The sequence below is a fragment of the Winogradskyella sp. ECml5-4 genome, from assembly GCF_036903175.1.
Classification (GTDB): domain Bacteria; phylum Bacteroidota; class Bacteroidia; order Flavobacteriales; family Flavobacteriaceae; genus Winogradskyella; species Winogradskyella damuponensis.
Window position 1 is genome coordinate 346,029 of record NZ_JAYJLF010000001.1, and the last position, 57,671, is coordinate 403,699.

A 57,671-nucleotide genomic window follows, 5' to 3' on the forward strand; every position below is an offset into this window, starting at 1 on the left:
TACGCAATCGGTTTTTTCCCCATTTTTTAATTCTAAATTTTCCACGGACAAAAGCTTTAGCAAAACGCTCTTCATTTAAAAAATTATGCCGAATTAAATGTACGATAATAAGATCTATAGCTTCAGGAATCATATTCATATCACGCAGCTTCTGCCGTACTTCTTTATGGCAACGTTCTTGGTAAGCACAATAGTGTTCTAGTTTAGCTTGCGCTTCGTCTACAGTATAAGTTTTATGTGAATTCATTGCCTCAAAAATACAATAGATTACGCACAATTACAGCGATATTAAAACTCAAAAACTAGCACTTATACTCTAAAAACAACACTGTAAAGATTGCATTTCATCGAAAAATGGCTTTATTTTATAGTAAAATACGTATAAAACTTAACAATTTGTTAATAAATACGTACCTTACAAGACACTGAAATACAGTGATTTTGATATATCTTTGTACAGTTAATCCCTTATTTATCCCTATGACTAAGAACTACCTTTTATCGTTTATATTATTTTGTTGTGCCTTTGTTTCTTTTGGGCAAACGTATACTAAGATTACAAACATTGGCGACCTTACCGATGGCTATTATGTTATCGCCGAAAGTAATGAAGAATACGCAATGAATAATACCCATAATGGGACTTTTTTAGATAGAACAAGTATAGCTCCAGTAGCTTCAGTGATTACAAATCCACCAGCTGCAATTATTTGGAAAATAGAAACTAATGGTTCAGGTAGAACCATATACAGTGAAGACAGTTCTAAATATGTATCTTATACTGGTAGCAGTAATAACGTTCAAATTGTAAATACCGTAACTGAGGATGACCAACGCTGGAATATTACATATAGCAGTGGGAATTTCATTTTTTCGAACCTTGCTGTAACAGGTAGAGATTTGCAATACAATACTAGTGCTCCACGTTTTGCTTGTTATACAGGAAGTCAAAGAGATATAGCCTTATATAAATTAGATGCTCCTGCTGGCCCAACCATAACAGCAGCACCAACAACACTTACAGGTTTAGATTATTTTTATAATATGCCTCCTTCTTCTGAAGATACTTTTACAGTAGAAGGAAGCCTTTTAACCAATGATATTGTAATCACAGCTCCTACGGATTTTGAAATTTCGTTAACTTCTGGTGCTGGGTTTACAAATAGTATTACCTTAACTGAAAGCAGTGGAACAGTAGCTTCAACAACCATTTATGCGAGATTAATATCAGGAAAAGCGGTTGGTACGTATACAGACGATGTAGATATTACAAGCACAGGCGCATCAACAAAAACAGTCTCCTTAACTGGAAATGTTGTAGATATATATTGTAATGCAGGACCGACAAGCAGTGCCGATTCGGAAATTGAAAATGTCACCTTAACAGGGGTAAGTCTTAATATTAACAATGATACTAGCGGAACTTGTACAGGTGGTACAGGAGGCGTCATTAATGATTACACTGCACAAAGTGCGGATGTTTATCCAGGAGGGAGCTATACGCTAAGTGTAGAATTCGGTGATTGTAATAACGGCGGTCAATATGATGGAGCTGGTGGAGTTTGGATAGATTGGAATAATGATGGAGATTTTGATGATACTGATGAAGAAATAACAACCCTAGACGTAGCCGTTTCTGGCGGTAATGTAACAGAAAACATAACAATAAATGTGCCTGCTGCTCAAGCAATAGGAGATTACAGAATGCGAATTGTTCAAGATGAAGGAGGCACAGCAAGTACAATTTCTCCTTGTGGAACATTTAACTGGGGTTCGGTTGAAGATTATACCATTACTGTAATAGCAGCAACAGGAAACTTAATTACAGTGACACAGACCACAGGCGGTACCATTTCTCCGGGTTCAACAATTGTAGCAGATAATGCTAACCAGAGTTTTACGGCAACACCAGACGCGTGTTACACCTTTACCAATTGGGTTGTAGATGGTACCAATGCAGGTAGCACAAATCCATACACCTTTACTAATGTAACGGCAAACCATACAATTACTGCCGTTTACACTCAAGATACCTATAATATTACGGCAACCGCTGGTGCTAATGGTACTATTAGCCCAACAGGTGTTACTAGTGTGGGTTGTGGTAATGATCAAACCTACACCATAACAGCAGATAGTGGTTATATTGTAGATGATGTTTTAGTTGATGGAGTCTCAGTTGGAGCTGTTACGTCTTACGATTTTACTAATGTTACAACAACACATACAATAAGCGTGAGTTTTGCGGTTTACGTAGCTCCGCAAATTGTAATTACTGAATTTGCAGGTAAAGGATATGGAGGAGATTGGAATAACGAATACATAGAATTGGCGAATTTTGGAGCGACAAGCGTAGACTTAACAGGATGGTTTTTAAAATACTATGAAAGCTCTCTAGAAGAAACCGTTAATTTATCAGGTATATTAGCACCTAATACTGCCTATGTAATTGCAGCAAGAAGTTCACATACAGCCGCAATATCACCAGACATAGTAGCATCCTTTAACATGAATAATCTAGCTTATGCAGTTCTTTTAGAGGGAACAACCATAAGAGATGAAGCCGGTTCTAGCTCTAATAAATTTAATGATGATTATAATTATGAATTTACAGATTGCTCTAATGACAATAAACCAACATCAAATTGGGATAATTTAGGAACAGGAAATGGAACACCAGGTGTTGTTAATTGTAACGCACCAAAACCAGAACTACAATTAGTAGATAATACAGCAACTAACCAAGACTGCGGTTTTACCTTAGATTACGGTGATGTAGCCGTTGGCTCAACCTCAGACCTAACCTTTGATATTGAAAACATAGGAACCTTAGACCTTACTATAAGTGCTTTGGCAATTACTGGAGATTATACAATTATAGCACCTGCAACAGTGCCGTTTACAGTTACACCAGGAAACGCACAAACAGTAACCGTACGATTAACACCACTATCAGATGATCCTATATTAGGGGAACTTACCATTACAAGTAATGATGACGATGAAGGTAGTTGTATTGTTAATCTAGAAGGTACTGGCTTTACTCCTGGTCCCAATATTAATGTTAGAGGGGTTGTGGGTAGTAACCCTACCATTGCTAACGGAAGTACAACAACCGCTGGCTTTAACAATACCTTATTTGCGGCGCAAACTATCAATACCACACAACAAACAAAAACCTTTAGAATTGGTAATGAAGCAGGTTCTGCAAATTTAACCGTTTCAAGCATTACACTATCTGGTGATACGGCAGACTTTTTTGTAACAGAAAGTATATCTAATCCTTTTGCTATAGATACGTATCAAGATTTTGATATAACGTTTCAACCAACTACAGATTCTGGATTAAGAAGTGTAACGGTGAGCATTGCTAACTCAGATTCCACCAAAGACCCTTATACTTTCGTAGTAGAAGGTAATGCTAATTGTACTTCGGTAAGTGGTACCATAGCTCCTGCGGAAGGTCCTGTAGGCACAATTGTCACTATCCTATCTCCTGGTAATGATCTTACCGGTGCTACGGCAGAATTAAACGGAGTGGCACTGACCACATTGTCATCAGATACCTTAGAGCTTCAAGTAAGATTACCTAACACAATTACAACAGGTGGTGCTTTAAGTGTCGAGCTTACAAGCGGTTGTATTTTTAGCAATCCCTTTACACTTATTAACGAAACGATTGCAGGTTGTGAAACAAGTTCTGGTGGCGGCAGCTTAAGTGATCTATTTATCAGCGAAGTAACAGATTCATCAAAAGGAAGTTTAACTTACATCGAATTATTTAACGCCACAGGTGCTACAATCAACTTTGCAGCAACCAATTATATAATCAAAATATATAATAACGGTAGCGCATCTACAACACATAGTTTTGTAATTAATTCTGGTTCTATCGCTAACAATAGCACTTTCGTTATTGCTACTGGCATATCTGCAGAAAACTCACAATGTACAGGAACAACAGGCGGTGATGGTAGCTTAGGACAAATGACCATTGTAAATTCTGGTGCGAGTATTAATTTCCATAAAGACAACAACACAAACACAGGTCATGATTTCATAGGGCTTTACAGCGCGTCTTCAACCTTAATAGATGCTTGGGGTGTCTTTGGAGATGCTACTTGGGCAGCTGGATTAGGTCTTGGAAAAAGCGGAGCAAATTTCCAAAGAGATACTGCTGCAACACTTCCAACTACTATATTTTCTTTGTCAGATTGGATAATCACAGACTGGACAGGTAATGCATGCGATGACGTGGATTACTCAAGCATTGGGGCTTATGATTTCTCAACAGGGACACCACCTTCAGTAACAGTACAACCTGCAGATTCCGATTTTAACTGTGAATTTTCAGCTAGTTTTAGCATCACTGGTACGGAAGGCTCTAACGAATCAGGTGACACACAAGAATTAGCATACCAATGGTACTATAACGCACCTGGCGATACAGCTTGGACTGAAATTTTACCTGCTGATACGAATTACAGTGGCCAACAAACAGCAACATTAAATATAATAGATACAGCCAGTTTAGATGGTTATCAATACTACTGTCAATTAAGAGAAGATACGGCAACGTGTTTTGAAGCCTCTAATGCTGTAAAACTAGATGTACGCGTATCTGTTTGGGATGGTACAGATTGGTCTTACCCACCGGATTTAGATAGATATGCAATCCTTAACTCTAACTACAACACCAGCAATGGCACAAATGGACAGGTTAGTTTTGGTGCCTGCGGATTGGTTGTAAATTCTGGAACCCTAACTGTAGACAACAGTAACTATGTTGAAATAATTAATGATGTTGTTGTACAAACTGGAGCGGCAATATTGATAGAAACACAAGCCGCATTCATTCAAAGAGGTGTTGGAGCTGCTGCTGGTAGTTTTACATTAAACGGAACGGCTACTTCACAAGTCAACAAACTAACAGCTCCTTTATCTAATTGGTATGATTACACCTACTGGAGTTCTCCCGTAGCCACAGCAGATGTAGATGCCTCATTATTTCCAGCAAGCCCATCTAGACGCTTTTGGTACAATGCCAATCTCTATTTAGATAACGACAATGACGATATAGACGATGATGCTAATGACTGGACCTTAGCAACAGGAACAGGACAAATGATTGTAGGTCGTGGTTATGCTGCCACTCATAATAATGTTGGATTTATCTCAGGTAACCAATACCAATATAATTTTGAAGGCGCTTTAAACACTGGAGATTATACATATCCCTTAGCTTACAATGCTATTAACACAGATCACTGGAATTTAGTAGGAAACCCATACCCTTCTGCTATTAAGGTTAAAGGAGTAGATGGTTTATTTGCTGCTAATGCAGGAGCTATTAAAACTTCCGTTTATTTATGGTCTCATAACTCACCTCCATTAGATTCAAATCCTGGTAATGAAAATTTAAATTTCAATTCTAATGATTATGCTATAATTAACCAAACTATGTCAACCGCAGGAGCAAGCGGTATCCCTCCGGGTAATTATATTCCTTCAGGACAAAGCTTTTTTGTAAGCAGTCTAGCAAACACAGACATAATCTTTAATAATGCCATGCGTATTAGCGGAGACAATAGTAACAACTTGTTTTTTAGAAATTCAGCAAATAGTGATACCGAACCACTAGAAGAGGCTAGGCTTTGGTTAAATTTAACAGCAGATGGCGGTATTTTTAATCAGCTTGGAGTTGGCTACGTAAATTCAGCAACAGATGGATTTGATGGTCTCGGTTATGATGCCAAAAGAAATTTATCTAGCGGAAGTGATGTCATTATTTATTCTAAAATTGAAGGAGAAGAACATAGGCTCGCAATTCAAGGGAAAGCCATTTCAAGTTTAAATATTGAGGAAATCATCAAAATAGGATTTGCTACTTCTATCGAAGAAAATCTAATTTATAAATTTTCTCTGTATGATTTTGAAGGACAGTTCTTAAACGAACACCCTGTATACTTAAAAGACAACCTATTAAACACCTACCACAATCTTAAAGATTCAGATTACACCTTTACGTCTGAACCAGGAGAATACAACAATCGTTTTGAAATCGTATTTAGAACAGCTAACCTTTCTATTGAAGACCATTTAATCAATGCTAACGGTATTAGCATTACCGAATTAACAAATGGCGATGTAGAATTTAAACTCAATTCTAATCAAAACACAATTACTAATGTTGAAATTTTAGATATGTTAGGCAGACGCGTTTACAACTTAAGAGGTAACACTACTACTGAAGTATACAACCTATCGCAACTAAGCCAATCTGCTTATATCGCAAAAATAACACTGTCTAACGGACAGGTCATTAGTAAAAAAGCGATTAAACAACAGTAAGATTATAATAATCTATAAATTAAAAGCCTCATGTAAAATGAGGCTTTTTTTATTGCCTAAAGCTTACATCAAAACAAGCATCTAAAGCCATTTTAGAGTATTTTACATAATAGGTTCACCCGTAGTTGCGTCGGGTTAACCTCGGGTTTGCGTCGGGTAAGACTCGGATAAACCACGGGCTTAACTTAGCTTAGCTACAAAACAAATAACACACTAAATCGTAAGATGTAAACCACTCACATTAAACATAGTTAGCACCAACTTTAAGTCAACACCGGTTAGAGTGTATATTTTAAAGCTAGTATAAGATTTCTACCTGCAGCTGCAATACCAGAAGAATACGGTTGGTAACGTTGATCTGTAATATTTTCTAAACTAGCCGTTAAACTAAGATTAGCGTTGTATTGGTATTGCGTTCTTAAATTAAGCGTATACCAAGATGGCGCATACGGATTGCCATCAGAATCTAAGGCATAGATATAGTCTTTAGCACTTTCTGAAGGAGCAAGCTGATTAAAAGAAAGTTCGTTATTATAAACAACAAAAGCATTTAATTGTAATTTATTATTTTTCCAGATAAGATGTGTTCGTCCAAAATTTGGAGCAACGTGCCTTACAGGCTCTTCTAACCCATTATTATCTTCTGTACCACCAATTACATTATATTGAGAGCTTAATTTTAATTGGTTTGTAAAATTAACTTCCAATCCTGCTTCAAACCCATAAATCCATGCTTTAGAGGCATTTTGTATCGCCTGAACATCACTTAACTCACCATCATATATAATTTCTGTTGCACCATTTATGGTATAAGCTCTTCTAATTAAAGCATTATCTAAAAAGGTATAATAAGAGGCCAAGTCTAAAACCACTTTGTCATCAAAATTTAGTTTTAACCCCAATTCACCACCATAAGCATACTCTGCTTTTAAGTCTTTATTTGGCACTACTACAGCACCAGGCTCACTATCAAAGACCTTTCCAATATCATCTATGTTTGGAGCTCTAAACGCTGTAGAGGCATTTAATTTCCATTGAATCATATCGCTTGGCGACCACGTAATGCCTGCTGTTCCAGTTAATGCACCTGTATTAATTTCAACATCATTAAAAGGCAAGTTTAAAAACTCATTATTGGCTGTAAAGTCGGCTTTAGCAATCACTTGATTAAACCGAAGCCCAGTTTGAAATACAAATTTAGAATTAGGCTTGTGTTTTAAACTCGCATAGGCAGCCACAGATTGCCATGTAGCACCATCGGGATAACGTGTAACGTTAGGAGCATTAACCTGGGTTTCAATATGTTCTTCATGCCCCTCAGAACCTACAATATTATGCAAATACTCTAATCCATAGAAAATACTTGTGGTCTCACTTAAATCCTTTTCTAAATCTAAATTAAACGACATAGCAGCTACAGACTCTGATCTTACTTCGCGTATGGCAGATTGATAATCTCTATCTTCTCTACTTTCTTTAAAATTTTGATAGGCTAAAGTGGTCTGAATTTTATCATACAAATTAGAATTACTACTCAATTTGGTCAATTGAAAATTCCCCATAAACCACTGTTGCGGACCATAATTCCACTCGGCAGAACGTAAATAATCCCCTCTATATCTTATTAATCTATCGTACCTAGAATAATCAGATGTTGTAGAATAGTACAATCCAAAATCAAAATTAAGATTATCAGACGGCTCGTATCTAGCTTTTTGCATCAGGTTAATTTGGTCGTAACCTGTTGGTATTTGTACCAACGGATTAGAATTAGCAACAATAATATCTTCGCCATTTGCACTTGCCACATATTCTGGTCTTATATAATCTGTTGGCCCATGACTTCCCATTCTTAAATCATCAAAATTGGTATAACTTACACTAGTTAAAAACGCCCATTTTTTATAACCTAAATTCACATCAAAATGTCCTGTCTTCTCTTTGTTAGCAGTAGAATATCTTGCTAAAGCATTTCCTGCAAGAAACAATTCATCCTTATAAGATAACTGCGGTTTTTTTGTATAAAAACTCATCACACCACCAATAGCATCACTACCATACACCACAGAACCAGCCCCTAAAGTTACCTCTGTATTTCTAATTGCAAAAGGATCTATAGAAATCACATTTTGAAGATTACCTCCTCTAAAAATAGCATTATTCATACGCACACCATCTACGGTAATTAAAAGACGGTTAGTAGAAAACCCTCTAATCATTGGGCTCCCTCCTCCCATTTGACTTTTCTGAATGTAAATATTGCCGGTGTTCTCTAATAAATCTGCACTTGTTTGCGGATTTGCAAGCACAATATCTTTAGCATTAAGACTCACAATAGTTTGAGGAATATCGCGCTTGTTTTGCTCAAACTTAGATGCAGATATAACAATTTGCTTTAAGTCTTCAACTTTTAAGGTAAGGTGTACCGTATTATTGTTTTTTGCAATTTCAGCTTTTGTGAGTTGTTGCTTTTCGTATAAAAAATCTTGAAAAAAGATGATTTCATCATCATTAAAAATAGCTAAAGAGGCTTCTCCTTTTAAATCGGTAACTAGCGTTTTAGTCTTCTTAAGATTATACAGTGCAACTCCAGGAATTGGAGCAAGACTACCTTCTTCTAAAACAGTAACAGTTTGTCCAAAAACCGATTGTAAGAAAAGAACTAAAAAAATACTATACGCGAAGTTTCGCTTTAACTGCAAACTCATTTTCAATAAAATATTTTGGTAAATACGCCTAATGAAATACCTCGTTAAGCACCTGTAATGATTTAGGATTTTTAAAATTGCCCAAATGTAATTCAAAATAATGCAACAACATATTTAAAAACTCTTGTCTTTGTTTGCCGTTGATTTTTACAGTATTTAAAGTATCAAAATTTGTGCCTAACAGACGTTTTAACAGTGTTAAATTTTCGCCTGAAACGGAATAAATTCCGTGATTGACACCTTCAAAAATTCCAGATTCTAAATTAAAATACGGATCGTTTGTATTCACGTTTTCAGGTTGAAATCCTAAATAGCGTGTTAATTTTAAAAGAAACAATAAATGAAAATTAGAAAATTGGTCTTCATTGTCTAAATACTGAAGTGCTGCCGATATAAAATGAAATAAATCTTCATTCTTTTCTTCTTCTTTAAGCACATTTGAAAGTATTTCAGATAAAAACAATACAATTGAACTTTTATAGATGTTAGTGTGAAGGCTTTTATAAATATAACTAAATTTTACTTCTTTTATAAAGTGAAGCGATTGATTAGGCTTGTAGTTTTCTTCAATTTGAAGCTGAGATAAAGCTTGATAATAAACCGTTTTAGACAATCCTTTTTTAGACTTTAAAACACCTCTTAACATATAACTTACCAATCCTCGTTGCTCAGTATAACACTTTACAATAAGATCATGATCTCTGTATTTTAATTTTGAAAGAACAATGCTATTGTTTTTTGTAAGCATGTTTATCTTATTATAAGGACTTTTAATACTTTGGTTTCAAAAGAATCTAAGTCTGATATCAGTATTAAATACACGCCAGATCTCACTATAGAATTGCCCATGTTTTTACCATTCCAAACGGCAGTACCTCCGTCTATAGCAAAGTTATAGTTGTTATTTGAAGACCTTAAATTAACATTAGACTGTGCTTCGGCAACCAAATTACCTTCAATATCTGTGATTTTAATATTTACACTATCTGTAAGTCCACTTATTTTTACGCCTTTATTAATGTCGTTAAGGTCATTAAAACCAAGTATATTATACTCTGGTCGTACAGGGTTTGGATAAGCAAAAGCATTTTCTAAAGTATCTTCTGGCTTAGAACCTCCGGCTTTAAACGCCATTAATCCTCTTGAGCTAGCAATATATACTATACCATTATCTAAATCTAAAGCGATATCATTAATGCGATTTGAAGGTAGTGGCGAGTTATCTGTTGTAAAGTGATAAATTGTTTTTTGACCATCTGACGAAAAATAAAATACACCTGAATCTGCAGTTGCAATCCATTTGTTATTAGAACCATCAACTTCAATATCTGAAATAGATTGATTTTCTAAAAGCTCTTTAGGAATACCATCTTCCAAAATAATAATTTGACTTAGAGTTGGATTTGGATCTTCATAAAAGCCTATTGTATTATACAAAACTCTTAGCCCTTTTGTTGTCCCAACCCATAGCTGACTGCTATTATCTACCGCAACAGCAGTAAACCTAGAAAATGGGAGTACATTTTGAGCTTCTGAATTAATATTACGTAGCGGATTATTTCCTATACTTTCATTGTATGCTAGCAAACCGTTAGAATATGAGCCTATCCATTTGGTTCCATTATTGTCTATGTCTATATCAAAAAATCCAAATTCGTCACCTGAAGGATTTTCTATTAAGCTCGTAAAATTATGACCTTGCCAATTTCCAGTACTAGGATCGTAAGATTTTAAAGGGTTTGGTGCTCGTGAGGTCAATGACCATAGTATACCATTTCTATCAAAGGTAGCAGCTGACACTCTTATACTCGTATTACTAGCCATAGATTCTAAACCACTATTATCTTCGTTATATAATACGGTAGGCTCAAAATTATTTAACTCTAAAATCCCATTAAGGAATGAACTGATAAACACTTGATTGGTTCTAAAAGGATTTACAGCAATTGTATTGAGATTCCTAGCTCCCAAAACACTGTCGTAAGGAATGTTTTGCCAAGTCTCATTTCTATAATAACTCAACCCTCGGCTTCGTTCCGGAGCGGGATCAAATGCAGATGTATAATCCCCAAAACTTGCCCAAACAAAATTTTCGGCATTTATCTTAAACGTTTCATTATATAAAGGCCCATTAGGCATAATATCTACGTAAGTACTGTTATCTGAAATCTGACCTTTTAGTACTCCAAAATTCTCTGTACCTATATATATAAAGTCATCTAATAGTGTTGCTGATGTAAAATTGGTGTCAAAATCTACAGTTGGCTGAAAACTGTTAACTAATTGCATATTTTCATCGTACACATAAACTGTATTTGTTGTTGAAAAAATAAAATTAGAACCTACTTCTTCTACATCTAAAGGTAATAAGGGTAAGGTTAATACGCTATTAACTGAAGCACCATTTATTTTATAAACTACAGCATTAGCTCTTACAGAATACAAAGAATTACCTACAGTACTCGCAGAATGATAGTTCCCTACAATAACGGTTTGCCACTGCTGAAAATCAATAAGATTAGGATTGGTTAAATCTGCTTTTTTTAAGCCATTATTATTTAAACAAGCTGCATAGATTTCATTATTTAAAATAGAAACTTGTTTCACTGTAATTTGAGAGCCACCATTACCAAGAAAATAGGTGTCACCAAACTCTAATCCCTCTAAACTATAAATTGAAATACCATAATCCGTAGAAATATAAATTAAGCCTTCATTCTCGTAGAAATGATTAATACGTTTATTTAATGGAGTAATGTTTTGTTTTTCAAGAATATCAACAACTCTTAATACCGATTTATCAGTTTCAGAATATATCTCAATTAAGCCTGTTTCATAACCAATGAGTAAATATTGATATAACTCACTATAATAAATAGTTGTAATTTGTTCACCAGACAACCCTTCTACAGTCGTGATTTTAGTTATTTCATTAGTTAAAGTATCGTATTCAAAAACGGCATTTTGGGCAGCCGCAAATATTTTATTATCACCATTTACAACATCTATAATATTATTATAGGAATAATGCCCTTGCCATAACTCTGAGAAATCTTGACTATAACACGAGGTTGTTAAGCCAAATACTAGAATAAAGATTTTAAAAATAGTAATACGCATTCGTAAATTAGGTTTGGTCAAAGATATTTAATAGTAACGATATTATAATGCATATCATATATTATGTCAATAAAAAAAGCTTCCATGAAAAACACAGAAGCTCATCTTTTAATCGTATTAATTATTTAAACTACTCCTTGAGCTAACATAGCATCTGCAACTTTTACAAAGCCTGCAATATTTGCTCCTCGTACATAATCTACATAACCATTTTCATCAGTTCCATATTCAACACATGATGCATGAATATCATCCATAATTTGATTTAATTTAGCATCTACCTCTTCACGAGTCCAGTTGTATCGTAATGAGTTTTGGCTCATCTCTAAACCAGATGTTGCTACTCCACCAGCATTAGATGCTTTTCCTGGAGCAAACAATATTTTTGCTTTATGAAAGGCCTCAATTGCTTCTGGTGTAGAAGGCATATTAGCTCCTTCACTCACACAAATACAACCATTACTTAATAATTTTTCTGCGTCATCTGCATTAAGTTCGTTTTGTGTTGCACACGGCAACGCAATATCACATTTAACTCCCCAAGGAGTTTCACCTTTATGGTATGTTCCTGAAGAAAATTCATTAGCATATTCTGAAATCCTTCCTCTTTTTACATTTTTAAGATCCATAATAAAGGCTAATTTTTCGGCATCAATCCCATCTTTATCGTAAATATATCCCGAAGAATCAGACATTGTAAGTACTTTTGCACCAAATTCTATGGCCTTTTCTGCAGCATACTGTGCTACGTTTCCAGAACCCGAAATTACAACATGTTTACCTTCAAAACTGTCATTTTTAGTTGCTAACATATTTTTAGCAAAATATACATTACCATAACCCGTAGCTTCTGGTCTTATTAAAGAACCTCCAAAAGAAATTCCTTTACCTGTTAGCACACCTGTAAACTCGTTACGCAATCTTTTATATTGGCCAAACATATAACCAACTTCTCTTCCTCCTACTCCAATATCTCCTGCAGGAACATCTGTATTTGGGCCAATATGACGAAATAATTCGCTCATAAAACTTTGACAAAAACGCATGACTTCATTATCTGACTTTCCTTTTGGATTAAAGTCCGAACCACCTTTACCACCTCCCATAGGAAGTGTTGTTAAAGAATTTTTAAATACTTGCTCAAAACCTAAAAATTTTAAAATACTTAGATTTACTGAAGGGTGAAAACGCAAACCTCCTTTATAAGGTCCAATAGCAGAATTAAATTCAACTCTAAACGCTCTATTAACTTGCGTATTACCGTTATCATCAATCCACGGTACTCTAAATATTATAGTGCGTTCTGGCTCTACCATACGCTCCAATAACATTTTACCTTTGTATTTTGGATTGCTTTCAATAAATGGAATTACAGTTTCCGCAACTTCCTCTACAGCCTGCATAAACTCAGGTTCGTTACCATTTCTTTCATTTACGAGATTTAAAAAAGCTTCTATTTTATCTTTCATAAATTTATTTTTTTTGTTTTTGTTAAAGTCTTATACAAACAACTTATTATTACACAAATATCATTTTAATTAACATTAATTTAGAAATTTATAATATATTGTGTGTAAATTATAATTTATCTGCAAAAATAAGTGTTTAATTTATATTTTTATCTGTTTAATTTTTCAAAATCAACATTAATTCTTTTCTTTAAAGCATATTAAAGCATGCATTTTATCCGTTTTATTTGGTATTTCGTCGAGTTTTTATATATTTGCTCGGCTAAGAGTCTCAATTTTGAAATTACATGACACTATATATAAAAAAACTATTCATTCCACTTGCATTTTTTTTATCAATGCAACTAAGTTACTCGCAATTAGGCTTTTCTCACGAATTAGGTGTTATTGCAGGTCCTGTAGCTTATCAATCTGATTTCGGTGTACGTTCGGATTTTGAAACTAATGCTGGCAATTCAGGGATAGGTTTAGGTATTGTACACTACATCAACTTTTCTTATCGTGCTGATTGTAATTGTTATACTACAGACAAATACTTTAATGACCACTTTAAATTAAGAAGTGAAATCTCTTGGAATAAAACAAAACTTGAGCACTTCGGAGAATGGGTTGAGTCTAATAAAACATCTGAAAATGCCAATCGATTAAGAGGGCATTCTGGAGAGGCACAAAATTGGGATATAGGAATGCAATTAGAGTTTTTCCCAAGAAGTATCAGAGAATTTTCTGCTGGTGTTTTTTCATTCGCTCCTTTTGTTAGTTTAGGTGCGCACTATGTATCATACAATCCTAGTGTTTATACCAATTATGTAAGCTCAGATTTTTCTAACCTTAATAACTTTGGAGATATAGATGACCCATCTAACTTTTACTCATTTTGGGAACCTGGTTCTGTAAGTGACAAAAGTGGTTCTGCGTGGTCTATAGTAAGTAGTGTTGGAACAAGATATAAACTTACCGTACTTTCGGATTTAATGGTTGATTTAAGATTCCAGTACTTTTTTAGTGACAAAACGGATGGTTTAGACCACCAACTTTCTTCTAATAAAGCCAACGATTGGATGGTGTGGCTAAACTTTGGTTACATTTACTACTTAGATTAAACAACTTATAAATTATATAATACAAAAGACCAAATCATTAGATTTGGTCTTTTGTGTATTGTAGAACTAATGATAAAACTATCCTATGGCTTGTTTTAAATCTCCTATTAAGTCTGTTTCATCTTCAATACCCACACTCAATCTAATTAGAGAATCTACAACTCCTGCTTTTTCACGATCTTCTTTAGGGATACTAGCGTGTGTCATACTTGCTGGATGACCAGCTAACGATTCTACACCACCAAGCGATTCGGCAAGTGTAAAAATGTTTAGCTTCTCTACTATATTCATAGCGTCTTGGTAATTATTTCCTTTTGTAGTAAAAGACACCATACCTCCAAAATTGGTCATTTGTGATTTGGCGATAAGATGATTAGGATGATGCTTAAAACCTGGCCAATATACGTTTTCAATTTTTGGATGTTTTTCTAAATATTCGGCAACTGCTTTTCCATTTTCGCAATGACGCTGCATACGTACATGTAAAGTTTTTATACCTCTTAATGCTAAAAACGCATCTTGAGGACCACAAACCGCTCCACTTGCATTCTGAATAAAATACAAACGATCTGCCAAATCTTTATCTTTAACAATTAAAGCTCCCATAACCAAATCACTATGACCTCCAAGATATTTTGTCGCTGAATGCATAACAATATCGGCACCTAAATCTAATGGTTGCTGTAAATATGGAGTGGCAAATGTATTATCAACAGCTAACAGTACATCATGTCTTTTAGCAATTTTTGCCGTTGTAATAATATCTATAATATTTAACATTGGGTTTGTTGGCGTTTCTACCCAAATCAACTTTGTGTTGGCGTTAATGTAGTCTTCAACACAATTGGCATTTTCCATACCAATAAAATGGAATTTTATACCAAAGTCCTCATATATTTTAGTAAATAAACGATATGTCCCACCATATAAATCGTTCGTAGAAATGACTTCATCACCAGGCTTTAATAATTTTAGAACAGCATCAATCGCTGCTAAACCAGAGCTAAAAGCCAAACCATGATTTCCATTTTCTATACTCGCAAAAGCATTCTCTAACGCCGTTCTGGTTGGGTTGTGTGTTCTAGAATACTCATAACCCTTATGACCGCCTGGAGTTGATTGTGCAAACGTAGATGTTTGATAAATTGGAGGCATTACAGAACCGTATGCAAGATCAGGTTTTTGACCTCCGTGTATTGCTTTTGTATTGAATTTCATAGTTTATAACATTTACGGCCTAAGCCATCTGAATTATCACCTTTAAATCACAACAAATTTAATGGATAATTCGTTCTATTCGAATCTATATAATACCTTTAGTCTTTGTTTAACAAAACCTCTACCAGTTTGAAACGTATAAGTTTTTTTTTAGTGTTTTTAATTCTTTTAAATTCATGTACTTCTGAATTTAAACCTGTAACCTTTGAAACCATTTCAATTGAAGAATCTTTTGATGCCGAAATTTCGGCAACCTACAGTAAAGCCAAAGGCAATAGCGACCTCAGCAAAACTATTAACACCAATGTTGAAAATGCAATTATTAAAACCTTAAGTACACCTGAAAATAAAAACAACTTAACCGATGTTCTAAAAGCTTTTAATACAGAATACCTTAGCTTTAGAAACGAATTTTCAGAAGGATCAGAACCTGTATGGGAACTTCATATTGAAACCGAATTAACCTATCAATCTGAAGAAGTGATTACAATAGCAATTAGTAATTACGAGTTTAAAGGAGGAGCACATGGTAACGACCAAATACAATTTCTCAACTTAGACGCTAAAACAGGTAAAATTTTGAGCTTAGATGATATTATCACAGACAAAGAAAGCTTTACAACATTAGCCGAAAAATATTTTATAAAATCATTAGACAACAAAAAAGAAAACTTAAAAATGGAAGATTTCTTTTTTGGAGAATCGTTTCACTTACCAGAAAACATAGGTTTTAGTGAAGACGGACTAGTACTGCTTTATAATGTTTACGAAGTTGCTTCGTATGATAGTGGTTATACCGAGTTTGTAATTCCGTTTACAGAGACAGAATTATATTTAAAAGTTCATTAATCCTTTACTCCTCTTGTTAATCGTTTAATAAAAGGTTCAACGGTTAAACCTTGACCAACAATAGAAACCACCACGACAATATAAGTAATTACTAAAAATAATTCTCTATGCATCGCTGTGGTAAGACTTAGAGCTAATGCTATTGAAATTCCACCTCGCAAGCCTCCCCAAGTCATTATCAAATTTGTTTTTGGCACAAAATCTAAACGTTTTGAAAAAAACTTTATGGGCAACCATAGTGATATATAACGACACATTAATATAATAGGAATAGCTAATAATCCGGCATAAATGTATTTGCCTTCTAAAGTTAAAATTAACATTTCCATACCAATCATTACAAACAAAATAGTATTTAATAAGACATCTATTAGTTCCCAAAATTTATCCACATAAAGTTCTGTAGTTTCAGACATGGCAGAATTTCTTACGGTATCATTTCCAACAATAAGTCCAGCTGTAACCATCGCTAATGGTGCAGATAAATGAAATTTATGCGCTAACATGGTACCTCCCATAACCGTTGCAAGGGTTAGAATGACTTCAATTTCATAATTATCAATAGAACGCATTAAACGATACGTAACCCAACCTAGAAAAAGCCCCAAAACAATACCACCAATAACTTCTTGTCCGAATAAGGTTGCAATTTCAGATAATTTAATCGCTGCATCTGGTTTGGCTGCAATCGCAAAAATGGTCAAAAACACCACGACTCCAACTCCATCATTAAATAATGATTCTCCTACAATTTTGGTTTCCAATTTTTTTGGTGCTCCTGCCTTTTTTAAAATTCCTAAAACAGCAATGGGATCTGTTGGTGATATTAACGCTCCAAATAATAAACAATAGATAAAATCGACATTTAATCCCATTAATTTTAACACATAGAACATCGCAATACCAACCAAAACTGTAGATACCAAAACACCTAAAGTTGCAAAAGCTAAAATTGGGCCGCGTTGCACTTTTAGTTGATTAAAATTAGTATGTAATGCCCCTGCAAATAATAAAAAACTCAACATAATATCTAACAAGACGGTTTCAAAGTCTATCATAGCTATAAATTCCCGCTCTTGAACCAATAAAGTATCATCAAACTGAGCAATACCAACTAAAACTACAGTAAAAACAATAGTAATAACCATTAAACCAATGGTAATTGGTAGTTTTAAAAACTTCACGTTTATATAGCCAAAAAGAGCAGATAACACAACTAAAATAGTTGCAATTGAGTAGTAATCCATAAATTGATATTTTTCTTAAAAGTAATAAAATTCGTTAGAAATACGGTTTCTTTGCATTTTGAAATTAAACCGTTTAGATTATGAACAAAATATACTATTTAAGTAGCTGTAATACTTGTACGCGTATCATCAATGAACTTAATCTTCCTGAAGGCTTTCAACTTCAAGATATAAAGACAGAACCAATTACTACGCAACAAATTGAACAAATGCGAGAACTAACTAACAGTTATGAGAGCTTGTTTAGTAAACGCGCTAGACTTTATAAAGAACTAGGTTTAAAAGACAAATCGTTAACTGAGGACGATTATAAAAACTATATTTTAGAGCACTACACCTTTTTAAAACGGCCAGTGATTTTATATAAGAATCAAATTTTTATTGGCAATTCTAAGACAACAGTAGAAGCAGCAAAACTTGCTTTGCATGAATAGTAGAGGGTTTGCCATTTTTGCACTTGTAATGGTACAAGTATTATATGGACTCAATTTCACCATTGCAAAAACGGTAATGAATGAAAATTTCATCAAACCTTTTGGGTTTGTACTTATAAGAGTAGCTGGAGCTACAGTATTGTTTTGGGCAATGAGTCTCTTTTTACCAAAACAAAAAATTGAAAAAAAAGACTATCTAAAACTCTTTGTCGCTGCCATTTTTGGAGTGATGATTAATATGCTGTTCTTTTTTAAAGGCTTAGAATACACTTCGCCTATCCACGCCTCTGCCATCACCATTACAGTGCCTATTATAATTTTAGTTTTGTCGGCTATAATTCTAAAAGAAAACGTATCTAAGCTCAAAATCGTTGGAGTTACCTTAGGCTTAATAGGCGCACTCGTTTTAACTATTTATGGTAAATCTAATAGAGCTGGCGACAATGTGCCTTTAGGTAATTTACTCGTGTTTTTAAATGCTATTTCGTACAGTATTTACATTATAATGATAAAAAAACTCACATTAAAATACCATCCATTTACATTTATTAAGTGGTTATTTTTATTTGGCCTTATTATGTTAATTCCGTTTGGATATAACGACTTAAAAGCTGTGGAGTGGCACACGTTTACACCTAATGTCATTTGGTCTGTTCTATTTGTTATTATTGGAGCAACTTTTGGAACCTATTTGTTTAACCCACTCGCATTAAACAAACTAAAAGCATCTACTGTAGGTATATTTATTTATCTTCAACCTGTAATTGCTGGACTCTTTGCTATTTCAATAGGCGCAGATTTTATAGACTCAGTAAAAATTGGAGCCATGTTACTCATATTTTTAGGAGTATTTCTAGTATCTAAAAAACCTAAAAACACCACTTAATTTGCCTCTAAAATCTAAAATATTTAAAAGCATTGATGCTATTCCACAATCCTATTGGCATAGCGTAAACTGCTGTACAAATATTTATTATTCGCCCGAATTTCTAAAAGCATTTGAGCGTGCCAATACAGATATTGAGTTTAATTATATCTTTATATTAAAAGACAAAGAAGCGATTGCTTTTGCTAATACCCAAATTGTAACTATTGGAATTGAAACCATTACTAAAAACATTAGCATGACTGATAAAATTAGACGCGTGGTAAACAATATGTTTTGTAATAATGAAATTCGTGTGTTGTTCTGTGGAAATGTGTTTTTAAGTGGTGAATATGGTACATTTTTAAAAGATGGTGAAGATAAAATTACCACATTCAAGGCCATTGCAGAAGGTGTAAAACAATTATCAAAATCTACAAAAAAACTAAAAGCCATATTCATAAAAGATTTTGAAAACGATTCTCTTCCTATTACAAAGCATTTAGAAGCCTATGATTACGCGGCTATGAACGTTGAGCCAAACATGATTATTACACTAAAACCTGAATGGCAATCTTTTAACGATTACACCAATGCTTTAAAATCTAAATACCGTGTAAAAGCCAATAGAGCTGACACAAAAAGTAAGACTTTAAAAGCGAAATTATTCACACAACAAGACATAGAAACACATAAAAATCAGCTTCAAGAATTATATCAAAACACTATTGATAATGCCGATTTTAACGCTCAAATTTTAAATCTTGACACTTATATTTATCTAAAAAAAGCCTTCAAAAATAAATTTATAGTAAAAGGCTATTTTCTTGAAGATAAATTAGTTGGTTTTTTATCTGCCATGCAAAACAACACGCATCTCGATGCGCATTTTATAGGCATTGACTATTCAAAAAATAAAGAATTTGCTATCTATCCAAGAATACTAAATGATTATGTAAGACTCGGAATTGAAACACAATCAACACAGATTAACTTAGGCAGAACTGCTTCAGAAATTAAAAGTACACTTGGTGCAAAACCAAAACCGTTAACTTGTTATTGCAAACACAAGCGGTATTTACCTAATCAGGTTTTAAAACCGTTTATTAAAAATGTGCAGATAAAATCCTTTAAGCAGCATTCGGTTTTTAAGTAAAACTTACATTGGCATAGGCTTTGGTCTTACGCCATGCTTACGTGTATCTTCTTTTGTTAAAACCTTAAAACTTTCAGACTTTGGAAATTTATGAGCCAATTCTAATAAAGGTTCTGGTAAAGCTGTTAATTTTCTCGCTTTTAAATCAATCCAAGCACCTTGCATTTCGCAATAGGCTAAATTTTCGCCTTTATGGTTGTAAAAATTATGTTCAAACATAAATAACATACCATCTTCACTCAAACCAGAAACTTCAATAGTTACCGTAATTGGAGTACCCAAAAAAGATTCTTTAAAATAATACATGTGCTCATAAAACACTACTGGTCCAACATTGAATTTCATTATTTCTGGCATTGTAAACCCTTTTTCTGTAAAGAAAGCCATCCTAGCATGACTCATAAAGTTGGTATAAGCAGAATTAGCTAAATGACCGTTAGCATCAACATCGCTCCAGCGAATTTCAAATTGTTTTTTGTACATAGTTTTCTTTTCAATTTTGGCTTACAAAGTTATAAAAGTCTATTGTGAGAATCGGTTCATTTCTAAACTATTTAAAACCATTCAATTTTGTACCTTTGCACAACTTTAATTAAAGCATCTTTAATGATACAATCCATGACAGGTTACGGGAAATCTGTACTACAGCTCCCAACTAAAAAAATATCTATAGAATTAAAATCTCTAAACAGTAAGAGTCTAGATCTCAATGCTCGTATGCCTTCTATGTATCGTGCAAAAGAATTAGCCATTAGAAAATTAATTGCTAAAAACTTAGTAAGAGGAAAAGTAGATTTTTCATTATTTGTAGAAATCACAGGCGAAGACACCAGTTCTAAAATCAATAAAACAGTTGTTAAAGAATACATTAAGCAACTTAAAGAAGTGGTTGACGGAGATGCTACAGAACTTTTAAAAATGGCCATTCGTTTACCAGATGCTGTAACAACAGAACGTGATGATATTGATGAAGAAGAGTGGTCTTTAATTAGTAAAGAAATTAATGAAGCCATTGCTAATATTGTTATTTACAGAAAAGACGAAGGAGCAATGCTAAAACAAGACTTTGAAGATAGAATTGCCACCCTTAGACGTTTATTACAAGAGGTAATTACTATGGATCCTGATCGTATTGATGGTGTAAGAGCTCGATTAGAAAAAGGTATTGCAGATATTAAAGAAAAGGTAGATGAAAACCGTTTTGAACAAGAACTGGTCTATTACATTGAAAAATTTGATATTACTGAAGAAAAAGTAAGATTAGAAAACCACTTAGATTATTTTATAAAGTCGTTAAATTCTGACGATTCAAACGGAAAAAAATTAGGTTTTATCTCTCAAGAAATTGGAAGAGAAATTAACACTATCGGTTCAAAATCTAACTATGCACCAATGCAAAAATTAGTAGTTCAAATGAAAGATGAACTCGAAAAGATTAAGGAACAATTATTAAACGTACTCTAAATTAGCTGACCATCACAGTCGCGGTATACAGTAAAAAGTAAAACAATTTATTTTGTCAGAAATCAAAAACGAAATACAAGGCAAACTTATTGTCTTTTCAGCACCTTCTGGTTCAGGAAAAACAACTATTGTTCGTCATTTATTAAAACAGCCAGAACTCAACTTAGAGTTTTCTATCTCTGCAACTTCACGTGATAAACGCGGTAACGAGGTTAATGGAAAAGATTATTATTACCTATCGCTTAAAGAATTTAAAAACCGAATTAAAAACGATGAGTTTTTAGAATGGGAAGAAGTGTATAGAGATAATTTTTATGGCACTTTAAAAACCGAAATTGAACGCATTTGGGCAAAAGGAAAACACGTTATTTTTGATATTGACGTTTCTGGAGGATTGCGTATTAAACGAAAGTTCCCAGAGCAAACTATTGCTATTTTTGTAAAACCGCCAGATTTAAACGAATTGGTGAGACGATTAAAAGAAAGAGGAGAAGAAAGTGAAGACAAAATTAGTATGCGCGTTGCTAAAGCTCCTGCAGAACTAGCTACTGCTCCACTTTTTGATGAAATTGTGGTTAACTCTGACCTAAATAAGGCTTTGGATGATGCTTACAAATTGGTTTCAGATTTTATAGCGAAGTAACATGAAGATTGGTTTATATTTTGGCACGTTTAATCCCATTCATGTTGGCCATTTAACTATAGCCAATCATCTGGCTGAGCATAGTGATTTGGATCAGGTTTGGTTTGTAGTAACTCCTTTAAGCCCTTTTAAAAAGAAAAGCAGTTTACTAGACAACTACCAACGTTTAGAGATGGTACACCTGGCCACAAAAGACTATGACAAACTGAGACCAAGCGATATCGAATTTGGATTAAAACAACCCAATTACACTATTGATACACTAGCTTACCTTTTTGAAAAATATCCTAACTATGAGTTTGCCTTAATTATGGGCGAAGACAATTTAAAAAGTTTTCATAAGTGGAAAAACTATGAACTTATTTTAGAGAACCACAATATTTACGTCTACCCTAGATTATCTAAAGGAAAAGTAGATACTCAATTTAATGATCATCCTAAAATTACAAAGGTTAATGCTCCAATTATGGAACTCTCTTCAACCTTTATAAGAAATGAAATTAAAAACAAAAAAAATGTACGCCCTATATTGCCAGAACATGTATGGCAATTTATTGACGAGATGAATTTTTATAGGTAACATTCCTGCGAACGCAGGAATCTCATGAAGAAAAATCTAGATCTTCAAAATTTAGACATAATCTGTCACAAACGTTTTGAAAAGCTGTAGTAAAAACATTTAAAATTCTGGAATAATTCATGAGATTCCCGTTTTCACGGGAAATTAAAAATGATAAAAAGCATCTTCATAATGCGTCAATTGTTCCGTGGTTTTATTCTTTAAAACTGCAACAATATCAAAACGTGTTTCTAATTCTATATCATGTTCAAGAATAAAAGCATCCATCGCTTTTACCAATAATTTTATTTTGCTTGGTGTTACAAATTCTTGTGGATCACCAAAAAAATCAGAATTTCGAGTTTTCACTTCAACACAAATCATCACATTATTGTGTTTAGCAATAATATCAATTTCAGCTTTTTGAAACACATAATTACGAACTACAATTTCGTAACCCTTTTTTATAAGATAATCTGTAGCGAGTTGCTCTCCTAGTTGACCAAGTTCATTGTGTTGTGCCATTTTCTTTAGTCTTTTTCTCTGTACGATACAAAAATTAATTCCACCTAAAAGTTAACAATCAATATACAAAATTGTGTCATCTTGAAGTAATTTCATCTCGTTTTCATCGCAGCATCTTTATTCAAAACCTTTATAAATTCTACAATTAGCCATACCTTTACAATCACTTTAAAGTTAGCCAAATGGTTCGTCATATTAAATGCCCTAATTGTGGCATCTATAACACAAATGCAGATTACTGTACCAATTGCAATACACTTTTATCTTATAAAAAAAGACGTGAATTAGCCTTTGCACAAGAAGAAAAAGAACGTCGAGAACGCGAGCGTATTCAAAAAGAAGCCTCTCCTTCATTTTTTAAAAAACACAAAGACCATCGTTTTTTAATCGTACGTATTTTTGTAAAAATCACCCATTCTATTTGGATGGCATTTATGGCTATAGGCATGTTTATTGCTTGGTTAATTACAGCAATTGCAGCATGAAAATTTTAAAACATCCTATTTTCTACATAAGTATGTTAGTGGCTTTTGCAATTTACATAGCGCAGAAGTTTGTTTTACCACTACCAAATTGGGTGTACTTTTATGTCAATGACTTTTTATGTATGCCTATTGTATTGAGCTTATGCTTAGCTACTATAAGAATAATTAAAAGAACAGAATCCCTTTATGCCCCACTGTTAATAGTATTAATACTAACCACTTACTTTACACTATATTTTGAATGGCTAATGCCTAAACTTAATACACGTTATACGTTTGACAAATTTGATATTGTACTCTACTACCTAGGAGCGCTTTTATTTTTTAGATTCCAAAAAAGATTATTCTGAAAACTTTAAAGTCGACTGGTCTTTATCAATCTTCAACAAAACTTTTCGTCCTAAAACTAAAGCTCTATTGTCTTTCTCATGACCAGCAGGCATATTAAACGTAATTGGAAAATCGTAGTCTTCTAAAGCATCTAAAATTAATTGCTCAACCGAAGCTCCCCAAAGTGTGGTATTCTTTCGCATTTTAGACATATCACCAACCACAAGTCCATTTAAATGATCAAAATAACCAGCACGCTTCATACTCTGTAGCATACGATCTATATGGTATTTGTATTCACCAATTTCTTCAATAAACAAAATTTTTCCAGAGGTATCGATACTCTCCTTAGATCCTAACATGGTATGTAACATCGTGAGATTACCACCAACCAATACCCCTGAAGTTTCGCCTACTCTATTATACTTAGAGCCTTTTAACGTGTAGTCTGTTGGTTCTCCAAATAAAGCAGATTTAAAGGTATCTACAGATGCGGCAATTTCAGTTAAATCAGTGGTTAAACTCACACACATTATAGCATGTAACGACTGAAACCCTTCATTATGTACCTGGTTGTGTAATGCTGTAATATCGCTATAACCAATAACCCATTTCGGATTTTTCTTAAATTCTGTATAGTCTAACTTATCTAAAATCCTTACCGTTCCGTAACCACCTCGCGCACACCAAATCGCACTCACAGTAGGATTATCCATAACGCTTTGCAGATCTACACAACGCTCATAATCATCTCCTGCAAAATGGTTAGACTGGCTAAACACATGGTCTCCAACAATAGCATTCAAACCCCAACTTTGTAAAAGTTTAACCGCTTGTTGTACTTCTCCTTCTCGACTTTTTAAAATTCCAGAAGGCGCTACAATAGCAACCGTATCGCCTGCTTTTAAATATGGTGGTTGTATTAATTTTGAAGTCATATCCATAGGTTTATTGGTTTCTATTTGTGCTCTAACATTGGTATTCACAACCATAATAATAAGTAAAATGAGATATGAAACGTACTTTTTCAAAATCATAAAATAGTTTTTGTAAATATAAAAAGTAAAAATTGAAGCCAATAAAATAATATAACGAATAACACTTTAAAAAAGTACTTCTGCATTTTCAACTTCAATTTAAATCAGTCAGAAGTTTTAACGCATAAAAAAAGAGATGATCCTATATTTAAGACCATCTCTTTCTGTAAAAAATTAGTACAATTATTAATTGAATAATGCTTTAGTTTTTGTTGTATTAGAAGCTGCTGATCGACTTAATTCAGATGAGTAATCAACAGACACTAAAGATCCTGTATAGTACCCCGAAAAAGAAGTTCCATTATAAGTCGTTCCTTCAAATTCAAACTCGTAAGAAGAACCATCATCTAAAACTGTAAACGTACCTGAGTTTATTTCAAAGGCCTCGTAATCTTCATCAACAGTAGTTTCGATGATTACCTCAGCAGAGCTATATGTACCCGCTTCTATGCCATTCCCAAAGGTATACACACCCTCTTCCAAATCTTGTGAATTTGATGTAAATAATTCAAAATATACTCCAGAAAACGTATCATTAGTAGGTATAGCTTCACCATCTACAATTCTAAGTCCTGAGTCTACTAAAGAAATATCAAAGTTATATACACCATCAAAATATTCGCCATAATCCGCAATAACTCCAGATTTTAATTGATATTCCGTATCACCATAAACTAATACACCTGAACCACCAGCCGTTCCTCCGTCTCCATCATCATCACTTCCACAAGAAAAAGATACTAAGCTAATTGATACTAATAGAAAAAGTAATTTTAAATTCTTCATTTTATAAATTTGTTTAATTAAGTCGCCAAAAGTAAATTATTTTGTAAAAAATCAAAATAATCTGCTTTTTTTTCGACGAATCGTTTCTTTATTTCATTACAATTCACACTACAAAATGCTTACTTTTGTAGCTTCAAAAAAAAATAAAAACCATGTCGAAGAGATATACCATAACAGCAGCATTACCATACACTAACGGCCCAATTCATATTGGACATTTAGCTGGTGTTTATGTACCTGCAGATATTTATTCTAGATATTTAAGATTAACTGGCAATGACGTTGCTTTTATTTGCGGAAGTGATGAGCACGGTGTACCCATTACCATAAAGGCGAAAAAAGAAGGAGTTAGTCCACAAGATATCGTTGATAAATACCATGCCATTATCAAGCAGTCTTTTATTGATTTTGGTATTACATTCGATAACTACTCACGTACTTCAGCAAAAATTCATCATGATACGGCTCAAGAGTTTTTTAAAACCCTTTACGACAAAAATGAATTTGTAGAAGAAGTGACTGAACAATTATACGATGCTGAAGCAAATCAGTTTTTAGCAGATCGTTTTGTAACAGGAACCTGTCCTAAATGTGGTAATGAAGAAGCTTATGGTGATCAGTGTGAAAGCTGTGGATCCAGCTTAAATGCTACAGATTTAATAAACCCAAAATCGGCAATCACAGGTAATGTACCAACATTAAAAGAAACCAAACACTGGTTTTTACCTTTAAATAAACACGAAGATTTTTTACGTGAATGGATTTTAAAAGGTCATAAAAAGGACTGGAAACCTAATGTTTACGGTCAAGTAAAATCTTGGATTGACGATGGCTTACGTCCACGTGCCGTAACCAGAGATTTAGATTGGGGAATTCCGGTACCTGTTGAAGGTGGCGAAGGCAAAGTACTTTACGTTTGGTTTGATGCTCCTATTGGTTACATTTCCGCAACCAAAGAATGGGCAGCACGCGAAGGTAAAAACTGGGAAGATTATTGGAAAGACGAAGACACCAAATTGGTACACTTTATAGGAAAAGATAATATTGTGTTTCACTGTATTATTTTCCCATCCATGTTAAAAGCTGAAGGCTCTTATATTTTACCAGACAACGTACCAGCTAACGAATTTTTAAACTTAGAAGGTCAGAAATTATCAACCTCTAAAAACTGGGCCGTTTGGTTACCAGATTATTTAATCGATTTCCCTAATCAACAAGATGTGTTGCGTTACGCTTTAACGGCAAATGCACCGGAAACAAAGGATAACGATTTTACGTGGAAAGATTTTCAAGCTAGAAACAATAATGAATTGGTAGCTATCTTCGGAAACTTTATCAATCGTGTGGTGGTTTTAACCAACAAATATTACGATGGAATAATTCCTGAACCTTCAGACTATTCTACGATTGATGAAGAAACTTTAGCGGCTGTAAAAGCTTATCCTGCTGTGATTTCGAGCTCTATTGAACGTTACCGTTTTAGAGAAGCAAGTCAAGAGTTGATGAACTTAGCACGATTAGGAAATAAGTATTTAGCAGACGAAGAACCATGGAAAACGTTTAAAACAGATGAAGCACGTACTAAAACCGTAATGTTTGTGGCCTTACAAATTGCTTCTGCTTTAGCGGTTTTATCTGAACCATTTTTACCGTTCACTTCCGAAAAACTAAAAAACATTTTAAATGTGAACGATAACAATTGGGAAGATATTTCTTCAAAAGACATTCTTATTCCAGCAAACCACCAAATAGGAAAAGGGGAATTGTTATTCTCTAAAATTGAAGATGCACAAATTGAAGCACAATTAGAAAAGCTAATTGCTAGCAAAAAAGCTAATGAAGCGGCAAACAAGGCTGTAGAACCTCAAAAAGATGAAATTACATTTGATGATTTCACCAAACTAGATTTACGTGTTGGTACAATCTTAGAAGCTGAAAAAATGCCAAAAACTAAAAAGCTTCTAGTCTTAAAAGTAGATACTGGTATTGATACAAGAACCATTGTTTCTGGTATTGCCGAAAGCTTTTCTCCAGAAGACGTCGTAGGTAAACGTGTTACCGTTTTAGTGAATTTAGCACCAAGAAAATTAAGAGGTGTAGAAAGTCAAGGTATGATTCTAATGACGGAAGACGAAGGTGGTAATTTGGTGTTTGTAAATCCGGATATTGACGGAGTTAAAAATGGCTTACAAATTAGTTAGTATGAGATCGATATGGATTATAATTGTTTTTCTTGCTTTTAGTCTTCAACCATTAAAAGCACAAACCAATTGGTTTTCTATCGATACAAACAAATTCACAGAAGGCCAAGATTTAAAACAAGTTATTAATATTGTTAATGAACAAGACAACGAGCTTGCTGTATTCTTTAGGTATAAAACATTTATTGTAGCTCATATTTACAACAAAACAGCCAACATTGTAAACACCTTTAAAGTACAAACTTTGCCAAAATATGAACATAATTATTTTGGAGCATCGTTTATAAAGGATAAAACCTATACACTATTTTTTAAAAGTGATTTTGGAACAAAATTTAGTGCCTTAACTATAAATTTTAATACGTCTAGTTTTCTGTATTCAGATAAGCTAGATATGCCATTAAAATCTGAAAAAATAGTAGGTTCGTTTGAGTACAAATCAAAAATCCACATATTAACGACAGTAAAAAAAACCTCAAAATTAAAAATTTACCAACTTAAAAATTTCGAAAACTTTACAGTAAAAACTTTCGATTTTTCAAATACCAAATTTGTAACCTACAGAGGCTTTGACACCAATTTAAATGAAATTTTAAAAGGCCCAAATGCAGATCCAAGTGCATCTATGGTCAACCATGGAGAACCAACATCGCTCGAAATGGTTACGCAACACAACAAAATTTATCTTAATAAAGACAAACTCATATTAACGAGTGATATCGACGATTTACACACGAGGGTTATTTCTATCAATTTAGAAACTGAAGAACAAGCCTATCATAAATTCCCCAAAATATCCTACGATAGAAAGCATCGTGGTAGTAAATCGAATTCTTTTGTTTTAGACAACCATTTATTTAACATGTACATATCTAAAGAAAAACTCGATTTTTCTATTTATGATTTAACCTCTAAAACATTACTAAAAAACATAGTGATTTCGGATAAGGATTCTATTACTTTTAAAAATTCTCCCATTATTTTAGAAGGTGGCGACTTTCAAAGTTATAGGGAACTCGATAGAACCAAACAGTTTATGAGAAAGGTAACAAACTCAAATCCTGGGATAAGTGTTTATAAAAATAACGGTAAATATGTTGTGACTTTAGGCTGTAGCGAAACAACAACTACGTCACCATTTATGGTGTATTATGCAGGTGGTGCTATCGGAGGAATGATCGCTGGCATCACATCGTCTATCTTAACAACTAATTTTCTAAGCTATACCAAAACTAAATCTACGCGCATCGAATGTCTTTTTGACAACCAATTGAATAGTTTAGAAGGCTCAATTCCTCAAAACAGTTTTAATATCATTAATGCGTATATTGAAAGTAAACCTGACCTAAAATTTGAATTCAAATCTATATTAAAAATCAACAATAATTATGTTCTTGGTTATTTCGATAAAGATTCCGGCCTGTATAAATACCTTAATTTTTAAATAAAAATAGGCTTATTTCTGTTTTTGCTAATGCATCAATAATTTTTTCTTTACAAGTAAGCTATGCCTTACCCTTTAAGTAATTTTGAATTCAAACATTACTTAAAGACAATGAAAAAAATAGCAATATTATGTTTAACCCTTTGCTTTTTAGCATGTGGAACGTCAAAGACCGTTCGTCAATCTAAAAAAACGATTAAAGGGGATTGGACACTAACGTCTATAAAATCTTCAGCCATTGGAGATTTAAAAATCACACTTCTTAATGATACCGAAAAAGCTTGCTTCGAGAATAGTACATGGCAATTTACACCTAATAACAACACAGGAACTTATACCCTGTCTGGATTAAATTGTTCCTCAGACAAACGATTTTTTGTATTCACCATAGATGAAGTTAATGAGGACACGGGATTATATAATTTCCTATTAAAACCTACCAATGAAAAGGGTAAATCGGAAACTAATGCAGGATTCAGACTCGAACTCACGTCTTTATCTGAAACCGCTATGCAGTGGCAACAAATGGTGACCTTAGATGGAAAGCCCATCACCATTACAATGAACTTTACAAAACTATAAATATTATGAAATTATTGAATTATAAATTAACATTAGCCATAACCTTATCATTACTTTTAGTACTGATGACCAATTGTAAGGCAATAGACAATGCAAATAACAAACAAAAAGGTGGTGTCATTGGAGCAGCTGGAGGAGCATTATTAGGTGCCATTATTGGAAATAATGTTGGTGATGGTAATAATAGTGAATTAGGAGCTGTTATCGGAGGAGTTGTTGGCGGTGGAGCTGGTGTACTTATTGGAAACAAAATGGACAAACAAGCACAAGACATTGAAACTGAAATTCCTGGAGCAACCGTAGAACGTGTAGATGATGGTATTGTACTCACTTTTGATGAACAAAGTGGTGTTTATTTTGATACTGAAAAGTATAACATCAATGCTAAATCGCAAGAAACACTTAACAAATTAGCAAGTGTATTTACAGAATATCCAGACACAAACATTCTAGTCGTTGGCCATACAGATAGTTCTGGTAATGATGCTTACAATATGACCTTGTCTAAAAATAGAGCTGAAGCTGTAACCAATTACTTAACCGGAAAAGGTTTAAGTAGCGGACGATTTAAAACCCATTGGTTTGGCGAAGAACAACCGATGTACGATAACACAACAGCAGAAGGCCGTTCTAAAAACAGACGTGTCAATATTGCTATCGTTCCTAACGAAACGATGGTTAATGAAGCGAAAAAAGAAGCCGGATCTAATGAATAACTTTTGCTAAAACTATTCGGCAATTACAGCAGAGTTAAATATATTACAGACCTTATAATTTTAAATGTATAAGGTCTTTTTTTATGATGATAACATATATAGTTAAACACACGCAATTAGCAGAAAAAAACATAAAAAGCACCATTCAGTTACTGAATGAAGATTGTACCATTCCTTTCATTTCGCGTTACCGAAAAGAAACTACAGGAAATTTAGACGAAGTACAAATTGGTGATATTGTCAAATACAAAGAGTTATTTGAAGCTTTAGAAAAACGAAAAATTGCCATTTTAAAAGCTTTAGAAGAACAAGACGTTTTAACCGAAGACTTAAAACAAAAGATTGTAAATACTCAAGACCTAATAACACTCGAAGATCTTTATTTACCCTTTAAGAAAAAACGAAAAACAAAAGCTGAAACCGCTCGTAAAAATGGCTTAGAACCTTTGGCTAAAATCATCATGAGTCAAAAGGCAAATGACATTGAATCTATTGCATTTAAATATGTAAAAGGCGACCTTTCATCTGTTGATGAGGCTTTAGAAGGAGCCAGACATATTATTGCCGAATGGATTAATGAACGTGTGGATATTAGAAACAATCTACGAAACCAATTAGAGCGTCATGCTCAAATTTCTACTAAGGTTATTAAAACTAAAAAAGACGATGAAAAAGCGCAAAAATTTAGAGATTACTTTGATTGGTCCGAAAGTTTAAGCCGTATTCCTTCTCACCGACTATTAGCTATTTTAAGAGCAGAAAGCGAAGGCTTTATTCGTGTGAAGATTGAAATTGACGACGTACGTGCTTTAGAACATATAGACCATAGAATTATACGCAGCAAAAACGCCTGTGCAGACCAAATTGAACTCGCTATTTCAGATGCTTACAAACGTTTATTATTTCCATCGTTAAGCAATGAAGCCCTTCAAAAAGCAAAGGAAAAAGCCGATGAGTCTGCGATTACTGTTTTTGCCAAAAATTTAAAGCAACTCTTATTAGGCTCACCTATTGGCGAAAAACGCGTTTTAGCCATCGACCCTGGTTTTAGAACAGGTTGTAAAGTCGTTTGTTTAGATGCACAAGGAGCTTTAAAACATAATGAAACGATTTATCCACATGCTCCAAAAAACGATAGTATTGGTGCTATAAAAAAGATTTCCTCTTTAGCTGAAGCTTATAAAACTGAAGCCATTGCCATTGGAAACGGAACCGCATCTCGCGAAACTGAAGCTTTAATTCGAAAAATTCAATTTAAAAACGATATCCAAGTGTTTGTCGTTAGTGAAGCTGGTGCGAGTATTTATTCGGCATCAAAAATTGCTAGAGACGAATTTCCAAATTACGATGTTACCGTTCGTGGTTCAGTTTCCATTGGAAGACGTTTACAAGATCCCCTAGCCGAATTGGTAAAAATTGACGCTAAATCTATTGGAGTTGGGCAATACCAGCATGATGTGGATCAAACAAAGCTTCAAAAACAACTCGATGTTGTGGTTGAAAATTGTGTGAATGCCGTTGGTGTTAACATTAACACCGCAAGCATACCACTACTCAGTTCGGTCTCTGGAATTGGACCAAAATTAGCAGAAAACATTTTTAATTACCGAAACGAAAACGGAGCCTTTACATCGAGAAACGCTATTAAAAAAGTGCCACGTTTAGGAGGAAAAGCTTACCAACAAGCAGCCGGTTTCTTAAGAATTCGCGATGCTAAAAATCCTTTAGATAATTCATCTGTGCATCCTGAAACTTATAAAATCGTTGAAAAAATGGCTAAAGACGAAGGGGTTTCGCTTCAAGACTTAATTGGAAACAAAACCATTCTTCAAAAAATAGACTTAAAAAAATATTATACAGAAACGGTTGGTTTGCCTACGCTTCAGGATATTATAAAAGAACTAGAAAAACCTGGATTAGACATCAGAGAAACAGCCAAAGTGTTTACATTCAACCAAAATATAAAAACCATTACCGATTTACACGAAGGACAATTATTACCAGGCATCGTTAATAATATCACCAATTTTGGTTGTTTTGTAGATGTTGGGATTAAAGAAAGTGGACTGATTCATGTGTCAAATTTATCGGATAGTTTTGTAAAGGACGTTAACGAACATGTGCATTTACATCAGCAAATTATCGTCAAGGTTTTAGAGGTTGATGTGGCTCGAAAACGGATTCAATTAAAGCTTCATAACTAGATGCTCAAAATAGCTTTTCATCCTATATACAAACATCTACTTCCAGAAGGACATCGGTTTCCTATGGAAAAATATGAATTATTACCACAGCAACTTTTACACGAAGGCACCTGTACTCAGGCTAATTTCTTTCAACCAGAAAAGCCTAATGACAAACATATTCTTGCTGTACATGACCCTGAATATTATTATGATTTAGTGAATTTAACTCTAGATCAACGCGCTGCTCGTAAAATAGGATTTCCGTTAAGTAGAGCTTTAGTGCAGCGGGAAATATTGATTGCAGACGGCACAATTAAAGCTAGTGAATTTGCTTTAAAACATGGTATCTCCATGAATATTGCAGGTGGTACACATCATGCCTTTTCAAATCGTGGAGAGGGATTTTGTATGCTAAATGACCAAGCAATTGGAGCAAGGTACCTTCAACAAAATAACTTAGCACAAAACATTTTAATTGTAGACTTAGACGTACATCAAGGCAATGGAACAGCAGAGATTTTTCAGAACGACGCTTCTATTTTTACATTTTCTATGCATGGAAAAAGCAATTATCCATTTAAAAAAGAGCAAAGTGATTTAGATATCGCTTTAGAGAATGATACTGATGATTCTGCTTATTTAAAATTATTAGAAAAGACGTTACCAAACCTCATCGCAGAACAACAACCAAATTTTATATATTATTTATGTGGTGTTGATGTAATTGAAACCGACAAATTAGGAAAACTGAGCCTGACCGTTGATGGCTGTAAAGCTAGAGACCGTTTTGTTTTAGAACAGTGCAAAGCCAATCAAATTCCTGTTATGTGTAGTATGGGCGGCGGTTATTCCCAAAAAATCAAAACGATTGTAGACGCGCACGCAAACACATTTCGATTAGCGCAAGAGATTTACTTTTAATCTAAAAAGCAATTTTTCACAAATATTTTACCAACGGATTAACTATTCCTATCTTTGTGAGAAACACTACAAATATGTTATCAAAATCTATTGAAACCGCACTAAATAAGCAAATTAGAATCGAAGCTGAATCCTCTCAAGCCTATTTAGCTATGGCTATTTGGGCAGAAGTAAAAGGCCTAGAAGGTATTTCTAGTTTTATGTACAGCCAATCTGATGAAGAACGCGAACACATGCTAAAGCTTGTTAAATTTGTAAACGAACGCGGAGGACATGCACATATTTCAGAACTAAATGCCCCAAACGTAACGTTTACATCGTATAAAGCCATGTTTGAAAAACTTTTAGAGCACGAAATTTTTGTATCTGAAAGTATTAATGAGTTAGTTCACATCTCTTTACAAGAAAAAGATTATGCCACGCACAACTTTTTACAATGGTATGTTTCTGAACAAATTGAAGAAGAAGCCATGGCTAGAACAATCCTAGATAAAGTAAAAATGATTGGTGATGACAAAGGCGGATTGTATTTATTTGATAGAGACATACAACAACTTACCGTTAACTCAGCAGCAGACACACCTGGAGCATAAATGTTAAAATTTATTTAGATTAATTATAAATAGTTATTTTTGTCCTGAAAACTTAAAGATTTCCTTTTGCAGGAAAACTAAAGATGGGCAAAAAGAAGAAAAACAAAAAGTTAAAAAAGGAACGTATTAAGGTTCTTGAAGCTTCTGGTATTGAAACACTTGGCAAAGTAAAAACCAAATGTTGTAAAAAATATAAAAAAGCAGAAAACAAGCGTTGTAAAAAATGTCCTTGTTTTGATTTACTCAAAAAAGTGGCTTAAACCTAAAACAACTCTTTTTTAAATACGTAATAAACTTCAAATCTACAATAGATTTACAAACGACAACAGCAACCCTATTGGTTGCTGTTTTTGTTTTTTATAGACTTTCCTAAATCATAAAAACACGTTATAACTACAATCTATAACAACGAGTTGCTTATCATCAATCACTATACTTGTATGTTATGTTGCGAGCATTAATAACGCAAAAAAAAGATTAACTATTAAACTCACTCAAAAAATAGAAATAACGTATTAAAATCATCTTTAATTCTCTTAAAAAAAATTAAAAGTCACACCTAAATATTTTAAATGTATATTTATCATAATTCTATTTTTGTATAAAAACACATAAAAGTCACACCTTTATAAACAAAAATAATAAAGTCTAAAATTATTTAAAGTTTGTTACTTGTTTCTAAAGAAATGTATTGAAATGATAGCATCAGACCAATTAGTCACCTACATGTGGATTTTATTAGCAGTTTATGCTGCTGTAATCTTATTTTTTGTCATAAGAGGAGCACGAAAAAACACGAGCATTAACGATTATGCCGTTGGCAATATTGGCTTCCCATCGTGGGTTGTTGGTTTGTCTTTAGCCGCTTCAATGACAAGTGCCGCAACATTTATTATTAATCCTGGATTTATTGCACTCTACGGAATTTCTGGCGTCATCTCGTTTGCTATTGTATTACCAATTGCTGCATTTATATCACTAATTGTTTTTACAAAAGGCTTTGTAAAACAAGGTAATGCCGTAAAAGCAACAACCATGGCGCAGTGGATTGGCAAACGCTATAACAGCAAGAATTATGCTTTTTTCTTTGGTATTATTGCCTTATTACTCATCACATTTATTGTACTCATCAATGTTGGGTTAACTCAAGTTATCTCAAAATCACTTAACATGGATCCTTTTTATGTGCTTATGGGAATTACCGTTTTTGTCTTTGGTTATATGATGTTTGGCGGCGCAAATTCTATGGTTTACACCAATACCATTCAAGCCATCATTATGTGTATTGTGGCGCTTATTTTAATTGGTTCGGGCTACGAATATTTTGCCGATGGTATCACTGGTTTTTTTGAGAAACTAAATGCAATCGATCCCAATTTAACAAAACCAACAAATACAGAAAGTTTCCTATTTCGAGATTATTTTGAAATCATCGTTACTCAAATTGTTATTGGAGTCGCTATTGTTTGCCAGCCTCATATAATCACAAAATCATTATTATTAAAAGATTCAAGTAAAATAAACACCTATCTATTTAGCGGCATAGCTTTTATGATAGTGTTCTTTTTAGTGGTTATTGTAGGCTTATATGCACGAATCAGTTTTCCTGATTTTATGGTCAATGGAGAAAAATTACGAATGGATGAAATTATCCCAACCTACGTCGTTACAAAATTTTCTGTAGGTGTAGGTCTAGTCATTGTTGTTGGATTAATTTCCGCAGGATTATCAACTCTAGAAAGCTTAATTCAGTCTTTATCTATTACCATTACCTCAGATATCATTACCCCTTTATTTAAAGATAAATTCACCGAAAAAACCATAACCATTAATAAAGTGGTGATTATCATCTTAGGCATTGTGAGCTTTTTACTAAGTTGGGAACAGATTAAAAACCCAAATGTAAGTGTGGCTATTTTTGCCCAAAATGGGGTTTATGCCTATTTTGCTGCTGCTTTTGCACCTGTTTTGTTTGGTACATTTTTAAATCATGTATCTACACGTTCGGTTTTTATAGCTAGTATTACAGCTATTGTTGTTCATTTTGGAATTTACTACGGAAGAATTACACCTTATATGCAAGAGCCCGTAAATAACCCAGGTGTTTCGGCAGCTATCGGAATTATAACATCACTTATTGTAGGTTATATCATTTATAAAATAGATTCAAAAAAAGTAGAACTTGGACAGACTAGATTGGACAGCTAAATGGGCCGATTACACGCCTAATAAAATTGCTATAACATCGTATGATGCCAACAAAACTTATACGTATAGCGACTTGCATGTCTACGCCAATAGGTTAATTGAAAAATTTACAGCACTTAATCTCGAAGAAGGAGACCGAGTTGCCGTTTTAGCAGATCATGGCTTAGAATATATAGTGCTTTTTGTGGCTTGTCAACGTATGGGACTCGTTATTGTGCCTCTAAATTACCGTCAATCTGTTAACGAAATTTCTAAACTCGTCACCGATTGTACACCATGTTTATTTATTTATAATAACAATCACAAAATCAAAGCCGAACAATTACCTATTCAAAATTTAAAAGTTACAACTTTTGAGAAACTGGCTGATTATTATTTAAACTCAGAAAATTCTACAACCAAAACCTTCCAAATTAAAGAAGACAACCCGCTATTTATTTTCTATACATCTGGAACAACAGGCACACCAAAAGGCGTTATTTACACGAATAAAATGCTTTTTTGGAATAGCTTAAACACCTCCATGCAACTCGGAATTACATTTAGAGATTCCACTATAAACACATTACCGCCTTACCATACTTCTGGATGGAATGTTTTTGTCACTCCATTATTACACAAAGGCGCCCATATTGGCATGTTAGAAAAGTTTGATGCCCAAAAAATATTATGTCTTTTAGAGCTCAACCAAACCACATTATTTATGGCATTACCAACCATGTTATTAATGATGCAAAAAACACCTGTTTTTAAGGACGTTAGCCTAAAAAAATTACGCTATATCATATCTGGTGGTGAAAAAGTACCTTCTGAGCTTGTGAGCTTCTGGAAAACCGAAAAAAACATTTATATAAGACCTGGCTATGGGCTAACCGAAGCCGGCCCAAGCATTACATCATTGCATCATGAAATGGCAGAACTAAAACCTAACTCCATTGGAAAACCCAACTTTTATTTAGACATTAAAATCGTAAATAAAGATGGAGCAATCGTTAAGCCAAATGAAGTTGGTGAACTCTGTATAAAAGGTGATATTGTGACACCTGGCTATTGGAACAACTCGGTAAAAACAAGTAATAAAATAAAAAAAGGCTGGTTATTTACTGGTGATTTTGCCTATAGTGATAACGAAGGATTTTTATATATAAAAGGGCGAAAAAACGACATGTATATTTCTGGTGGCGAAAACATCTATCCACAAGAAATTGAAGTCCACCTTGAAAATATCAAAGGCATAAAAAAAGCCGTTGTTCTAAGCATGAAAGATGAAAAATGGGGAGAATGCGGCATAGCATTTGTAACCTCAGCAAACAAAGACCTTTCGGTAACAAAAATTAGAGACGTATTAACAACTAACCTCGTAGCTTTTAAACACCCAAAGCACATATTTATTTTGGATGAAATTCCATTAACTAGCTTAGGAAAAGTATCGAGAAAAAAACTAACAAAATATTTTAACGCTATAAAATCCCAACAATGAAACAATTCGGAATAGTATTAATAATTGCTCTTTTTAACACTACATTATTTTCGCAAAACACTAAAAAACCAATGAAAGATATACTTTCAGACTATAATTTTAAAAGCCACATTACAACTTTAGATAGTTTAGAAATTAGCTACATTAAAGAGGGAAATGGAAAAAAAACATTACTCTTTGTACATGGTTTAAGCAGTAATTCTGATGCTTGGTCTAAAAATATTGTAACGTTAAAAAACGACTATACTTGTGTCGCCATAGATTTACCTGGTTACGGAAAATCTTCTAAGCCAAAAGCAGATTACACTCCTTCTTTTTTTGCGGAATTTATGCATCAATTCATTGAAAAATTAGAGTTAAAAAACATCATCCTAGTTGGTCACTCTATGGGGGGACAAGCAAGTATAAAATTTGCAACAACTTATCCTGATACTATTGAAAAACTGATTTTAGTTGCACCGGCCGGTTTAGAGCAGTTTACAGAAACCAATGCCACATTTATGAAGGCTTATTTCACTCCTGAAATGGTTAAAAACACAACTGATGCACAAATTGAGAAAAATTATGCTCTTAATTTTCACTCCATACCAGATGCGGTTTCAAATATGATAGATGACCGAATGAAAATTAAAGACGCATCCGATTTTGAAGCGCATTGTAATGCTATTGTTAGTAGTGTTTCTGGTATGTTAGACGAACCTGTTTTTAAAGATTTAGAAAACATTTCACAACCAACTTTGGTCCTTTTTGGAGATAAGGATGCACTGATTCCTAACCGCTATTTTAATCCAAAGCTAACCATTGAAGACATTGGCAAAATAGCACACGATCATATTAAATCTGTCGAAGTTGAATTTATAAAAGACGCAGGTCACTTTGTGCAATACGAAAAACCAACAGAAGTGAATGCACTCATTCAGCAATTCTCCAATAAAAAATGAAAACTAAGCTTAAAAAATTTACGGAATTTAGCAAAACCATTTTACCTAATGAAGCTAAATACCTTAAAGACAAATATCAATTTACAGATTCAGAAAAACGCCGCATTATTTCATTAGTAATTGCCAATGCCTTATCTCAAAATAAACCTATAGATTTTGATGATAAAATTGATAAACGAAAATACTCTTATATAAAAGTCTGGATTGAAAAGAAATTAGCAAGTATAGATGTTGATGCTACTATAGCTTGGATTATGTCTTTAAATAAAAAAATCCTCACAGATGCAATAGCTTCAAATGAAGAAAAAGAATTTTTACACTACATTTCTGCCTACAAAAACATTGAATATAATTTTCAAAATTTATACGAGCTTGCCAAAGAATACAAGTCTTACCTCTTGGTAAGAATGCGTTATAAAGACCATAAAACAGTTGCTGATTTTATAGAATCCTACAGAACACACTACAAAAAAGCTATAATTATTAAAGACAAATTATATGCAGCAACAACAGAAATCACCAACCAATACACTCTTAATAATAACGAAACAAAACACTTAGAATCTTGGCTTTTAAAAACTTTTAACGATAAAAATATTGATGGTAAAAACAGATATCAAGCCTTTGTTTTGCTCGCTTTTATGTACACTAATTATAATGAAAATGATAAATTAAAAATTATTTTCGATCAAATAGACTATTACTTCAATGAAGGCGAAATGTACTCTAGACGCATCTTATCTAATTATTATGCCAGCAGAGTTTTACTACATTCTAAACAAGATGAATTTGAAAAAGCAGAGTTTTATGGCTACTTATCCATTAGGCAAAATAATAATGACGCCTTAATGTACTTAAATAATTTAGTCGCTATTTTATTACGAAATCACAAACCTGAAAATGCATTTTCGCTTTTAGAAAATCATCATGATTTATATAAAGAAACCCACAATTATCATCAAAAAATAGGGTATTGTTCATATCAAATCCGTGTGCTATCTGAACTTAAAAAACATAAATTAGCTGAAGCTACCGCCAAAACCTTTATAAAGAAATATAAGAATGAAGTCTTAAATCATCGTTGGCATCATTTTTTTACATCATATATTAATGTGCTCATCATACTAGAAAAATACGAAGATGTTCTAAAATTAGCTTCAAAATTTAACCTTATAGAAAAGGAAAGTGAACGTCAGAAACAAAATAATTATGTACCAAATATATCATGGAGTATTTCACTTTCAAGATATATGGAAGGGCACATAAATTCTAAGCGTCTTTTAGATGAAATAAAAGCACCTCTTAAAGCTATTTGTCCTACAAAAAATCAAAAACAATTGATGATTAAGGTCATTGATACACTTTCTAACAACTTACCTGAAGCCTTTTTAGAATTAAAGTCACACATTTAAACATTTCCACCAAAAACAATGCTTTTATTATGTAATTCTTAAAAAATTAGTATTTAAAATCAAAAAGTCACACTAATAAGCTCATTAATTTATTGCTTTTTATTCTCTATTTCATAATAGATTGCCTACAAACTAATAAATAAACTAACTTAATCAATTGTCTTATATTATGAAAAAACTATTTTTATTACTAACCCTCATTAGTACGTTTGCTATGGCTGCTCAAAATAGCGGTAGTATAACTGGGATAATTACAGAAGCAAGTGGCACTCCTTTATCTGGAGCAACCGTTTACATTAAATCTTTAGACAAAGGAACAGTAACTGATTACGACGGAAAATTTATTCTAGAGAATATAGCTGCAGGCACCTACGACATAGCGATCTCATACGTTGGTTTTGCCACCACAACTCAAAGCATTACAATAATTGCAGGTAAAGCCACATCGCTAAACACATCATTAAAAGAATCGGATAGTATTTTAAATGAAGTGATAATTACAGCAAACAAGAAACCACAAAAAATCACAGATGTACCAGCAACAGTTAATGTTATTACATCAAAAGACATTGAAGAATTTCCAAGTTTCAATATTGGAGAATTAGCCGCACGACAAAAAGGAGTTGATTTTGTAAGAAGTGGCGTATTAGGTACAGGAATTAACATTAGAGGATTTAACTCGGCTTTTAACTCTAAGAATTTACAAGTTACTGACGATAGATTATCAACATTAATAGCAACAGGTCTACCTTTAGGCTCATTCTCTACAGTAACTAAAGACGATATTGCACGTGTAGAAATATTATTAGGCCCTAACGGAACACTTTACGGCCCTAACGCCCATAACGGTTTAGTAAGTACAATTACCAAAAATCCAAGACAGTCTGAAGGAACTACTGTTGCCTTAGGTTTTGGTAATCAAAGTGTATTTACAACACGTTTTAGACATGCCGAAGCAATTAACGACAAATTCGCTTACAAGTTTCATTTTGAACATTCTCAAGGTAAAGAATTCAACTATGCAGATAGTGTTTATGTAGGCACTAAAGCATATAAAGAATTGGATTTGGACCGTGATTTTGAATCTTCAAAATATGGAGCTTCTTTATATTACAAACCATCAAAAAGTTCAGAACTTATAGGATATTACGGCCACAGTAACAATAATAATATTGGAATAACAAGTGCTGGTCGTAACCAAATCAAAGATTGGAGTATTGATGTTGCGCAATTAAAGTTTGTCTCTAAACACTTTTTCGCTAATACATATTACACATGGAGTAATACTGAAGACACCTATGCTATGAACCAAAGAACACAAAACTACGTGTCGTTTATAGAAAATGGATTTTCAGAAGAAGAAGCTCGCGAACGCTCCTTTACAGAACAATGGTTTCAATTTGGGCCTAATCCAGGTGACGGTATTCCATTGCAACGTGGTGCCCTTTTTAAAGATGATTCACAACGTTTTAATGCCGAAGCGCAATACAATAATAACTGGAATGATTTCTATGTAACCTTAGGAGCACAATACCAATTAGACATGGCAGATTCTAAAGGCACATACCTTTTAGATAAAGATGGTATAGATTTAGATCAAACCGGAATTTACACACAATTAGAATACAAACTAGACGATTCTGGATGGGGATTTTTATTTGGAGGACGACTTGACAATCACGAGTTATACGGTTCTAACTTTATTCCAAAAGTTGCCGTGACTAAAAAAGTAAACAACGGTACGTTTAGGTTAACTTACGGAAAAGGTATAGCTGTACCCTCTATTTTAAATCTTAAAGGGAACTTATTTGGTGGTTTAGTAATAGGTAACGGTGAAGGCTTTACATTAACAGATGGTACTAAAGTTCCAAAACTAGATGTTGAAACCATTAACTCTTACGAAATAGGATATAAAGGCCAATTATCAGATAAATTATTTATTGATGTTAATGCATATTACAACCAATCTGACAATTTTATTAGCCCATTAGTTACGGTTTCCGATGCTGCTAATGGCAATAATGTAACACATGTTGGTAACACACCTATTGGAGAAGTTGTTGAAGGCTCTGATGGGTCGTTTATTCTATCGTATTTAAACTTTGGACATGTAGACACATACGGATTTGATATTGGGCTAAACTATTATTTCTCTGATAGCTTTAGAGCTTCAGTTAACTATTCCTATTTTGGTCGTGAGTTAGATACCGATGATCTTGCTAATGACGGAAATTTAGACGGTCAGGTACTAGAGAGCGAACTACCAATTAATACACCAAATAACAAATTTAGTGTTGGACTTCACTATAACAAAGGAAAATTTTACGGAGCTATTTACGGGAGATTTGTTGAAAAATACGATTTCTTCTCAGGCATAAACGTTGCTGCAGAAACACAAGATCAGGATGGTGATGGAGTTAACGAAATTGTTGAAAATGCTCAGGTAGGAAGAACATGGAATTATGGCCAACTAGGAGGCTTTACAGTAGATGCAAATGCAGGTTATAACATTACAGACCAACTATCAATGGGACTTAGTATTACCAACCTATTTAACGCAGAAGTTAGAGAATTTGTAGCCTCTCCAATTATAGAAACACTAGCGTCTTTTGAGTTAAAGTACCAATTTAACTTAAAGCAAAAGAAAGCAACTGTTAACTAAGTTTCTAATCCATGTTAAAAATACAAGTTAATAATATAGCACTAGATTATGAAGATCATGGCAAGGGAAACGTCCTCTTATTACTTCATGGTTTAGGATCCACAAAAAAAGATTGGGACGCACAAGTCCCTTTCTTTTCCAAAACACATCGTGTAATTACTGTAGATTTAAGAGGTCATGGAGCATCTACTAAACCTCAAGACGCCTACGGAGTAGAATTAATGACCGAAGATGTTAAGCAACTTTTAGACCAATTAAATATTAAAAAAGCAACACTAGTTGGGTTTTCGATGGGAGGAGCAATTGCTTTCGAAATGGCAGCAACTCACCCTGAATATTTAGAAAATTTAGTCATCGTAAATAGCGGTCCAGATTTTAACAATATGGGTAAAATTGGAGAGGACCTTTTAGACAAGCGAACCACGTTCTTAAAAACAAAAGGATTAGAGGCTTTAGCAAAAGAAATTTCATTTAATATGTTTCCCGAAGACCATCAAATAGATTTAAGAAACGAATTTGAAACCCGTTGTAAAAACAACGATTATAATGCGTACTACAAATCATTTGTCACCTTAATGGATTGGGGTTTAGGCGATAAAATCAAAGACATCTCAGCAAGAACCTTAGTTGTAGCGTCAGACATGGATTACACACCTATAGTTTTTAAAGAAGCCTATGTTAATCGCATGCAAAATGCCACACTAGCTGTAATTAAAAATTCTAGACACGGAGTGGTTTTAGACCAACCCGATGCTTTTAATTTAGAACTTCAAAATTTTTTAAAACAATAGATATAAACACATGAATAAAACCGTTCTCATTACAGGAAGCACAAGCGGAATTGGTTTAGGCATTGCACAGCAATTTGCTAAAGAAGGCTACAATATTATGTTTCATGGTTTAGAAGCCAACGGACAAGCTATAGCAAACGACATTGCTAAAACACACCATATAAAAGTCGGATTTTCTAATGCAAACTTATTGCAACCTGAAGCCATAGAACATTTAGTAACTAAGACCATAGACACCTTTGGAAGCTTACATGTACTTGTTAATAATGCTGGAATTCAATTTGTGTCACCTATTGAAGACTTCCCTAATCATAAATATGAAAATATCATAGCCATAAATATGAACGCTGCTTTCTACGCCTCAAAAGCGGCTTGGAAACAAATGAAAATACAAAACTTTGGAAGAATAATCAATATATCTTCCGTGCATGGCTTAAGAGCATCAGAGTTTAAATCAGCTTATGTCACTGCAAAACACGGTGTCATTGGCATGACTAAAGTACTCGCCTTAGAAGGAGCCGAATTTAATATTACCTGTAATGCTATTTGTCCTGGCTATGTAAAAACTCCTTTAGTTGAAGGCCAAATAAAAGATCAAGCTAAAGCACACAGTATGACAGAAGACGAGGTTGTAGAAAAAGTGATGCTTAAAAAACAAGCCGTAAAACAATTTGTCCCAATTGAAGCCATTGCAGATATGGCCATTTTATTAGCGAAAGATAGCTCAACAACCATAACCGGAACATCATTTGCTTTAGATGGAGGTTGGAGTGCTCAATAGTTGTTAGAAACTGTAATTTATATGTCTGTATCTTATAAACTTCTGCTATTTATAAAATCATACATTTAATAAAAAATAGGCATCAGAACCTTTAAGTGTTAGTCTAAAAATCTGGTGCCTTTTTTTCTTTATTTAGAGCGCTTCACAAATAATGCTCATGTTTTGTAATTTTATAGCTACTTATTAGACTTAGTAGCTATGACTCATACTTTTAAAGAATTTTATACTAACGCCATATTCAATATTGGAAATGAAAACGACTTACTTCCATTTCAAAAAGCGAAGCAGTGTGAGTTTTACACTTTTATTTGGGCAAAATCAGAAGCCATTCATCTTATTATAGATAGTGTCCCATTAACTATTCAGCCGCATAGTATTTTAGCCTTAACTCCCATTCAATATCTGCAATATATAGACGGTAGCGATGCTATAGTTTATCAATTTAACAGAGAATTTTATTGTATTAAAGATCACGACCAAGAAGTGAGTTGTGCAGGAATTTTATTTTTTGGAAACACAAATATTCCAATAATTCATTTAGATGCTGTTGAACAACAAAAATTTATAACATTACACGATGTTTTTATAGATGAATTAGAAACGGAAGATAATATACAAGCCGAAATGCTTAGGATGTTAATGGCTCGATTTATTATTAAAAGCACACGATTACTAAAGGCTAAAGAAGGTATTAGTGAAACTCCCAAAAGCTCTAAAGTAGATTTACTACGTGAATTCAACTTTTTAGTAGAACAACATTTTAAAACCGAACATAGTGTCGCATTCTATGCCGATAAATTGTTTAAGTCTCCAAAAACCTTATCTAATAATTTCGCTAAACTAAACAGAAGCCCTTTACAAATTATTCATCAACGTATTGTATTAGAAACGCAACGCCAATTAAGTTACACCGATAAAACAGCAAAAGAAATTGCTTATGATATTGGTTATGAAGATGCCTCTCACCTAAGTCGTTTATTCAAAAAACACACCTCATTATCGCCTTCAGACTACAAAAAGAGATTAAACTCTCTTAGTTAGGAAAAATTGACAAGCCACAGGGCAAATTCTTCATTTCACAACACATACTTCTATCGCATCTTTGCATTGTAATATTAAAACAATAACAAGATGACACTAAAAAACAAATCCATATTCAATCTCATAGAGATATTTACAAACAGTAGAAAAAAGATAGTAAACACTATTAATGCAGAAACGCATTGTGAGCAAAAACATATTCACGATTTCTATTGTGATGCCGAAAAGCCATTTATTGGCTAATTAATTAAAAAGGGAAATAATGACATGATTTAAGGAATTACAACCATTCTTTAGCATTACAATTTCTAAGAACTTTGTACCAACAAAAAAATTGAAATAAATAATAAAAAACCTGAGTAAAATCAGAACAAAAATTAAAATTATGAACACATTTAATATTTTAACCAGAGAAGACGTTAGCGCTAATAATCAAGCTATTTTTGATAACTTAAAAAAAGCTGTAGGGTTTGTACCCAACTTATATGCAACCTACGCCCATAGTGATACTGCTTTAGAAAATTATTTAACATTTGCCAACGCAAAAACATCTTTATCTGCAAAAGAAAAAGAAGTTGTAAACCTTGCTGTAAGTCAAGTAAACGATTGTATTTACTGTCTTTCTGCACATACTGCTATTGGAAAAATGAACGGTTTTACTGACGAACAAATACTAGAACTAAGAGCCGGATTTTCTACTGCAAATGACAAATTAGATGCTTTAGCAAAATTGGCTAAAAACATTACAGAAAACAGAGGAAAAACAGACGAAACAGTTTTAGAAAACTTTTTTAATGCGGGTTACACCAAAGGAAATTTAATAGACACTATTGCCTTAGTTGGAGACAAAACCATTTCTAACTATATACACAGTACAACTCAAGTTCCTGTAGATTTTCCAGTAGCGCAACCCTTAGAATTAGAAACTATTTAATTAATAATAATAATCCATAATATTTTAAAAAAATGAAAAAAATTATTGCAATAATCGTCGTAGCATTAACCTTTACATTAACAGGAAAGGCACAAAACAACATGAAAACTGAAGCTGCGGTTGTATCTTTAGAACAGACCAAAGGAGAGTTTACTCAAAAAACATTAACCTTAAAAGAAGGAGATTATATTTTTGAAATCGCTAATAAAAATGTTGGTCATCAAGTAGGATTTGTATTAGTTCCTAAAGGAGCAGATGCTTCTAAACCTGAAAACCATATTAAAACCGCTTATGTTACTAAAGCTGTAGAAAATAACACCAAAGAAACATCAAAAGTAACGACATTAACAAAAGGAGAGTATGTCTATTTTTGCCCTCTCAACCCTACACCTCAATACACTTTAACTGTAAAGTAAATTGTTAAATAGTATTTAGTGTTAAACAAAAAGAGCAATCCGGTGGATTGCTCTTTTGTATTTATAAATTGAATTTATAATTATTTCCCTAGCATTAAAAGCTCATTACAAAGTACTTCTGTAGTGTAACGCTTTATACCATCTTTATCTTCCCAAGAACGCGAGGTTAACCTCCCTTCTATAGCGACTTCTTTGCCTTTAGTGACATACTTCTCTACAATCTGAGCCGTTTTTCCCCATGCAATCACATTGTGCCATTGTGTATCTGTGACTTTTTCGCCTTGTGCATTTTTATAACTTTCATTTGTAGCGATAGAAAATTTAGCTAAAATTTTTCCGGATTCAAAATTGGTGATTTCTGGGTCTTGTCCTAAGTTACCAATCAACTGTACTTTGTTTTTAAGTGTGTTCATAATTTCTAAAATTTAATGGTTAAACAGTTAATACTATCGAGTTCTAATGTTTCGACAATGCAAAGATGAAGTGACTTGCAAATAATAATCGGTAGTTAATCGTTTACATCCGTTTGTAATCGTTTGTAAATAATTAAAACCGCCTAATCTATATTAAATCTGAAGAAATAATCTGTAACAACAAAAAAAGCACCCGAAATCAGGATGCTAAATTTCTAACATTTTGGAAGGAGACTGCTTCTTACCAAGTCAATGTGAAGATGTGCCTTGCAAATGTTTACACCTCAAAATTAAATAATACATATTCGTTTAATGTTACGTACTGATTTTATCTGTGTTAAGCTTGTGTTGCTAACATCTTTAATATTTTAAATTAATAGTAAGAGGTTTGCCTTTTATTGTACTTTTATAATTCAATTGACTAAGACAAAATTGATCGGTTATAATAGGCTTATTACCAATAAAAAGATATTTATCAATTATATATTAATACAAAAAAAACACATTGTCAATCAATTCCTTTTTCGGTTATGCATTCTAATTGGGAAGCAAAACAAACGAATTGATTTAATACTACGCTAAACCAAACTATGAAACGACTGTTCAGTTACATTTATCCCGTTACAAAAACCATCACCTCTATGTACAGCGAAGAATTAGAAATAACTTGGTACAACGGTAAAAAACATCTTAATTCAGCTAACGCCAATTATAGTTACGGTTCCTTACAGCGTATTTTAAAATATGGCTTAGAACAGATTAAAATCAGCGACGTCAATTCTATATTAGTTTTAGGTATGGGAGGCGGAAGCGTCATAAAAACGCTTCGAAAAGATTTTAACTACACGCATAATATTGAAGCCGTAGAATTAGATCCTGTAATTATTGATATTGCTAATACCGAATTTGGGATTACAGAAAACCAACATCTTAAAATTCATTGTGCTGATGCGTTTTCATTCTTAGAAAGCAACACTAAGAGTTTTGACTTAATTATCATAGATCTCTACATCGACCTTTCGGTTCCTGATAAATTTCTAAGCACTGAGTTTTGGGATCATGTCCTTAAATCAAAATCATCAAAGGGATCATTACTATTTAATGCTTCAGTAAAGGAAACTGATAGCAATAACATTGAAGCTTTAGTGAGTTACCTCAAAACTAAGGTCTATAAAGTTGATGTTTACAAAAAAGTAAACAACACCAATACCATCATCATTACCAGTTCTTTATAATGTTATAAATTAGTATATTGTAAGGACTTAATTTAAAGCTATGCGAAAAAAATGTCCAGAATGCGGAGATGTAATCATTGGCAGAATTGACAAAAAATACTGTAGTGATGGCTGCAGAAATGCACAAAATAATCGTCTTAATAAAGATTCTAAAAACTTAATAAGGAATACCAATAACCGATTGAGAAAAAATTACAGAATTTTAGAAGCGCTTAATCCTAACAAAAAAATGAAGTGCTCTAGAGCCAAACTCATAGAAAAAGGGTTTGATTTTAATTATTTCACAAGCATATACACCACAAAAGCAGGTACTGTTTACTACTTTGTGTACGACCAAGGGTATTTACCTTTGGAAGGTGAGTATTATGCTTTGGTAAAACGCGACGACTAAGAACTTCCTTTAGTTGTGCTATTCCAATTCTCACCCTTAAGCTGTAAAGCCGCTTTTAAAATATCTTTTTGACTAATTTGACCAACCAATTTTCCATTTTCCACAATTGGGAAACGTCGCCTTTTAGATTGCAAGAACTTGTTTGCAGCATCAAAAACATCCATATCACCATCAATAGTCTCTACATTTGTAGCCATTCGTTTTTCAACATTATCATGCTCTAAAGGCATGTTATAATACCTACTTTCACTTAATTGTTTTAAACAATCTCCCTCTGAAATAATACCAACCAATTCATTTCTACTGTTAACTACAGGTCCTCCAGAAATTTTATTATTGATTAAAGACTCTACCACTTCCTGCACAGATTGATCAGGTCTATACGTGATGAGATTTGTTGTCATATAGTCCCTAACCTTTAATTGTACGGGTTCAGATGTGTTTTGCTGCTTTCGAGCTCCTTGAAAACTTTTTATTGCCATAACGATTAATTTTAGAGTGAATACTAAAGTTACTGAAAATTAATTGGTTAACCAAGCAGAAGTTAAAACGAGTTAGTATTTTGTACATTTACAGTTAATTTAAGACTCTTTATCTTGAAAACACAAATTAGCGTCATAGGTTGCGGTTGGCTAGGCTTACCTTTAGCTAAAACCTTGGTTAAAGAAGGCTTTAATGTAAACGGTTCTACAACGTCTAAAGATAAAATAGATATCTTAAAACACTTTCAAATTAAACCGTTTACCATAACCTTAAGCACATCTGGAATTTCAGGTAATTACTCCCAATTTTTAACAGGAAGCAAGACCGTAATCATTAATATTCCGCCAGGTTTAAGAAAAAATCCTACTAAAAATCATGTTGCCGAGCTAACACATTTAATAGACGCGATTGAAAAACACGACATTACTAATGTACTCTATATCAGTTCTACTTCGGTATACAAGGATGAAGCTCATTTTCCTGTAAAAACAGCTAAATCTATTCCAAATGCAACATCCAATACTGCTAAACAAATCATAGCTATTGAAAATCTGCTTCGAGAAAACGCTAATTTTAATACTACTATTTTACGTTTTGGTGGCTTAATAGGCGAAGATCGGCATCCTTCAAAATTTTTATCAGGAAGAGATCATATACCAAACCCTGAAGCTCCAATAAATTTAATTCATAAAACAGACTGTATGGCTATTTGCATTGCAATCCTAAAGAAAGAACTTTGGAATGTTAGTCTAAATGCTGTTTACCCAAAACACCCTAGTAAAAAAGTCTATTATTCTAAGTACTGTAAAAAAGAAAACTTAGAGCTTCCAAAGTATGATTACTCTAAAGAAAGTAAGGGAAAAATTATTGACAGTACAACATTGGTACAACTTTTGAATTATACCTTTAAAGCAGAACACTAAAAGTGGTTTAAAATTATTAGTTTTATCCCATTAATTTTTGAATAAATAACAAACAATAAAGCCATTACAAATGAAGACTATTACAATCGCAATGCTTATGCTATTTTCAGTAAGTATGTTTGCACAAACTAATACAGAATTAAAAAAACACTACGAAGCTTATTATAAGCAGATGAAAAAGCAAGGTGATGTACAAGGTATAATTAATGCCATGACGCATCTCGACGTTTTAGAACCTTCCGTAGCTCGTAAAGATACATTAGCATACATCTACCTTTCTGAAGGACAACACATGCAAGCCCTAAACACTATTGGAGTAGAAAAAAATGCAACAGATTCTGATTTGAATGTTGAAGTAAAAGCTTTAGCTCTAAAAAATCTTAACCAACCCAAAATGGCTTTAGAACATTTTGAAGTGCTTTACAAACGCAGCCCAAATGTATATTTGGCATACGAAATGGCAGATATGAAAATTCAGACGAAAGATTTGGCTGGTGCTAAATTAAATATTGATTATGCTATGGCAAATGTAACTGACGACATGAAACGTGCCTTTTACGATCAACAACAACCTTATGAAACATCTATGAAAGCCGCTTTAATGTATCTTAATGGACTATTAAAGTTTTCAGAAAACAAAACCGCTAATATTGATATTGCTTTAAAATTTATGAACGATGCTTTAGCTATTGATCCTAATTTTAATTTAGCAAAGATTAGTAGAGAAGCTTTAGAGGCCCAAAAAGCCTCTGCAGCAGCTAAAAATAAAGGCTAAGAATATTAACATTAGATAAAAAAATGCAGCTCAATGGGCTGCATTTTTTTATCTATTTTTCTGGCTGAATTTTGCCATAAACATCACTTTCTAATTTTTCATTAATCATGTAATTAAGATTAGAAAACGCAATAAACACTTCTTTTATCCCTTTTAATTTATCTTTTCTAGAGATATTATCTAATGTTAAGCTTTCGTTTAATTTTAAAAGTGTAGTTTCAATAATTGCATTTCGAGAAGTAATATGGTTTGTAGCTAACTCTTTTGGCATTTGAGTCTTAAATTCTTCAATAAACTTCTTCAGCAATTCTTTTTCACCATTAAAAAACGAAAAATCGGCTTTCTTTAAATAGTTAATTTGCATGGCTAATTCGTGATACCTTTCCCATGTAACTATGGCTTTTTCACTTTCTGGGCTAAGCACATAATCCTTATAATCTATACCCTCAATAGTTTTTGCTGTTATAGGTGCATTTTGCTCCTTGTTTTCAGTTATCTTAACATCATTTGTATTATTATCATCACCGCAATTCGCTAATACAACACAGCTTAAAAATAAAAGGACAAATTTAATTTTCATAAGTATTTACTAATTTGAATGTAAATATACTAAACTATCCTTTTTCAGGCTTTAGTATATGCTTTTGAAGCTAAATTGAAATATTCGTAAAAAACAGTCTTTTTTCTGAAAATTTTAATATTACCAAGTATTAATTCTTATTACTTTTGACGATAATTTAAAAAGAACAGATGTCTTCAAAAATATTAATCATAGGTGCCTGTGGGCAAATAGGGACAGAACTAACAACCAAGTTAAGAGAAATCCATGGTACAGATAACGTTATTGCTAGCGATATTAATACACGTAAATTAGAGTTAGTAAACGCTGGACCCTTTGTAATTTTAGATGCTAAAAACTTTAATGCCATCAAAGATTGCTGCATTAACCATAATATAGACACTATTTACCTTATGGCAGCTTTACTAAGCGCTACTGGTGAAAAATACCCAATGGAAGCTTGGGATCTAAACATGAATTCATTATTTCATGTGCTTAACCTAGCCAAATCTGGACATATTAAAAAAGTATTTTGGCCAAGTAGTATTGCTGTTTTTGGACCAACTACTCCAAATCAAAACACACCTCAACACACCATTTGCGAACCAACAACCGTTTATGGTATAACCAAGCAAGTTGGAGAACGATGGTGTGAATATTATTATAACAAATATGATGTAGATGTAAGAAGCATTCGCTATCCAGGTATTATTAGCCATAAAGCGATGCCTGGAGGTGGTACTACAGATTATGCGGTAGAAATTTATCACGAAGCTATAAAAGAAGGCAAATACGAGAGCTTTTTATCAGAAGACACTAATTTACCTATGATGTTTATGGATGATGCCATAAAAGCGACCACAGAACTTATGGCAGCTCCTTCTGAGAACTTAACTATAAGATCATCCTACAATTTGTCAGCTATCAGTTTTACCCCAAAAGAAATAGCTGAAAGTATCAAAGCAGAAATGCCTGAGTTTAAAATTTCTTATAACCCAGACTTTAGACAGGCCATTGCAGATAGCTGGCCATCGTCTATAGATGATAGCGTAGCGCGAAAAGACTGGAACTGGTCCCACGATTTTGATCTTAAAAAAATGACTTCTGAAATGTTGACGCAGTTGAAGAAGAAATATCAGTCATAGTACCTATTTCGTATATAGATATAAAAAAAAGCAAGAGAAAACTAACTCTTGCTTTTTTGTTCTACATGATTTAATACTATGAAGTCTTAATCTGTAGTAGTTTTTAGCATACTCTTATAAACAATTCCTTTAGAAGATTCTAACTCCACGCCAAGCAAATAAGCCGATAACGTAGGTATATCCTCCATTTGTATTTCAGGAAAAACTATGCCTTTTTTAAAATCAGGACCAAAAGCTACAAAACCAGTTTGAATATTTTTAGTGTCTGGATATTGACCATGCTTTCCTCCATGTGCCGTTTTAATCAACTCTCCTTCTCTATCATTATTAAAGCTAAAACCATCATTTGCAGTCAAAGCCAATACAGCATTTGGATTAGCTCCTCTTGAAGTCATATCATCCCTTGAAATAATTCGAAACGCTTTTTTAACACTAAATGGTAAACCTTCTAGTTTCTCTACAATTTTTTCCATTGTTTTTGTATCTTTTTTACCCTTCATATGCAAGAATGCCGAACCGCCAGTACTTAGAAAGAATGTATCTTTATCAAGTAAACCTAATTCTTTTAACCACAGATTGGGAGCAATACTAGAATGTACCGTGTAGAAACCATGATCTCCAGTGATGATAATATTTGTTTGCTCTAAAATGTCCGCTTTTTTTAAGGCATCAATTATAGTACTAACAGCTTGGTCTGCTCCAGCAATTGCCTTTTGAACACCAACTCCGTCACGTCCATTTCTATGCTGTGCGCCATCGGTATTTGGTAAATGAATCGTTAACAAATTAGGTGTATAGGTTCTAATTATATAACCAGCTATACGACCCAAATTTTGATCCATACTTAAGGAACTTAAGTTATAGTCATCGACTTCTAAATTACCTGTAGCATTGCTTATTACCTCTTCAAACAAACCTTTAGGAGTTGCATATTTTTGAGTTGCTCCACGACGATCTCTTGGGTTATCAAATGACCATATTTCTGGTATATTATAATCTATTACTGCTGCATTTACAGTAATAGGCCAAGAAACAGAAGCCGTTTTTAATCCAGTATCTTTTGCCGCTTCCCATAAGGTTTTAGCTTTTACGGAACTAAAATCATAATACCAATTACCCGGAGTACCTTCTTCTGATACTTTAGTATTGTAATATATACCATGTTCATCAGGACCGACACCTGTTATTAAAGTCGTATGTGACGGATATGTAACTGTTGGAAAAATACCATTTACACCTTGTGAAGCAATTCCATTGTTTGCTAAATCTTGAATATTGGGTGCTGGCCATTGCTCTTGCAAATAGAAGTCTGGTCTAAAACCATCGATACTTATAATAACTAAGTGTTTCGCTTCTTGCGCAACGATGAGGTTCAACCCAAAACACGATACTATTACGACAAAAATATTTTTAAATAACTGTTTCATTATATAGTATTAATTAAAAGGCAACACATGGTTTGACGTTTTATTTTGAACTAATACGCGATTCATATCGTAAAGCATAGTCACATTCCCTGTAGTTTCATCCACAGTAAAATCATCTAAACCTAAGTCTAAAGGAATAAAACTAGGTATTACAGGTAAGGTAAATTCAGCAGTAATATTAGAGTTGTTTAACTGCTCAGTTTGAGACACCGGAAACTTTATACCTAAATCGTTAGAACGTCTACCTTCACTAATAAAAACCTCTTGACGCATTAAATAAATAAGGTACAATACATCATCTACATTTTCTGAAGATCAATATCAGTATGAGTAACACTTGTACCAGAAACAGTATAAACAGGAATTAAGCCTTCTTGTCTATCTAGGACATAACCGGATTGAAATTCTTGTCCACTTTCAAAACTAACCTCAACGGATGTCGTTGGATAATCTTGTCTGTTAGTACCATTTCTCAATTCCTCGCTATCATCTAAATACATTATTGGCCTAGAATTTATAACGTTATCTAAAAGGTTATTTAATGTAGATTTAGCCATTTCTAAATTATTTTCTGCAGTATAAGCTTCCGCCAAAATTAAATAGGCCTCTTCCACTTTGGCTAAGGATAAAGATTTTTGATCTTCTGAAGCCGTTCCTAAATCAAAGAATTTAGGATCTAAAAAGTCTAACCTTGGAAGTGGTGCAAATCTGTTTTCGCTAGCCGTAAAAGTGGCATTCTGAATTTCATTAGGGACACCATTTGTTCCATCGAATTCTACGATAAACAATAAACTATTATTACTAATTACAGTTTGAGCTAAAGATTTTGCGTTAGCTCTATCTCCTAAACTACGGTATACTCTAGATTTTAATAACTGGTAGGCTAAAATGGTTTCAGCGTCACTTTCGTTTTCAATGGCAAGGTCTAAGTAACCTAAACTAGCTTCTAATAATTCGCTTGAAGTAAAAGCTTCACTATTGCTATTCATAGGAAGACCTGTGAAATTTTCACCAGATAATATTAAAGCGTAAGCTTTAGCAAAATAAGCATAAGACCATTGTTGCGTTGTAGCATCTGGATCACTAGGCAATACCGTTTCTAAAGCATATTCTGCCATTTCTCTCAAGGCTCCAATTTCAACTTGCATACTATTCCCATCGATATCTGTATAATCAATTTGGGGAATATCATAGACTTTATTATAAAGCGTATAGTTGTTAAAATAATTATCTGATACCATTTCAGAATTGATAACGATATCATTCATGGTTAAGGCAAGTTGCCTTTTAATACCCATTATCCAACTCGTTGCTGAATTGTTGTTTTCTAGGAAATCCTCTTCTGTAACATTAGGATTATCGACACAAGACGTAAATGTCAGAAGCAAAACCGCTAAATATATATAAGTTTTTTTCATGATTTTTTTGTTTTTAGAAATTTATATTTAATGAGGTTAAAAATTCTCTAGGCGCAGAGTACGTAGCATAAGAAATACCACCAGTAGAAGCCCCTCCTTGCCCCGTTGCTGAACCACTAATTGTGGCTTCAGGATCAAATGACGATGCCGTAAAATTGAGTGGATTATTCACACTAAAACCAATTAGTACAGATTTAATAGTTTTGGTGTTTTTAGGGATATAATTGTAATTTATTCCCATTGTTCTAATTTTTATAAAATCTGTCTTCTCTGTAAATAAATTTGTAAAATTCAACCAATTTGAAGTTCCGTTAGCTTCGACCTCAGCAGCTGGTACAATATCATCTGAAGCACCATATAGAAATCTAAACTGTTGATCAAAACTATTGGCATAAGCACCTTTTTGGTAATTACCATTTGCAAAGAAACTGAAGTTTTTATAAGCGAAGTTCACCCCTAGATTACCAAATAAATCTGGGATAGTAGTCCCTAAATAAGATTGTGCTGTAGTAGATTCCAAAACGCCATTCTCGTCAAAGGTTCCATAGTTTCCTCTGATATAGCCGATAGGGTAACCCTCCTCTACAACAGTTTGAATCGTTCTGGCACTAAATCCGTTAATGTTAAAAGGCGCCACGCCACCAGAGTCCACCACTAAGTTATCTAAAGTGTTTATAGACACATTAAATGATAGGGTTACATTTTCGGTTTGAATAGGAATAAAGTTGGCGTTTATTTCCCAACCTTTATTTTCTATTTCTCCAATATTGTATAATTGACTACTTGCATAGCCACTAGATGGTGTTGGTGGTAAATAGAATAAAGCATCTTTAGTATTGGCGTTATAATAGCCTACTGATAAGTTGACTCTGTTATTAAATAATGCTGCATCCACACCTACTTCAAACGTTCTTGTTTTTTCGGGTTTTAAATCCGGATTTCCAGATTGTCCAAAAAATGCAGCTTGTTCCCCTAAAAAGCCATCAAAATCTATGGTTCTTTCGTTTACAAAAGCAGGAGGTAAATTACCTGCAACACCATAATTTCCTCTTAATCTTAAAGAATTAATAGCCGTTGCATTTTCTAACCAAGGCTCTGAACTCAACAAATAAGAAACACCTGCTTTAGGGTAGTATTGCGTCCCAATATTATCACCAAAAGACGGGTTACGATCCCCTCGAATACCTAAGTCAAAAAACAATTTATCTTTAAAGCCAATATTTTCTTGAAAATAAAACCCATAA

The 57,671-nt window shown here is 33.4% G+C and carries 52 protein-coding genes (2 of these 52 cut by a window edge); 34 read left to right on the forward strand and 18 right to left on the reverse strand.

Going from position 1 to position 57,671, the window contains the following annotated elements; genetic code table 11:
* Positions 1 to 247, reverse strand: the 5' portion of a protein-coding gene (locus tag VDP25_RS01465) for a regulatory protein RecX (protein WP_334465940.1). The gene continues 230 nt to the left of window position 1, outside the view; 247 of the gene's 477 nt are visible here — the first part of the coding sequence; it begins with the start codon at positions 245 to 247; its stop codon lies off the left edge, out of view.
* A gap of 233 nt (positions 248 to 480) precedes the next feature.
* On the opposite strand from VDP25_RS01465, the gene VDP25_RS01470 reads away from it, so the two are divergent.
* Positions 481 to 6,351 (forward strand): GEVED domain-containing protein, encoded by a 5,871-nt coding sequence (locus tag VDP25_RS01470; RefSeq protein WP_334465943.1) that lies wholly within the window; start codon positions 481 to 483, stop codon positions 6,349 to 6,351.
* 278 nt (positions 6,352 to 6,629) lie between these two features.
* On the opposite strand, the gene VDP25_RS01475 is transcribed toward VDP25_RS01470, so the two are convergent.
* From VDP25_RS01475 to gdhA, 4 genes are all read right to left on the reverse strand, one after another.
* Positions 6,630 to 9,059, reverse strand: coding sequence for a TonB-dependent receptor plug domain-containing protein (locus VDP25_RS01475; protein WP_334465946.1), 2,430 nt, complete (start codon positions 9,057 to 9,059; stop codon positions 6,630 to 6,632).
* Between the two features lie 28 nt (positions 9,060 to 9,087).
* A complete protein-coding gene (recO, locus tag VDP25_RS01480) occupies positions 9,088 to 9,807 on the reverse strand; it encodes a DNA repair protein RecO (RefSeq protein ID WP_215926729.1) in 720 nt (239 codons plus the stop codon).
* Positions 9,808 to 9,809: 2 nt separating this feature from the next.
* Complete coding sequence (gene porZ / locus VDP25_RS01485; RefSeq protein ID WP_334465952.1) at positions 9,810 to 12,179, reverse strand: type IX secretion system anionic LPS delivery protein PorZ; 2,370 nt, start codon at positions 12,177 to 12,179, stop codon at positions 9,810 to 9,812.
* 125 nt (positions 12,180 to 12,304) lie between these two features.
* Positions 12,305 to 13,648 (reverse strand): NADP-specific glutamate dehydrogenase, encoded by a 1,344-nt coding sequence (gdhA, locus tag VDP25_RS01490; RefSeq protein WP_334465955.1) that lies wholly within the window; start codon positions 13,646 to 13,648, stop codon positions 12,305 to 12,307.
* A 287-nt stretch (positions 13,649 to 13,935) separates the two neighbouring features.
* On the opposite strand from gdhA, the gene VDP25_RS01495 reads away from it, so the two are divergent.
* Entirely contained in the window at positions 13,936 to 14,751 is an 816-nt protein-coding gene (locus tag VDP25_RS01495) for a THC0290_0291 family protein (protein ID WP_418637186.1), read from the forward strand.
* A gap of 78 nt (positions 14,752 to 14,829) precedes the next feature.
* On the opposite strand, the gene VDP25_RS01500 is transcribed toward VDP25_RS01495, so the two are convergent.
* A complete protein-coding gene (locus VDP25_RS01500; protein ID WP_334465959.1) occupies positions 14,830 to 15,969 on the reverse strand; it encodes a cystathionine gamma-synthase in 1,140 nt (379 codons plus the stop codon).
* A gap of 129 nt (positions 15,970 to 16,098) precedes the next feature.
* Between VDP25_RS01500 and VDP25_RS01505 the strand changes: the two genes are divergently transcribed.
* Positions 16,099 to 16,818 carry a DUF3298 and DUF4163 domain-containing protein gene (locus tag VDP25_RS01505; protein ID WP_334465961.1) on the forward strand — a complete coding sequence of 240 codons (720 nt, stop codon included), beginning with the start codon at positions 16,099 to 16,101 and terminating at the stop codon, positions 16,816 to 16,818.
* Here the strand turns inward: VDP25_RS01505 and VDP25_RS01510 are convergent.
* A complete protein-coding gene (locus tag VDP25_RS01510) occupies positions 16,815 to 18,065 on the reverse strand; it encodes a cation:proton antiporter (protein WP_215926718.1) in 1,251 nt (416 codons plus the stop codon). The genes VDP25_RS01505 and VDP25_RS01510 overlap by 4 nt on opposite strands.
* A gap of 80 nt (positions 18,066 to 18,145) precedes the next feature.
* Here VDP25_RS01510 and VDP25_RS01515 point away from each other — a divergent pair, with 80 nt between their 5' ends.
* From VDP25_RS01515 to VDP25_RS01525, 3 genes are read left to right on the forward strand one after another with little or no spacing between them, the layout of a single operon-like run.
* Positions 18,146 to 18,499 (forward strand): arsenate reductase family protein, encoded by a 354-nt coding sequence (locus VDP25_RS01515; protein WP_334465967.1) that lies wholly within the window; start codon positions 18,146 to 18,148, stop codon positions 18,497 to 18,499.
* Entirely contained in the window at positions 18,492 to 19,385 is an 894-nt protein-coding gene (locus VDP25_RS01520) for a DMT family transporter (protein WP_334465970.1), read from the forward strand. The genes VDP25_RS01515 and VDP25_RS01520 overlap by 8 nt, the downstream gene beginning before the upstream one ends.
* Position 19,386: 1 nt before the next feature.
* Complete coding sequence (locus VDP25_RS01525; protein WP_334465973.1) at positions 19,387 to 20,520, forward strand: hypothetical protein; 1,134 nt, start codon at positions 19,387 to 19,389, stop codon at positions 20,518 to 20,520.
* 3 nt (positions 20,521 to 20,523) lie between these two features.
* Here the strand turns inward: VDP25_RS01525 and VDP25_RS01530 are convergent, their stop codons facing one another.
* Entirely contained in the window at positions 20,524 to 21,003 is a 480-nt protein-coding gene (locus tag VDP25_RS01530) for an acyl-CoA thioesterase (RefSeq protein WP_334465976.1), read from the reverse strand.
* Between the two features lie 123 nt (positions 21,004 to 21,126).
* On the opposite strand from VDP25_RS01530, the gene VDP25_RS01535 reads away from it, so the two are divergent.
* From VDP25_RS01535 to nadD, 3 genes are read left to right on the forward strand one after another with little or no spacing between them, the layout of a single operon-like run.
* Positions 21,127 to 21,984: a YicC/YloC family endoribonuclease gene (locus VDP25_RS01535; protein WP_334465977.1), complete on the forward strand. Its 858-nt coding sequence runs from the start codon at positions 21,127 to 21,129 to the stop codon at positions 21,982 to 21,984.
* A 52-nt stretch (positions 21,985 to 22,036) separates the two neighbouring features.
* Complete coding sequence (gene gmk / locus VDP25_RS01540) at positions 22,037 to 22,627, forward strand: guanylate kinase (protein WP_334465979.1); 591 nt, start codon at positions 22,037 to 22,039, stop codon at positions 22,625 to 22,627.
* A gap of 1 nt (position 22,628) precedes the next feature.
* Positions 22,629 to 23,207, forward strand: a complete 579-nt coding sequence (gene nadD, locus VDP25_RS01545) for a nicotinate (nicotinamide) nucleotide adenylyltransferase (RefSeq protein ID WP_334465982.1) — start codon at positions 22,629 to 22,631, stop codon at positions 23,205 to 23,207.
* Between the two features lie 144 nt (positions 23,208 to 23,351).
* On the opposite strand, the gene VDP25_RS01550 is transcribed toward nadD, so the two are convergent.
* Complete coding sequence (locus VDP25_RS01550; protein ID WP_334465985.1) at positions 23,352 to 23,711, reverse strand: YraN family protein; 360 nt, start codon at positions 23,709 to 23,711, stop codon at positions 23,352 to 23,354.
* A 182-nt stretch (positions 23,712 to 23,893) separates the two neighbouring features.
* Here VDP25_RS01550 and VDP25_RS01555 point away from each other — a divergent pair, with 182 nt between their 5' ends.
* Complete coding sequence (locus VDP25_RS01555; protein ID WP_334465988.1) at positions 23,894 to 24,196, forward strand: hypothetical protein; 303 nt, start codon at positions 23,894 to 23,896, stop codon at positions 24,194 to 24,196.
* A gap of 341 nt (positions 24,197 to 24,537) precedes the next feature.
* Here VDP25_RS01555 and VDP25_RS01560 read toward each other — a convergent pair whose 3' ends face one another.
* Together VDP25_RS01560 and VDP25_RS01565 are read right to left on the reverse strand one after the other, a co-directional pair.
* Positions 24,538 to 25,563 (reverse strand): S66 peptidase family protein, encoded by a 1,026-nt coding sequence (locus tag VDP25_RS01560; RefSeq protein WP_443089848.1) that lies wholly within the window; start codon positions 25,561 to 25,563, stop codon positions 24,538 to 24,540.
* Between the two features lie 186 nt (positions 25,564 to 25,749).
* The gene (locus VDP25_RS01565) at positions 25,750 to 26,349 is read right to left on the reverse strand and encodes a hypothetical protein (protein ID WP_334465990.1); all 600 of its coding nucleotides are present in this window, start codon (positions 26,347 to 26,349) and stop codon (positions 25,750 to 25,752) included.
* A 152-nt stretch (positions 26,350 to 26,501) separates the two neighbouring features.
* On the opposite strand from VDP25_RS01565, the gene metG reads away from it, so the two are divergent.
* The 19 genes from metG to VDP25_RS01660 all read left to right on the forward strand — a co-directional run bounded on the left by metG (position 26,502) and on the right by VDP25_RS01660 (position 47,658).
* A complete protein-coding gene (metG, locus tag VDP25_RS01570) occupies positions 26,502 to 28,550 on the forward strand; it encodes a methionine--tRNA ligase (RefSeq protein ID WP_334465992.1) in 2,049 nt (682 codons plus the stop codon).
* Positions 28,531 to 29,994 (forward strand): hypothetical protein, encoded by a 1,464-nt coding sequence (locus tag VDP25_RS01575; protein WP_334465994.1) that lies wholly within the window; start codon positions 28,531 to 28,533, stop codon positions 29,992 to 29,994. Before metG ends, VDP25_RS01575 begins: the two co-directional genes overlap by 20 nt.
* Before the next feature lie 111 nt (positions 29,995 to 30,105).
* Positions 30,106 to 30,576, forward strand: a complete 471-nt coding sequence (locus tag VDP25_RS01580) for a lipocalin (protein ID WP_334465996.1) — start codon at positions 30,106 to 30,108, stop codon at positions 30,574 to 30,576.
* Positions 30,577 to 30,581: 5 nt separating this feature from the next.
* Complete coding sequence (locus VDP25_RS01585) at positions 30,582 to 31,292, forward strand: OmpA family protein (RefSeq protein WP_334465998.1); 711 nt, start codon at positions 30,582 to 30,584, stop codon at positions 31,290 to 31,292.
* Positions 31,293 to 31,378: 86 nt separating this feature from the next.
* On the forward strand, positions 31,379 to 33,496 hold the full coding sequence (locus VDP25_RS01590) for a Tex family protein (RefSeq protein WP_334466095.1): 2,118 nt from the start codon (positions 31,379 to 31,381) through the stop codon (positions 33,494 to 33,496).
* Positions 33,497 to 34,399: a histone deacetylase family protein gene (locus tag VDP25_RS01595; RefSeq protein WP_334466001.1), complete on the forward strand. Its 903-nt coding sequence runs from the start codon at positions 33,497 to 33,499 to the stop codon at positions 34,397 to 34,399. It begins immediately after the preceding gene.
* A gap of 74 nt (positions 34,400 to 34,473) precedes the next feature.
* Positions 34,474 to 34,992 (forward strand): ferritin, encoded by a 519-nt coding sequence (locus tag VDP25_RS01600; RefSeq protein WP_215926684.1) that lies wholly within the window; start codon positions 34,474 to 34,476, stop codon positions 34,990 to 34,992.
* Between the two features lie 83 nt (positions 34,993 to 35,075).
* Complete coding sequence (locus VDP25_RS01605) at positions 35,076 to 35,252, forward strand: hypothetical protein (protein WP_215926682.1); 177 nt, start codon at positions 35,076 to 35,078, stop codon at positions 35,250 to 35,252.
* Positions 35,253 to 35,688: 436 nt separating this feature from the next.
* On the forward strand, positions 35,689 to 37,200 hold the full coding sequence (locus VDP25_RS01610; RefSeq protein WP_334466006.1) for a sodium:solute symporter family transporter: 1,512 nt from the start codon (positions 35,689 to 35,691) through the stop codon (positions 37,198 to 37,200).
* A complete protein-coding gene (locus VDP25_RS01615; protein WP_334466008.1) occupies positions 37,175 to 38,680 on the forward strand; it encodes a class I adenylate-forming enzyme family protein in 1,506 nt (501 codons plus the stop codon). The genes VDP25_RS01610 and VDP25_RS01615 overlap by 26 nt, the downstream gene beginning before the upstream one ends.
* 71 nt (positions 38,681 to 38,751) lie before the next feature.
* On the forward strand, positions 38,752 to 39,621 hold the full coding sequence (locus VDP25_RS01620; protein WP_334466012.1) for an alpha/beta fold hydrolase: 870 nt from the start codon (positions 38,752 to 38,754) through the stop codon (positions 39,619 to 39,621).
* The gene (locus VDP25_RS01625; protein WP_334466015.1) at positions 39,618 to 41,033 is read left to right on the forward strand and encodes a hypothetical protein; all 1,416 of its coding nucleotides are present in this window, start codon (positions 39,618 to 39,620) and stop codon (positions 41,031 to 41,033) included. Before VDP25_RS01620 ends, VDP25_RS01625 begins: the two co-directional genes overlap by 4 nt.
* A 169-nt stretch (positions 41,034 to 41,202) precedes the next feature.
* The gene (locus VDP25_RS01630) at positions 41,203 to 43,695 is read left to right on the forward strand and encodes a TonB-dependent receptor (RefSeq protein WP_334466018.1); all 2,493 of its coding nucleotides are present in this window, start codon (positions 41,203 to 41,205) and stop codon (positions 43,693 to 43,695) included.
* Positions 43,696 to 43,706: 11 nt separating this feature from the next.
* Positions 43,707 to 44,486, forward strand: coding sequence for an alpha/beta fold hydrolase (locus tag VDP25_RS01635; protein WP_334466021.1), 780 nt, complete (start codon positions 43,707 to 43,709; stop codon positions 44,484 to 44,486).
* 10 nt (positions 44,487 to 44,496) lie between these two features.
* Positions 44,497 to 45,267 carry a 3-hydroxybutyrate dehydrogenase gene (locus VDP25_RS01640; protein ID WP_334466024.1) on the forward strand — a complete coding sequence of 257 codons (771 nt, stop codon included), beginning with the start codon at positions 44,497 to 44,499 and terminating at the stop codon, positions 45,265 to 45,267.
* A gap of 198 nt (positions 45,268 to 45,465) precedes the next feature.
* Positions 45,466 to 46,308 carry an AraC family transcriptional regulator gene (locus tag VDP25_RS01645; RefSeq protein ID WP_334466027.1) on the forward strand — a complete coding sequence of 281 codons (843 nt, stop codon included), beginning with the start codon at positions 45,466 to 45,468 and terminating at the stop codon, positions 46,306 to 46,308.
* 90 nt (positions 46,309 to 46,398) lie between these two features.
* A complete protein-coding gene (locus VDP25_RS01650) occupies positions 46,399 to 46,551 on the forward strand; it encodes a hypothetical protein (RefSeq protein ID WP_334466030.1) in 153 nt (50 codons plus the stop codon).
* A 142-nt stretch (positions 46,552 to 46,693) separates the two neighbouring features.
* Positions 46,694 to 47,242, forward strand: coding sequence for a carboxymuconolactone decarboxylase family protein (locus tag VDP25_RS01655; RefSeq protein WP_334466033.1), 549 nt, complete (start codon positions 46,694 to 46,696; stop codon positions 47,240 to 47,242).
* A gap of 32 nt (positions 47,243 to 47,274) precedes the next feature.
* Entirely contained in the window at positions 47,275 to 47,658 is a 384-nt protein-coding gene (locus VDP25_RS01660; protein WP_334466036.1) for a cupredoxin domain-containing protein, read from the forward strand.
* A gap of 80 nt (positions 47,659 to 47,738) precedes the next feature.
* On the opposite strand, the gene VDP25_RS01665 is transcribed toward VDP25_RS01660, so the two are convergent.
* Entirely contained in the window at positions 47,739 to 48,071 is a 333-nt protein-coding gene (locus tag VDP25_RS01665; RefSeq protein ID WP_215926658.1) for a single-stranded DNA-binding protein, read from the reverse strand.
* 590 nt (positions 48,072 to 48,661) lie between these two features.
* Between VDP25_RS01665 and VDP25_RS01670 the strand changes: the two genes are divergently transcribed.
* Positions 48,662 to 49,306: a spermidine synthase gene (locus VDP25_RS01670; protein ID WP_334466040.1), complete on the forward strand. Its 645-nt coding sequence runs from the start codon at positions 48,662 to 48,664 to the stop codon at positions 49,304 to 49,306.
* 40 nt (positions 49,307 to 49,346) lie between these two features.
* Positions 49,347 to 49,697, forward strand: a complete 351-nt coding sequence (locus tag VDP25_RS01675; RefSeq protein WP_215926654.1) for a hypothetical protein — start codon at positions 49,347 to 49,349, stop codon at positions 49,695 to 49,697.
* Here VDP25_RS01675 and VDP25_RS01680 read toward each other — a convergent pair.
* On the reverse strand, positions 49,694 to 50,179 hold the full coding sequence (locus VDP25_RS01680; RefSeq protein ID WP_215926652.1) for a CBS domain-containing protein: 486 nt from the start codon (positions 50,177 to 50,179) through the stop codon (positions 49,694 to 49,696). The genes VDP25_RS01675 and VDP25_RS01680 overlap by 4 nt on opposite strands.
* Before the next feature lie 114 nt (positions 50,180 to 50,293).
* On the opposite strand from VDP25_RS01680, the gene VDP25_RS01685 reads away from it, so the two are divergent.
* Together VDP25_RS01685 and VDP25_RS01690 are read left to right on the forward strand one after the other, a co-directional pair.
* Positions 50,294 to 51,103 (forward strand): NAD(P)H-binding protein, encoded by an 810-nt coding sequence (locus VDP25_RS01685; RefSeq protein WP_334466047.1) that lies wholly within the window; start codon positions 50,294 to 50,296, stop codon positions 51,101 to 51,103.
* A gap of 70 nt (positions 51,104 to 51,173) precedes the next feature.
* The gene (locus tag VDP25_RS01690; RefSeq protein ID WP_334466049.1) at positions 51,174 to 51,878 is read left to right on the forward strand and encodes a hypothetical protein; all 705 of its coding nucleotides are present in this window, start codon (positions 51,174 to 51,176) and stop codon (positions 51,876 to 51,878) included.
* A 52-nt stretch (positions 51,879 to 51,930) separates the two neighbouring features.
* On the opposite strand, the gene VDP25_RS01695 is transcribed toward VDP25_RS01690, so the two are convergent.
* The gene (locus VDP25_RS01695) at positions 51,931 to 52,458 is read right to left on the reverse strand and encodes a hypothetical protein (protein ID WP_334466050.1); all 528 of its coding nucleotides are present in this window, start codon (positions 52,456 to 52,458) and stop codon (positions 51,931 to 51,933) included.
* 170 nt (positions 52,459 to 52,628) lie between these two features.
* Here VDP25_RS01695 and VDP25_RS01700 point away from each other — a divergent pair, with 170 nt between their 5' ends.
* Complete coding sequence (locus VDP25_RS01700; RefSeq protein WP_334466052.1) at positions 52,629 to 53,582, forward strand: NAD-dependent epimerase/dehydratase family protein; 954 nt, start codon at positions 52,629 to 52,631, stop codon at positions 53,580 to 53,582.
* Between the two features lie 86 nt (positions 53,583 to 53,668).
* Here the strand turns inward: VDP25_RS01700 and VDP25_RS01705 are convergent, their stop codons facing one another.
* The 4 genes in view from VDP25_RS01705 to VDP25_RS01720 are tightly spaced (at most 26 nt apart) and all read right to left on the reverse strand, a layout consistent with a single transcriptional unit that may run on beyond the window.
* Positions 53,669 to 55,009: an alkaline phosphatase family protein gene (locus VDP25_RS01705; RefSeq protein ID WP_334466055.1), complete on the reverse strand. Its 1,341-nt coding sequence runs from the start codon at positions 55,007 to 55,009 to the stop codon at positions 53,669 to 53,671.
* A gap of 9 nt (positions 55,010 to 55,018) precedes the next feature.
* Positions 55,019 to 55,282 (reverse strand): hypothetical protein, encoded by a 264-nt coding sequence (locus VDP25_RS01710; protein WP_334466058.1) that lies wholly within the window; start codon positions 55,280 to 55,282, stop codon positions 55,019 to 55,021.
* 26 nt (positions 55,283 to 55,308) lie between these two features.
* Positions 55,309 to 56,427, reverse strand: a complete 1,119-nt coding sequence (locus tag VDP25_RS01715; RefSeq protein ID WP_334466060.1) for a tetratricopeptide repeat protein — start codon at positions 56,425 to 56,427, stop codon at positions 55,309 to 55,311.
* Positions 56,428 to 56,440: 13 nt separating this feature from the next.
* Positions 56,441 to 57,671 carry the end of a SusC/RagA family TonB-linked outer membrane protein gene (locus tag VDP25_RS01720; RefSeq protein WP_334466062.1) on the reverse strand. It continues 1,928 nt past the right edge of the window, so 1,231 of the gene's 3,159 nt are visible here — the last part of the coding sequence; its start codon lies off the right edge, out of view — the gene reads right to left on this strand; its stop codon occupies positions 56,441 to 56,443.

Bases quoted from the DNA above. Each gene is read 5' to 3' on its own strand.
- VDP25_RS01625 (WP_334466015.1), top strand. From the start codon at position 39,618: ATGAAAACTAAGCTTAAAAAATTTACGGAATTTAGCAAAACCATTTTA.
- VDP25_RS01550 (WP_334465985.1), bottom strand. From the start codon at position 23,711: ATGGCACAACACAATGAACTTGGTCAACTAGGAGAGCAACTCGCTACA.
- VDP25_RS01565 (WP_334465990.1), bottom strand. From the start codon at position 26,349: ATGAAGAATTTAAAATTACTTTTTCTATTAGTATCAATTAGCTTAGTA.
- VDP25_RS01580 (WP_334465996.1), top strand. From the start codon at position 30,106: ATGAAAAAAATAGCAATATTATGTTTAACCCTTTGCTTTTTAGCATGT.
- VDP25_RS01600 (WP_215926684.1), top strand. From the start codon at position 34,474: ATGTTATCAAAATCTATTGAAACCGCACTAAATAAGCAAATTAGAATC.
- VDP25_RS01475 (WP_334465946.1), bottom strand. From the start codon at position 9,059: ATGAGTTTGCAGTTAAAGCGAAACTTCGCGTATAGTATTTTTTTAGTT.
- metG (WP_334465992.1), top strand. From the start codon at position 26,502: ATGTCGAAGAGATATACCATAACAGCAGCATTACCATACACTAACGGC.
- VDP25_RS01530 (WP_334465976.1), bottom strand. From the start codon at position 21,003: ATGTACAAAAAACAATTTGAAATTCGCTGGAGCGATGTTGATGCTAAC.
- recO (WP_215926729.1), bottom strand. From the start codon at position 9,807: ATGCTTACAAAAAACAATAGCATTGTTCTTTCAAAATTAAAATACAGA.
- VDP25_RS01640 (WP_334466024.1), top strand. From the start codon at position 44,497: ATGAATAAAACCGTTCTCATTACAGGAAGCACAAGCGGAATTGGTTTA.
- VDP25_RS01585 (WP_334465998.1), top strand. From the start codon at position 30,582: ATGAAATTATTGAATTATAAATTAACATTAGCCATAACCTTATCATTA.
- VDP25_RS01520 (WP_334465970.1), top strand. From the start codon at position 18,492: ATGAATAGTAGAGGGTTTGCCATTTTTGCACTTGTAATGGTACAAGTA.
- VDP25_RS01605 (WP_215926682.1), top strand. From the start codon at position 35,076: ATGGGCAAAAAGAAGAAAAACAAAAAGTTAAAAAAGGAACGTATTAAG.
- VDP25_RS01690 (WP_334466049.1), top strand. From the start codon at position 51,174: ATGAAGACTATTACAATCGCAATGCTTATGCTATTTTCAGTAAGTATG.
- VDP25_RS01560 (WP_443089848.1), bottom strand. From the start codon at position 25,563: ATGATTTTGAAAAAGTACGTTTCATATCTCATTTTACTTATTATTATG.
- VDP25_RS01510 (WP_215926718.1), bottom strand. From the start codon at position 18,065: ATGGATTACTACTCAATTGCAACTATTTTAGTTGTGTTATCTGCTCTT.
- nadD (WP_334465982.1), top strand. From the start codon at position 22,629: ATGAAGATTGGTTTATATTTTGGCACGTTTAATCCCATTCATGTTGGC.
- VDP25_RS01680 (WP_215926652.1), bottom strand. From the start codon at position 50,179: ATGGCAATAAAAAGTTTTCAAGGAGCTCGAAAGCAGCAAAACACATCT.
- VDP25_RS01660 (WP_334466036.1), top strand. From the start codon at position 47,275: ATGAAAAAAATTATTGCAATAATCGTCGTAGCATTAACCTTTACATTA.
- VDP25_RS01710 (WP_334466058.1), bottom strand. From the start codon at position 55,282: ATGCGTCAAGAGGTTTTTATTAGTGAAGGTAGACGTTCTAACGATTTA.
- VDP25_RS01470 (WP_334465943.1), top strand. From the start codon at position 481: ATGACTAAGAACTACCTTTTATCGTTTATATTATTTTGTTGTGCCTTT.
- VDP25_RS01575 (WP_334465994.1), top strand. From the start codon at position 28,531: ATGGCTTACAAATTAGTTAGTATGAGATCGATATGGATTATAATTGTT.
- VDP25_RS01500 (WP_334465959.1), bottom strand. From the start codon at position 15,969: ATGAAATTCAATACAAAAGCAATACACGGAGGTCAAAAACCTGATCTT.
- VDP25_RS01655 (WP_334466033.1), top strand. From the start codon at position 46,694: ATGAACACATTTAATATTTTAACCAGAGAAGACGTTAGCGCTAATAAT.
- VDP25_RS01635 (WP_334466021.1), top strand. From the start codon at position 43,707: ATGTTAAAAATACAAGTTAATAATATAGCACTAGATTATGAAGATCAT.
- VDP25_RS01715 (WP_334466060.1), bottom strand. From the start codon at position 56,427: ATGAAAAAAACTTATATATATTTAGCGGTTTTGCTTCTGACATTTACG.
- VDP25_RS01610 (WP_334466006.1), top strand. From the start codon at position 35,689: ATGATAGCATCAGACCAATTAGTCACCTACATGTGGATTTTATTAGCA.
- VDP25_RS01650 (WP_334466030.1), top strand. From the start codon at position 46,399: ATGACACTAAAAAACAAATCCATATTCAATCTCATAGAGATATTTACA.
- VDP25_RS01515 (WP_334465967.1), top strand. From the start codon at position 18,146: ATGAACAAAATATACTATTTAAGTAGCTGTAATACTTGTACGCGTATC.
- VDP25_RS01645 (WP_334466027.1), top strand. From the start codon at position 45,466: ATGACTCATACTTTTAAAGAATTTTATACTAACGCCATATTCAATATT.
- VDP25_RS01555 (WP_334465988.1), top strand. From the start codon at position 23,894: ATGGTTCGTCATATTAAATGCCCTAATTGTGGCATCTATAACACAAAT.
- VDP25_RS01665 (WP_215926658.1), bottom strand. From the start codon at position 48,071: ATGAACACACTTAAAAACAAAGTACAGTTGATTGGTAACTTAGGACAA.
- VDP25_RS01630 (WP_334466018.1), top strand. From the start codon at position 41,203: ATGAAAAAACTATTTTTATTACTAACCCTCATTAGTACGTTTGCTATG.
- gdhA (WP_334465955.1), bottom strand. From the start codon at position 13,648: ATGAAAGATAAAATAGAAGCTTTTTTAAATCTCGTAAATGAAAGAAAT.
- VDP25_RS01675 (WP_215926654.1), top strand. From the start codon at position 49,347: ATGCGAAAAAAATGTCCAGAATGCGGAGATGTAATCATTGGCAGAATT.
- porZ (WP_334465952.1), bottom strand. From the start codon at position 12,179: ATGCGTATTACTATTTTTAAAATCTTTATTCTAGTATTTGGCTTAACA.
- VDP25_RS01670 (WP_334466040.1), top strand. From the start codon at position 48,662: ATGAAACGACTGTTCAGTTACATTTATCCCGTTACAAAAACCATCACC.
- VDP25_RS01695 (WP_334466050.1), bottom strand. From the start codon at position 52,458: ATGAAAATTAAATTTGTCCTTTTATTTTTAAGCTGTGTTGTATTAGCG.
- VDP25_RS01495 (WP_418637186.1), top strand. From the start codon at position 13,936: ATGACACTATATATAAAAAAACTATTCATTCCACTTGCATTTTTTTTA.
- VDP25_RS01620 (WP_334466012.1), top strand. From the start codon at position 38,752: ATGAAAGATATACTTTCAGACTATAATTTTAAAAGCCACATTACAACT.
- VDP25_RS01705 (WP_334466055.1), bottom strand. From the start codon at position 55,009: ATGAAACAGTTATTTAAAAATATTTTTGTCGTAATAGTATCGTGTTTT.
- VDP25_RS01590 (WP_334466095.1), top strand. From the start codon at position 31,379: ATGATAACATATATAGTTAAACACACGCAATTAGCAGAAAAAAACATA.
- VDP25_RS01535 (WP_334465977.1), top strand. From the start codon at position 21,127: ATGATACAATCCATGACAGGTTACGGGAAATCTGTACTACAGCTCCCA.
- VDP25_RS01700 (WP_334466052.1), top strand. From the start codon at position 52,629: ATGTCTTCAAAAATATTAATCATAGGTGCCTGTGGGCAAATAGGGACA.
- VDP25_RS01595 (WP_334466001.1), top strand. From the start codon at position 33,497: ATGCTCAAAATAGCTTTTCATCCTATATACAAACATCTACTTCCAGAA.